Origin of the sequence: Nocardia aurea (assembly GCF_003123685.1) — a bacterium.
In the GTDB taxonomy this organism is placed as follows: Bacteria; Actinomycetota; Actinomycetes; order Mycobacteriales; family Mycobacteriaceae; genus Nocardia; species Nocardia aurea.
Genome location: NZ_QCYJ01000107.1, coordinates 1 through 57,671, shown reverse-complemented (window position 1 = coordinate 57,671; position 57,671 = coordinate 1). Strand labels below are relative to the sequence as shown.

At 65.0% G+C, this 57,671-nt stretch carries 50 protein-coding genes and 1 pseudogene (1 of these 51 running past the window's edge); 32 read left to right on the top strand and 19 right to left on the bottom strand.

From position 1 onward, the window contains the following. The 3 genes in view from DAT37_RS25785 to DAT37_RS25775 are tightly spaced (at most 6 nt apart) and all read left to right on the top strand, a layout consistent with a single transcriptional unit that may run on beyond the window. Positions 1-899: the 3' portion of an acetyl-CoA acetyltransferase gene (locus DAT37_RS25785; protein ID WP_109527464.1), read on the top strand. The gene continues 301 nt to the left of window position 1, outside the view; 899 of the gene's 1,200 nt are visible here — the last part of the coding sequence; its start codon lies beyond the left edge, outside the window; the stop codon is at positions 897-899. Between the two features lie 3 nt (positions 900-902). Next, positions 903-1,484 (top strand): carboxymuconolactone decarboxylase family protein, encoded by a 582-nt coding sequence (locus DAT37_RS25780; RefSeq protein WP_109527463.1) that lies wholly within the window; start codon positions 903-905, stop codon positions 1,482-1,484. 6 nt (positions 1,485-1,490) lie between these two features. After that, the gene (locus tag DAT37_RS25775) at positions 1,491-3,065 is read left to right on the top strand and encodes a class I adenylate-forming enzyme family protein (protein WP_109527462.1); all 1,575 of its coding nucleotides are present in this window, start codon (positions 1,491-1,493) and stop codon (positions 3,063-3,065) included. A 93-nt stretch (positions 3,066-3,158) separates the two neighbouring features. Here the strand turns inward: DAT37_RS25775 and DAT37_RS25770 are convergent, their stop codons facing one another. From DAT37_RS25770 to DAT37_RS25740, 7 genes are all read right to left on the bottom strand, one after another. Continuing rightward, a complete protein-coding gene (locus DAT37_RS25770) occupies positions 3,159-4,061 on the bottom strand; it encodes a dioxygenase family protein (protein WP_109527461.1) in 903 nt (300 codons plus the stop codon). A gap of 158 nt (positions 4,062-4,219) precedes the next feature. Beyond that, positions 4,220-5,368: an amidohydrolase family protein gene (locus DAT37_RS25765; RefSeq protein WP_109527460.1), complete on the bottom strand. Its 1,149-nt coding sequence runs from the start codon at positions 5,366-5,368 to the stop codon at positions 4,220-4,222. A gap of 172 nt (positions 5,369-5,540) precedes the next feature. Further along, positions 5,541-6,269, bottom strand: a complete 729-nt coding sequence (locus DAT37_RS25760; RefSeq protein ID WP_232839992.1) for an SDR family NAD(P)-dependent oxidoreductase — start codon at positions 6,267-6,269, stop codon at positions 5,541-5,543. Further along, a complete protein-coding gene (locus DAT37_RS25755; protein WP_109527459.1) occupies positions 6,266-7,501 on the bottom strand; it encodes an acyl-CoA dehydrogenase family protein in 1,236 nt (411 codons plus the stop codon). The genes DAT37_RS25760 and DAT37_RS25755 overlap by 4 nt, the downstream gene beginning before the upstream one ends. 44 nt (positions 7,502-7,545) lie before the next feature. Further along, positions 7,546-8,490, bottom strand: a complete 945-nt coding sequence (locus tag DAT37_RS25750) for an acyl-CoA dehydrogenase family protein (RefSeq protein WP_332873355.1) — start codon at positions 8,488-8,490, stop codon at positions 7,546-7,548. Between the two features lie 278 nt (positions 8,491-8,768). Beyond that, complete coding sequence (locus tag DAT37_RS25745) at positions 8,769-9,983, bottom strand: CaiB/BaiF CoA transferase family protein (protein WP_109527457.1); 1,215 nt, start codon at positions 9,981-9,983, stop codon at positions 8,769-8,771. Continuing rightward, positions 9,980-11,299, bottom strand: coding sequence for a hypothetical protein (locus tag DAT37_RS25740; RefSeq protein WP_198654427.1), 1,320 nt, complete (start codon positions 11,297-11,299; stop codon positions 9,980-9,982). The genes DAT37_RS25745 and DAT37_RS25740 overlap by 4 nt, the downstream gene beginning before the upstream one ends. Before the next feature lie 2,261 nt (positions 11,300-13,560). Between DAT37_RS25740 and DAT37_RS25730 the strand changes: the two genes are divergently transcribed. Next, positions 13,561-13,782: a ferredoxin gene (locus DAT37_RS25730; protein WP_109527454.1), complete on the top strand. Its 222-nt coding sequence runs from the start codon at positions 13,561-13,563 to the stop codon at positions 13,780-13,782. A gap of 573 nt (positions 13,783-14,355) precedes the next feature. Continuing rightward, complete coding sequence (locus tag DAT37_RS25720; protein ID WP_109527452.1) at positions 14,356-15,081, top strand: TetR/AcrR family transcriptional regulator; 726 nt, start codon at positions 14,356-14,358, stop codon at positions 15,079-15,081. Between the two features lie 605 nt (positions 15,082-15,686). Here the strand turns inward: DAT37_RS25720 and DAT37_RS25710 are convergent. Next, entirely contained in the window at positions 15,687-16,583 is an 897-nt protein-coding gene (locus tag DAT37_RS25710; RefSeq protein ID WP_109527450.1) for an SDR family oxidoreductase, read from the bottom strand. A 900-nt stretch (positions 16,584-17,483) separates the two neighbouring features. On the opposite strand from DAT37_RS25710, the gene DAT37_RS44320 reads away from it, so the two are divergent. Further along, entirely contained in the window at positions 17,484-17,867 is a 384-nt protein-coding gene (locus DAT37_RS44320) for a hypothetical protein (RefSeq protein WP_157978696.1), read from the top strand. Here DAT37_RS44320 and DAT37_RS25700 read toward each other — a convergent pair. Both DAT37_RS25700 and DAT37_RS25690 read right to left on the bottom strand, forming a co-directional pair. Then, positions 17,843-18,121 carry a hypothetical protein gene (locus DAT37_RS25700; RefSeq protein WP_109527448.1) on the bottom strand — a complete coding sequence of 93 codons (279 nt, stop codon included), beginning with the start codon at positions 18,119-18,121 and terminating at the stop codon, positions 17,843-17,845. The genes DAT37_RS44320 and DAT37_RS25700 overlap by 25 nt on opposite strands. A gap of 351 nt (positions 18,122-18,472) precedes the next feature. Further along, positions 18,473-19,807, bottom strand: a complete 1,335-nt coding sequence (locus tag DAT37_RS25690; RefSeq protein ID WP_109527446.1) for a sensor domain-containing diguanylate cyclase — start codon at positions 19,805-19,807, stop codon at positions 18,473-18,475. A gap of 631 nt (positions 19,808-20,438) precedes the next feature. Here DAT37_RS25690 and DAT37_RS45670 point away from each other — a divergent pair. Further along, positions 20,439-20,606: pseudogene (locus DAT37_RS45670) on the top strand (transposase); the annotation flags it as partial. Further along, positions 20,573-21,583, top strand: a complete 1,011-nt coding sequence (locus tag DAT37_RS25685; protein ID WP_232839998.1) for an IS3 family transposase — start codon at positions 20,573-20,575, stop codon at positions 21,581-21,583. The pseudogene DAT37_RS45670 and the gene DAT37_RS25685, both read left to right, overlap by 34 nt. A 536-nt stretch (positions 21,584-22,119) precedes the next feature. Here DAT37_RS25685 and DAT37_RS25680 read toward each other — a convergent pair. Next, entirely contained in the window at positions 22,120-23,559 is a 1,440-nt protein-coding gene (locus DAT37_RS25680; RefSeq protein WP_232839997.1) for an NF041680 family putative transposase, read from the bottom strand. Between the two features lie 610 nt (positions 23,560-24,169). Here DAT37_RS25680 and DAT37_RS25675 point away from each other — a divergent pair. Next, positions 24,170-24,772: a hypothetical protein gene (locus DAT37_RS25675; protein ID WP_109527443.1), complete on the top strand. Its 603-nt coding sequence runs from the start codon at positions 24,170-24,172 to the stop codon at positions 24,770-24,772. Between the two features lie 36 nt (positions 24,773-24,808). On the opposite strand, the gene DAT37_RS25670 is transcribed toward DAT37_RS25675, so the two are convergent. Further along, positions 24,809-25,348, bottom strand: coding sequence for a hypothetical protein (locus tag DAT37_RS25670; RefSeq protein ID WP_109527442.1), 540 nt, complete (start codon positions 25,346-25,348; stop codon positions 24,809-24,811). A gap of 121 nt (positions 25,349-25,469) precedes the next feature. After that, the gene (locus tag DAT37_RS25665) at positions 25,470-26,048 is read right to left on the bottom strand and encodes a DUF6907 domain-containing protein (RefSeq protein ID WP_408637439.1); all 579 of its coding nucleotides are present in this window, start codon (positions 26,046-26,048) and stop codon (positions 25,470-25,472) included. Positions 26,049-26,189: 141 nt separating this feature from the next. Between DAT37_RS25665 and DAT37_RS25660 the strand changes: the two genes are divergently transcribed. Continuing rightward, positions 26,190-26,786, top strand: coding sequence for a DUF4192 domain-containing protein (locus DAT37_RS25660; RefSeq protein WP_109527440.1), 597 nt, complete (start codon positions 26,190-26,192; stop codon positions 26,784-26,786). Positions 26,787-26,797: 11 nt separating this feature from the next. Beyond that, a complete protein-coding gene (locus DAT37_RS25655; RefSeq protein WP_109527439.1) occupies positions 26,798-27,415 on the top strand; it encodes a hypothetical protein in 618 nt (205 codons plus the stop codon). A 78-nt stretch (positions 27,416-27,493) separates the two neighbouring features. Here DAT37_RS25655 and DAT37_RS44990 read toward each other — a convergent pair whose 3' ends face one another. The 4 genes from DAT37_RS44990 to DAT37_RS25635 form a co-directional block, all read right to left on the bottom strand. Continuing rightward, the gene (locus tag DAT37_RS44990) at positions 27,494-28,615 is read right to left on the bottom strand and encodes a phosphotransferase-like protein (RefSeq protein WP_198654426.1); all 1,122 of its coding nucleotides are present in this window, start codon (positions 28,613-28,615) and stop codon (positions 27,494-27,496) included. A 169-nt stretch (positions 28,616-28,784) separates the two neighbouring features. Continuing rightward, positions 28,785-29,786 carry a TniB family NTP-binding protein gene (locus DAT37_RS25645; protein ID WP_232839991.1) on the bottom strand — a complete coding sequence of 334 codons (1,002 nt, stop codon included), beginning with the start codon at positions 29,784-29,786 and terminating at the stop codon, positions 28,785-28,787. Next, the gene (locus DAT37_RS25640) at positions 29,783-31,843 is read right to left on the bottom strand and encodes a Mu transposase C-terminal domain-containing protein (RefSeq protein ID WP_232839990.1); all 2,061 of its coding nucleotides are present in this window, start codon (positions 31,841-31,843) and stop codon (positions 29,783-29,785) included. The genes DAT37_RS25645 and DAT37_RS25640 overlap by 4 nt, the downstream gene beginning before the upstream one ends. Then, on the bottom strand, positions 31,840-32,568 hold the full coding sequence (locus DAT37_RS25635; protein ID WP_109527437.1) for a TnsA-like heteromeric transposase endonuclease subunit: 729 nt from the start codon (positions 32,566-32,568) through the stop codon (positions 31,840-31,842). Before DAT37_RS25635 ends, DAT37_RS25640 begins: the two co-directional genes overlap by 4 nt. A 291-nt stretch (positions 32,569-32,859) precedes the next feature. Between DAT37_RS25635 and DAT37_RS25630 the strand changes: the two genes are divergently transcribed. The 20 genes from DAT37_RS25630 (at position 32,860) to mobF (ending at position 54,532) form a co-directional block, all read left to right on the top strand. Then, positions 32,860-33,405 (top strand): GNAT family N-acetyltransferase, encoded by a 546-nt coding sequence (locus DAT37_RS25630; protein ID WP_109527502.1) that lies wholly within the window; start codon positions 32,860-32,862, stop codon positions 33,403-33,405. Between the two features lie 386 nt (positions 33,406-33,791). Continuing rightward, entirely contained in the window at positions 33,792-34,175 is a 384-nt protein-coding gene (locus tag DAT37_RS25625; protein WP_109527436.1) for a hypothetical protein, read from the top strand. A gap of 291 nt (positions 34,176-34,466) precedes the next feature. Continuing rightward, the gene (locus tag DAT37_RS45665) at positions 34,467-35,666 is read left to right on the top strand and encodes an amidoligase family protein (protein WP_232839989.1); all 1,200 of its coding nucleotides are present in this window, start codon (positions 34,467-34,469) and stop codon (positions 35,664-35,666) included. After that, positions 35,654-36,475 carry a class II glutamine amidotransferase gene (locus tag DAT37_RS25615; protein ID WP_109527435.1) on the top strand — a complete coding sequence of 274 codons (822 nt, stop codon included), beginning with the start codon at positions 35,654-35,656 and terminating at the stop codon, positions 36,473-36,475. Before DAT37_RS45665 ends, DAT37_RS25615 begins: the two co-directional genes overlap by 13 nt. 140 nt (positions 36,476-36,615) lie before the next feature. Then, a complete protein-coding gene (locus DAT37_RS25610) occupies positions 36,616-37,821 on the top strand; it encodes a hypothetical protein (RefSeq protein ID WP_232839988.1) in 1,206 nt (401 codons plus the stop codon). Continuing rightward, positions 37,809-38,576 carry a class II glutamine amidotransferase domain-containing protein gene (locus DAT37_RS25605; RefSeq protein ID WP_109527434.1) on the top strand — a complete coding sequence of 256 codons (768 nt, stop codon included), beginning with the start codon at positions 37,809-37,811 and terminating at the stop codon, positions 38,574-38,576. The genes DAT37_RS25610 and DAT37_RS25605 overlap by 13 nt, the downstream gene beginning before the upstream one ends. 66 nt (positions 38,577-38,642) lie before the next feature. After that, a complete protein-coding gene (locus DAT37_RS25600; RefSeq protein WP_109527433.1) occupies positions 38,643-39,047 on the top strand; it encodes a hypothetical protein in 405 nt (134 codons plus the stop codon). Further along, a complete protein-coding gene (locus DAT37_RS25595; RefSeq protein ID WP_157978695.1) occupies positions 39,037-39,510 on the top strand; it encodes a hypothetical protein in 474 nt (157 codons plus the stop codon). The genes DAT37_RS25600 and DAT37_RS25595 overlap by 11 nt, the downstream gene beginning before the upstream one ends. Continuing rightward, complete coding sequence (locus DAT37_RS25590) at positions 39,507-39,731, top strand: hypothetical protein (protein WP_109527431.1); 225 nt, start codon at positions 39,507-39,509, stop codon at positions 39,729-39,731. The genes DAT37_RS25595 and DAT37_RS25590 overlap by 4 nt, the downstream gene beginning before the upstream one ends. Positions 39,732-39,785: 54 nt before the next feature. Continuing rightward, positions 39,786-40,451 (top strand): hypothetical protein, encoded by a 666-nt coding sequence (locus tag DAT37_RS25585; RefSeq protein ID WP_157978694.1) that lies wholly within the window; start codon positions 39,786-39,788, stop codon positions 40,449-40,451. A gap of 245 nt (positions 40,452-40,696) precedes the next feature. Continuing rightward, a complete protein-coding gene (locus DAT37_RS25580) occupies positions 40,697-40,933 on the top strand; it encodes a hypothetical protein (protein ID WP_157978693.1) in 237 nt (78 codons plus the stop codon). A gap of 137 nt (positions 40,934-41,070) precedes the next feature. After that, on the top strand, positions 41,071-42,753 hold the full coding sequence (locus DAT37_RS25575) for a ParB/RepB/Spo0J family partition protein (RefSeq protein ID WP_109527428.1): 1,683 nt from the start codon (positions 41,071-41,073) through the stop codon (positions 42,751-42,753). Positions 42,754-42,844: 91 nt separating this feature from the next. Then, positions 42,845-43,399 carry a single-stranded DNA-binding protein gene (locus DAT37_RS25570; protein WP_109527427.1) on the top strand — a complete coding sequence of 185 codons (555 nt, stop codon included), beginning with the start codon at positions 42,845-42,847 and terminating at the stop codon, positions 43,397-43,399. Between the two features lie 122 nt (positions 43,400-43,521). Further along, complete coding sequence (locus tag DAT37_RS25565) at positions 43,522-43,908, top strand: hypothetical protein (protein WP_109527426.1); 387 nt, start codon at positions 43,522-43,524, stop codon at positions 43,906-43,908. A 23-nt stretch (positions 43,909-43,931) separates the two neighbouring features. Further along, positions 43,932-44,309, top strand: coding sequence for a hypothetical protein (locus DAT37_RS25560; RefSeq protein ID WP_109527425.1), 378 nt, complete (start codon positions 43,932-43,934; stop codon positions 44,307-44,309). Positions 44,310-44,706: 397 nt separating this feature from the next. Then, a complete protein-coding gene (locus DAT37_RS25555; RefSeq protein ID WP_109527424.1) occupies positions 44,707-46,317 on the top strand; it encodes a hypothetical protein in 1,611 nt (536 codons plus the stop codon). A 105-nt stretch (positions 46,318-46,422) separates the two neighbouring features. Further along, positions 46,423-46,857 (top strand): hypothetical protein, encoded by a 435-nt coding sequence (locus tag DAT37_RS44315; protein ID WP_157978692.1) that lies wholly within the window; start codon positions 46,423-46,425, stop codon positions 46,855-46,857. Beyond that, positions 46,854-47,276 (top strand): DUF4326 domain-containing protein, encoded by a 423-nt coding sequence (locus tag DAT37_RS25545; RefSeq protein WP_198654424.1) that lies wholly within the window; start codon positions 46,854-46,856, stop codon positions 47,274-47,276. Before DAT37_RS44315 ends, DAT37_RS25545 begins: the two co-directional genes overlap by 4 nt. A gap of 463 nt (positions 47,277-47,739) precedes the next feature. Next, positions 47,740-48,309 carry a GNAT family N-acetyltransferase gene (locus tag DAT37_RS25540; RefSeq protein WP_109527423.1) on the top strand — a complete coding sequence of 190 codons (570 nt, stop codon included), beginning with the start codon at positions 47,740-47,742 and terminating at the stop codon, positions 48,307-48,309. A gap of 166 nt (positions 48,310-48,475) precedes the next feature. Then, positions 48,476-54,532 carry a MobF family relaxase gene (gene mobF / locus DAT37_RS25535; RefSeq protein ID WP_109527422.1) on the top strand — a complete coding sequence of 2,019 codons (6,057 nt, stop codon included), beginning with the start codon at positions 48,476-48,478 and terminating at the stop codon, positions 54,530-54,532. A gap of 127 nt (positions 54,533-54,659) precedes the next feature. On the opposite strand, the gene DAT37_RS44310 is transcribed toward mobF, so the two are convergent. Further along, positions 54,660-54,878 carry a hypothetical protein gene (locus DAT37_RS44310; protein WP_157978691.1) on the bottom strand — a complete coding sequence of 73 codons (219 nt, stop codon included), beginning with the start codon at positions 54,876-54,878 and terminating at the stop codon, positions 54,660-54,662. Positions 54,879-55,052: 174 nt separating this feature from the next. Here DAT37_RS44310 and DAT37_RS25525 point away from each other — a divergent pair, with 174 nt between their 5' ends. Then, positions 55,053-55,241 (top strand): hypothetical protein, encoded by a 189-nt coding sequence (locus DAT37_RS25525; protein WP_109527420.1) that lies wholly within the window; start codon positions 55,053-55,055, stop codon positions 55,239-55,241. A gap of 416 nt (positions 55,242-55,657) precedes the next feature. On the opposite strand, the gene DAT37_RS25520 is transcribed toward DAT37_RS25525, so the two are convergent. After that, complete coding sequence (locus tag DAT37_RS25520; RefSeq protein WP_109527419.1) at positions 55,658-56,824, bottom strand: hypothetical protein; 1,167 nt, start codon at positions 56,822-56,824, stop codon at positions 55,658-55,660. Positions 56,825-57,671: the final 847 nt, after the last annotated feature.

Here is a 57,671-nt window from a genome sequence, read left to right as displayed (position 1 = left end):
GGGCCTATGACACGGCCATGGCCATCGGCGTGGAAAAGCTCAAGGACTCCGGCTTTTCCGGACTCGTGGGCTATCCCCCACCCTCGGATGGAACGCTGCCGGAAACAACCGCACCGGCGAACTTCAGCCTGCTGGCACCCGCCTACGCCCGCAAGTACGGCATCGACGCGGACGAACTGGGCGAGGTGCTGGCCAGGATCGCCGTCAAGAATCACTACAACGGGGCCCGCAACCCGCGTGCCCAGTTCCGCAAGGAGGTCAGCGTCGAGACCGTACGAGCGGCCCCTCGCGTCGCTGGTTCCCTCGGCGTCTTCGACTGCTCGGGGGTCGCCGACGGCGCCGCCGCGGCGATCGTGGTTCCCGCCGAACACGCCCATCGCTATACCGACAGCCCGCTGTATGTGAAGGCGCTGTCCTTGGTCGCCGGACCCGCGACCGGCTATCTCGACAGCGGTTACGACTTCACCTGGTTTCCCGAGGCTGCCCAGAGCGCGCGAGACGCCTACACACAGGCGGGCATCAGCGATCCCTTGGCGGAGCTGGCCCTTGCCGAGGTACACGACTGCTTTACCCCTACCGAGCTGATCCTGATGGAGGACTTCGGTTTCTCCGAACGCGGACAGGCGTGGAAAGACGTGTTGGCCGGCACCTTCGACCTCGACGGTGATCTCCCGGTCAATCCGGACGGCGGGCTGAAGGCGTTCGGTCACCCGATCGGCGCGTCCGGCCTGCGCATGATGTTCGAATGCTGGCTTCAACTGCGCGGCGCCGCGCCTGCGGACCGGACGATCCGGACCGTGGCGCAGGGCCGGACCCTCGCCATGACCCACAATCTCGGCGGCGGACCCGGCGAGGCGGTGTCGTTCGTCGGTATCGTCGGCACCGAGCTCAGCGGCTAGCCCATGAGCAGGACCCACCGGTTCCACCCGGACGAGCTCGACGAATCACAGCAGCAGGTCTACCGAGCCATACTCGGTGGACCTCGGGCGGGCACGGGCGGGGTCTCGTTGACCGACACCGAAGGCCACCTGCAGGGCCCGTTCAACGCGATGCTGCTCAGTCCCGCGCTGGGCGGCGCCCTCCAGGAACTCGGAAGTGCCATTCGCTATCGGAGCACTCTGAGCGCACGGTGCCGGGAACTGGCCATTCTGGCTGTCGCCGCGCACTGGCGGTCCGATTTCGAACAGCGGGCGCACGAATTCATCGGTGCCGCAGCGGGACTCACCCGCACCGAACTCGACGCCTTGCGCAGCAACGGTCCGCTGGTTCTCGCCGACGCGGAGGAGGCCGCGGTGCTCTCGGCAATCCGGACGCTGGTGCGGACGACCAACCTGACCGAGCCCGAGTACCAAGACCTGGTGTCGGTACTCGGGCCCGCGAAGATCTTCGAACTCACCACCCTGGTCGGCTACTACTCGCTACTAGCGCTGCAGATGCGCGTATTCGGCGTGGACACCCCGACCGAATCCCCGTCAGAAGGGTAATTAGTCATGCTCGACTGGAACGGCGCCGAGCCCACTGTGCCTTCGTTACTGCACGCTCGTGCCGAAGCCCTGCCGGACACCGAACTATTGGTCACCCCGACCGAACGACTCACGTACCGCCAGGCCGAACAACGGTCTCGCGACGTCGCCAGGCGGATGCTGTCCGCCTCGATCGGTAAGAACACCCGCGTGGGCATTCTGTTCGCCAACACCCCGGACTGGATCGTCAGTTGGTTGGCCGCGACCCGGATAGGCGCGCTGGCGATTCCGGTCAGCACATACCAGCAAGCTCCAGAACTGCACCGAACTCTCCGGCATGCCGATATCCATCTGCTGGTGACCACTGTGCGTCATCTCAAACACGACTACGCGGACCGGCTGACCGACATCTCCCCGGAACTGGCCGATTCGACAGCCGGAAGATTGTTCCTCCCGGCCTTGCCACATCTGCGCCAGATCTGGTTCTACCAGCGCGATTGCCCGTCCTGGGCCACCCTGGTGGACGACATCGATGTCGACGACAGCATCGATGACACGCTGCTGCAGGAGATCGAGTCCGAGGTGACGCCTTCAGACCCCGCCACCGTCATTTACACATCGGGTTCGACCACGCAACCCAAAGGCGTGATCCACACACATGGCGCCCTGGTCCGGCATTCCGGCCGGGTCGGATCGGCATTGCACGATTTCCAGCCGGGTGACCGCATCTACACGCCCAATCCGTTCTTCTGGATCGGCGGGCTGTCCAGTGTGCTGCTCGCGGCGATGCACGCGGGTGCCACGGTGCTCTGCGAACCGAGGCTGGATCCACCGGAGACGCTGCGGTTCCTGGAACGTGAGCGCGCCACGCTGTACCGAGGACAGGCACACGCCCGATCCGCATTGCGCAACCATCCGACCTTCGCCGACCGCGACCTCACCTCCATACGTGGCTGGGTCCACGACGTATCTCTCGGCATGACCGAAACCTGCGGCGGCCACTCCGCGGCCAGTCTGCGCGAGGGCCGATCGTGGTCCCAAGGGTCGTTCGGAACACCGCTTCCCGGAATCGAGCACCGCATCGTCGAGGTCGGCGGGCACATGCCCGTGCCAGACGGCGAGCCGGGTGAGATTTGTGTCAGGGGCGAAGATCTGTTCGTCGGAATGGTGAAGCGGGAACGGTCCGAGGTCATCGATGCCGACGGCTGGTACCACACCGGCGACTACGGCCGCTTCCGCGACGGTGAGCTGTTCTTCTCCGGCAGGATTGTGGACACCATCAAGGCCAGCGGTATGAACGTGACTCCGCGCGAAGTGGAGATCGCCATCGAATCCTGTGACGGCGTTCTCCAGGCCGTCGTGGTCGGGATAGAGCATATCGACCGGGGCCAGGATGTGGCAGCCGCCGTCGTGCCGAAGCCGGGTACCGATATCGACCCGGAAGATATCCTGCGACAACTACGGAAACACCTGTCCTCGTACAAAATCCCTCGACATCTGTCCGTTCGCCGTGACGGAATTCCTGTCCTGCCGAACGGCAAGATCGACCGCAAGACACTCAACCGCTTGCTTCGGGAAGAATCGATGGCTTCCGGCGAATAAACGCGTTGTACGCCTGCGGCCGATACCGCAGGCGTACAACGTGTTATTCATGAGCTGGAGCCGATCAGCTGAGCTGAAGCCGATCAGCTGATTTCATTTGGTGACCGTCTCGACCTCGATATCGAACGTCGTTGTCAGGAAGGACGAGTACTTCTCCAGCCCGCGGGCCTTCAATTCCTCTGGGTCCGAGTGCCGTGTGGTACCGACCTCGAGACTACTCTGGGAATTTTCTCCGGGATCGTTGTCCCCCAGGTAGGGGTCGCCCTTGAAGTACATCTGCGTCATGTACTCGCCACCGGGCAGATCGCCGTGCCGGAGCTTCATATGCACATGAGCTGGTCGGAAATGGGCCTTACCCAGGCCATTCCAGATATCCAGAATTAGCTGTGGTATTCCCGGTGTCATATACGGAACGGGCTTGATCGTTCGGAGTTCGTAACGGCCCTCGGGGTCGGTCCGGAACTTACCGCGCAGGTTCCAGGCCGGTGAATCGTCCATGCCGAAATTCGAGTAGATGCCCGTGTCCGCGCACTGCCAGATATCGAATTCGGCGCACGCCAGCGGTGTCCCGTCACGCATCGAGCGCACCTGACCGCTGATGATCAGCGGAGTTCCCTGCTCGTCGTCCCGCTGAGGCAGCACGTAGGATCCGTCGGCCTCGGGTGTCAATACCGGCGCACCCGGGACGTACAACGGACCTTCCGGCTGAGAAGTCGTACCCGGCCATTCGTCCTCGTACGACGCATCGACCATCTTCGCCAACCAGATGTCGAACCACCCGTGGACGCCCTTGAATTCCTGGAGCAGCATCATGACCTGCCGGAATTTCTCGTACTCATCGTAGGTGATCTTCTTGTCGCGGAAGACTCCCGAGACTGCGTCGACCAGCGCGTTCTTTACTTCGATCAGCCGCGGACTGAGCAATGCGGGATCTGGAACGAACGGTGCGTCTGGATCATCTGGACGAAACTTGAACGCCGGCTCGGTTGTAGACATTCGGCGCCTCCCTTTCACATAATCAAATACCGAATCAATTCAGTATTTTTGTTCATCGACACGATAGAGATGGGCTGTGATCGCTACCGCTTCCACGACACGGCAGTCCCGCACCATTGGCAGAAGGAACGGGACTGTCGAATCCTGGTCGGCCGTAACTAGTCGTCGAGGCGGAATACCTCGCGTGCGTTGAGCTCGGCCATCCGCAGCGCATCCTCATCGGGGACGTCGACGAGCATCGCGGCCAATTCTTTGCGGCTGTCGGGCCAACTAGTGTCGGAGTGCGGGTAATCGGACTCCCACATGATCTGTGAAACACCGACCCGATCGCGCAGCTCGACACCGACGTAGTCATCGATGAAGCAGCCGTAGATATGCCCGGCGACCATTTCCGAGGGACGCATGCCGAAATCGATCTCCGGCTGGTATCCCTTGTGCCGCTCCCACATACGGTCAGCGCGCTCCATCGTGTACGGCATCCAACCGACTCCACCTTCGGACAGCACGACCTTGAGATCCGGGAAACGCACGAAGGTTCCGGAGTACATCAGGTCCAGCATGCAACCCATCGAGTTGGAGGCGACCATAGCCATGGTGACAGCGGGAGGCATATCGGGCCCGGTCACAGGTGTCGCACCCGACGTGCCGACGTGCGCGCACAGTGGCATTCGAGCCTCCTGGGCGGCCGAGAGCACCGGATCCCAGTATCGGCTGTGCCACGACGGGAGGTTCAGGGCCGGCGACGACGGATTCTCGGGGAAACCGATGCCCTTGGCGCCTTTCGCGGCGGTCCTGGCGATCTCGGCGACGGACAGGTCGACATCCCAGAGCGGCAGGACGATCAGCGGCACGAGCCGACCGGGCGCGAAGGCACACCACTCGTCGAGGATGAAGTCGTTGTAGGCCTTGATGCACAGCAGCGACAATTCCTTGTCCTGGCCGAACAAGAACCGAGTGCCCGCGTATCGCGAGAAGGTGGAAAAGCACACCTGAGCGTGAACGCCGTCGGCATCCATGTCCTTGATCCGGGCCGCGGGATCGTAGCAACCCGGATTCATGTTCTCGAAGCGGACGGGGTCCAGGTTCAGATGCAGATCTTCCCTGCCCGCGGTCGCCGACACTCCATTCGTGATGAATGACTGGCCTTCGTAGAGCCACACCTCGTTACCCGCTTGCGGACCCTCGGTCTGCTCGATGACACGCGGGCCCGCCTCCTTGAACCGCTCGGGCAGGCGATCTTGCCACACATTGGGATGTTCTATGACGTGGTCATCGACAGAGATCAGCTTGGCCTTGTCGGGAAGCATATCGGACCTTCCGGGACTCGTTGAGAAAGTTAGTTATTAAATGGTTAGTTAATTATGTCCTCGGCCTGACAACGTGTCAAGCGTCTAGAGAACGTCCCGCCCTCGTCGCCGCACCCCAGGGTGCCGCTTCGAATTCGGCAGACACGGATGCGCACAACATCGACAACACAACTCAATGCCGATCGACGTTGCGCTCTTGCACCGCCACCGCGAGCGACCGAAGGTCGCCCACGACCATTTCGAACCTGTCACGCGCGCGGTACATGGTCCAGAACTCCGCAGCGAGCAGATCAGGGTCTCCCGGAGTATCCTTCGCAATTCGCGTAGCAACCATCAGTGAACCGGCATACACACCTGTACCCCGTAAAGCAGCATGCAGAACATGGGCGTAATTGCGCAGTGCGCTCATACCGAGCCCGACGCTCGCGTGCGCCGGTAATGGGAGAATCGCCGACGCTCCGATAGTGAAGAACAAAGTACCGTCGGCACGCTCGATCATCCCGGGTAGGACAGCGCGGACAGCGGTGATCGCACCGACCAACGCACGCGCGATGTGCAGCTGCGCGTTGGTCGGTGTGACAGCCAGAGCATCCACGACGCTGTGGATCTCCGGTGCCGGACTGTATTCGAGAACGTCAACAGCGCCGAACCTCGCCTCGGCGGCAGCGATGGCATCGGTCAGCGACTCCTGGTCCACAACGTCAGCGGTGAACCCTGCGGCTTCGATGCCACGCCGACCCAGTCGGATGACCAAATCGTCGAGGTTGGCCTCGTTACGACTGACCAGCGCGACCTTGAAGCCCTCCCTGCCGAAACGTTCGGCGACCGAGTACCCGAGTCCGGGCCCGGCCCCCACCACCAGAATGGTCTTCGCGGCCGACGCTGTTGTTCTCGCGATCAAAATCCGAGGTCTCCCTTTCGCAAACTGTTCGCGATATTGCGCCGCATGACCTCTCCGGTGCCGTCCGCAATCCGAACCATTCGAGCGAAATGCCAACCGCTGACGAACCGCATCTCGTTGGTCAAGCCCATGCCCCCGCAGACCTGCATACAGCGGTCGAATATCCGGAAACATGCCTCGGTGGTGTAAGCCTTGACGATGTTCAGCTCCTTGCGCGCCTTTTCTCCGCGATCGAGGCGCCGCGCGCAGTCCACCGACATCGTTTTGGACGCGTAGATCTCTATCGCGCAATCGGCCAACTGGAACGACACGCCCTGGTAGTCGGCGATCGGATTACCGAACGCTGTCCGCACAGTGGTGTATCGGTTCGCTTCCTCCAGCGCCCATTTGGCCATTCCCACACAGTGGCCCGCGTTGTACATGCGTCCGTTCGAGACACCCTGCAAGGCCAACGCGAAACCCTGGTCGACGGCGCCCACGACGTGCGTATCGGGTACGCGTACATCGCTGAGCGACAAGATCGTCTCGTTGCCTCCGACATGCTCGAACAGTCGCAGAACACTGTCGACAGCGAATCCGGGCGTATCCGTCGGCACGAGGAACAGGGTGATACCGCCGGTGCGATCGCGTCGTTTTTGATCATCGGTGACTGCCCAAACGAAGGCGTACTTCCCGTGAGCGGAATTGGATGTCCATTGCTTGGTGCCGTTGAGTACCCAGCTGTCACCGTCGCGGACCGCACGGGTCGACATCGCCCAAGCATCCGATCCCGCGTCCGGCTCCGACATCCCGAAGCACACCGTCGCCGCACCGCTCATCACCTCTTGGACGACTCCGTCCCGCAGACTCGGATGGACTTCTCCCAGCAGAAAGCTCGGGCCGCTGGTCCAGTGCCCGATCACCTGGTCGGGCAGCAGTCGACCGGGCCCGACCAGGTGACTCAATCCCTCCCATACGCAGAAAAGCGCCAGAGCACCGAGACCTTCACCACCGAGTTCCTCGGGGGCGAACATCGCGTAGTAGCCCGCGGCGGCCGAAGCCTCGCGCACCTGCCGCATGAGGTCGAGTACCGGGGCGCTGTAGCCCCCCTTCTCGTCGAAGGTGAGTCTCGGGTTCTCCAACAGTTCGCGGTTGGCCTCCTCGAGTGGGACGACTTTGCGTTTGACGAATGCCGCGATTCCCTCGATGAGGTCGGTGTAGTCGGTATCAGCGGAATCCAGTGTTGCCGTCATTCCGAATATCCTTTCGTTGGTGCTGAGCGGAGTGCGGCCGGCGGCTACCGCGGAAGCCCCAGGCCCCGCTCTGCGATGAGGTTGCGCATGATCTGGTCGGTTCCACCACCGATATGAAACGCCGGTGTCTGCAGGAGGAACGGCTGCCAATCGAATGAGTCGATCTCGCCGGTGTCGGCCAGAATGCGCGGACCGAGCGCCTGCGCGACAAGCTGCGCGGCCGCTGACATGGCGTCCGACAGCGCGAGTTTTCCCATCGCGCGAGCCGCCGCTGCCGCGTTGGGCTCCGACCATTCGGCGGCGAGCCTCTCGCTGGTCAGCTGATTCACCTTGTAATGGATGTACAGCCGTGCCCAGTCCTGCCGCAGCGTCGGCACATCCTGCTTGCCGAGCCGCTGCAACACCCCCGCGACACGCTCTGCCGAGGCGACCGCTGCCAACCCGCCGCGTCCACCGCGTCGACGGCTGCGTGCCAGTGCGTCACGACTGGCGGCCATGATCGCCAGGTATATGGCCCAACCGCCGCCGAGATCACCGAGGCGCCGGTCATCAGGGATTCGAACGCCATCGAGAAAGATTTCGTTGAAGCCCGCGTCACCGGTCATCTCCACCAACGGCCGCACCTGCAGCCCCGGGCTGTCGATATCGACGAGGAAGGCGGTTATCCCCCGCCCACGCTCATCCTCGGTGCCGGTGCGGGCAAGCAACAATCCGAGATCGGCGTAGTGAGTCCGTGACGACCACACCTTTTGTCCGTTGACGACCCAGTCGCCGCCGCCCTCGCGGACAGCTTTGGTCCGCACCGAAGCCAGGTCCGAACCCGCCCCCGGTTCGCTGAACAGCAGACAGGTGATCAGGTCTCCGCGGAAGATCCTTCGCAGCAACAGTTCCTTAAGGTGGTCGGATCCATGCTGGAGGATCGTCTGGCCGAGACCTTCGAGACCGGTGGCGAAAGAATCCTCAGGCGGCACGTCGTAACCCAGTTCCACGGCCGCGTAGTGACGCTCGTACTCCTCGGGCAGACCGGCGCCACCGTACGCGACGGGCCCGGAGAGCCACCCGAAGCCTGCGTCGAATTTGGCAGCGCGCCACTGTCGGGCAGCCCCCACCGCGGCCAACTCGGCGGCGCGCTCGGTAAACAGCGATATCGAGGGGCGATCGTCGGAGTCGATCTCCGACTTCGACGGCAGTGCCGGAAGTGTGGTCTCGATGAATGCGCGCGCCGAGGCCCGGAAGGCCTCGATATCACCCGGAAGCTGTGGTGTGCTCACACGATCACCCCCGCTTCGCGAAATTCTGTTACCTGCGTCGGGTCGTAACCGAGCAGGTCGAGAATCTGGGCTGTGTGCTCGCCGAGGGCAGGCGGATCGGCTGAGACGACCGGCGCAGTACTGGACAGATGCAGCGGGCTCGCGACCACCGGGATCTCTTTGCCGTCGACCTGTACTCGCACAATCGCGCCCAACGTTCGCACCTGTTCGTCCACCGCCACCTGGTCCAGACTCAGCACCGGCGCGCATACGACTCCGGCCTCGTCGCACCGTGCTACACACTCGGCGACAGTCAGAGATTTCATTCGCAACGAGATTTCCTCGACCAGCTCGTCTCGATGGGCGTATCGGCTGGCCAAAACCGCGAATCGCTCGTCTTCGGCGAGCTCGTCTGCCTCGAGGACTCCGCAGAATCGGGCCCACATCCGGTCGTTCGCAGCGGCCACCGCGACCAAGCCGTCCTGAGCTCGGAATACCTGATTGGGCTGGCCCATCCCGTTCTGGGTGCCCATCGGCTGCGGCGGCACACCGGTCAACATCGCCTGGGTGAGATTCACGCTGATGAGGCTGAGCAGGCTTTCCAACAGCGAGGTCTCGATCTTCTGGCCCTGTCCGCCACGTTCGCGCCACAGCAGTCCGCCGAGTATTCCCAGTGCCGCGTAGATACCAGCGGTCAGATCGCTGATCGACACCGGGACTCGTACCGGGTCTCGGCCCGGTTCTCCGGTGAAACTGAGCAGTCCGCTGTATGCCTGTGCAATCAGATCTACCGCCGCCTTGCTTCGGAGCGGGCCGTAACTGCCGAAGCCGGTGATCGCGCAATAGATCAGCCGAGGGCAGTTCGCCTTCAGATCCTCGTATCCGAGCCCGAGCTTTTCGGCGACGCCGACACGGTAGTTGTGCACCAGCACATCGGCCGATTGCACCAGCCGCTGCGCGATCTCGCGTCCCTGATCGCTTTTCAGGTCTATGACGACGCTCTTCTTGTTCCGGTTGTACGAGGCGAACACCGGGCGCACTCCCCCACCGGCTCCACCGTATGCCCGACTGTCGTCACCGCCGGGCGCCTCGACCTTGATCACCTCGGCCCCCAGATCCCCGAGGATCTGAGTGGCGAACGGGCCCGCCAGGATCCGGCTGAAGTCGACGATCCTGATACCGCTCAGAATGCCGGCCGGCGCACTGTCGGCTTTTTCCGATAAGGAGTTCATGAGCCGACGCCCGCGCGCGTGGAATCCAGCACTCGCAACGCGGTCTCGCGGATCTCGGAATCCGTGAGTCCCCGGCCCAATTCGGCCATGCCCCGCTTGCAGGCCTCCAGCACCTGCGGGATCTCCTCGCGGCCGACCTCGATGCCGAGTTCGTCCAGCTTGTCCCACATGGTCCACGGTCCCGACGTCGAGCCGATCCGCAGCTGCCGGTCGTTACCGACAGCTTCGGGCGCCACGCCCATATGGATCAGCGGGTCGACTTTCAGCTCCTGCGCGTACTCGTCACCGTCATTGCCGTAGTCGAAGATCGCTGTACCGGTCAGGCCCCAGTCACCAGGCCTGCTCTGACCGATCAGCTTCTCGGTCAGCCGTGAGAGAGGGGTCAGCTGTGCGAGATCGATCCCGGTATGGACGCCGTACAGCATTTCCATGGCGCCGCTGATGTGCGCGAGATCGCCCTGTGCGGGCCCCTCGGTGAATCCATTGACCGAGGCCTCCAGGATGGTGGCACCGGCCAGGCCTGCCGCCACCGCCGTAGCCGTGGCCAGGCCGAACATGTCGTGGGTGTGGGCGGCTACCTCGATATCGCCACCCGCCTCACGGCTGATGCGGACGAAATGAGCGAATGCCTCCGGAGACGTGCCCGAGGCGTGGTCACCGAGTTGCACATCGTAGGCACCGGCCTCGGCGATACCCCGACAGTACTGGGCGACATCCTCGTCGGTCGCGTAGGACAGCAACAGCACACTGCCGCCAACTTTTACACCGTGGGACGCGCCGAGCTCGATGAGCCGCTGAGCCCGTGCGGTGACTTCACCGGGACTGGTGGGGAAACGTAAACCGTCCCACTCGCGGCCCTGCCATGCCCGGTGATATACAGCGCCCGCGTACGCGGGCAACGCATCGCCCAGGAAGACTCCGGACAACACACGTACCACGTCATAACCCGACTCGGCGGCCATGCGCATGTGCCGTTCCGTGGCAGCCCCGGTGTAGACCAGCTCGCAATCCGGATTGATCGCTTTGGCGGTCTCGACCTCTTCGCGCATCTCCTCGACGGTATGACCACGACCGAACGACGATGTCTCCAGCGAGGAAACTCCGGCTCGGACCAGCGCTTCCAACAGGCGCAGCCGTTGCTGGTGGCTGAGCGACACGTCGCTCATCTGTTCGGTGACTCGCAGCGTCAGGTCGCGCATACGCACACTCACCGGGCGTGAGCCCACCACATCGTCCCGGCGGTTCGCATCGCTGACCTTCCAGCTGCCCGGTTCGTAGCCGGGCCCTGACCGGAAGGTGTCGAGGCTGGATCGCATCTTCGCCACCTGCGCATCGGTGAAGATGTCACGAATACCATGCCCGGCCACGGCAGCCCGCGGCTCCGATGGGCTCGCCGCACGCCGTTCCTGAGCCCCTGGGGTATGTGGCCCGCTGGATGTGGTCATGACCGACTCCATTCCTCTTCACAAAATTATTATGCTGGCTAATACTTTATCTCAGAGCCGGTTACGCGCCAACCATCCAGTCGGCGAGAAGACCGCAGGGGAGACCGACCCAGCCGCGATGAACACGGTTTATAGGCATCCATCTGTGCTTATACGGACCGTACGGGCTTCGTTCAGGCTCAGCCCGCAGCCTGCCCGGCCCCTCGCGCGACAACCGTCGACAACTGCGCATTGGGCAGAATTCACCAAGCCGGCAGCTGCCCCCGCATGCCCCGAACCGCATCGAAAGCGGGAGCAGCCGCGACATATCAACCTATCGAACTGGGCATATACACACTCCGGAACGATTCGCGACCACATCGAGCCGGCGAGAATTACTGGAGGTTAATTATTACATGAACATATAATTAATGCGGCCAAGAGTTTGCTCAGGAGCGCTCGCCCGCATCCCCAGTTCCTTGTCGAGAACCGTCGAGCGCGTTGCCCAACCTCGGATCAGCGCTGCAGCAGCGCATAGGAGGCAGCGTCGTAGACGATCCACTGAAACTCCGACAGCGTGCCGTCCCGACTCGCCCGAGTGATCGTGCCGTCCGGGCAGCAATCCCGAGATATCCCATGGCGTTCGTCATCGTAAACACGCCCGGCGTCGTCAATGTCGCTACGTACCTCCGCAGACTCCGAAGACGAGCTACAGCCAACCGATGTTTCGACCACACTGGCAAGTGCGAGCGCGACCAGCCTTTTGTTGCATACTCTCTACTACTTCTCCTTCTCGAAAGAAGTACTCGCGTTGACCGTGCACGGCCTCCGGGCTCGCGCGAGCGATGATGCCCGAAGTGTGACATATAGTACTAAATCTGTCCACACTGCCTAGGCTGTCACAGCTGGCGGCGATCGGCCTCGCAGCTCGGTAACAGATGGTTAGCTGGAGTGTCGGAGCACGCATGAACTCGACTTCGCGTGACACTTCGATCGCGGGAGCACCGCCCGCCACCGTCGCACTTACGCCGACCGCGAGTGCTGACCGACCGAGGGTCGAGCCATCGGGCACCCGACCGCCGCGGTCAGCCGGATGAACTCTGCCTCGCCGGGTCGCGAATCTGTCCGATCCGACTCGGAAAACGGCGCATACTCGGCGTCGATCGTCGACGCGGCAACGAGCCACGACTACAGTCAGCCGCTTCAAAGTCGCTATCCCCGCATCTCCCGGACTTTGAGACAAGGCAGTGCGTCGATTGCACGCGGAATCCCGCCCTGATCGGCGGCCCCCGGGATGAAACAGGTCGACACCGTCGCGCGCAGAACCCATTCCGCGAGTTGCGAAATGCTCGACGTACCCGCGCGGACAATATCGGTCGCGTCGAGGGCTGGGCCGCAACTCTTCGACGAAGGAGACGAATTCAGGCAAGACCCGTCGAAATGACGCCGATACCGTAGCGCGGCTCCATGGCCATCACTTGGACGGACTCCGGATGTGTTCGAAGCCGGTTCGCTACGGATTCGAACACTACGGCGCCCCTGCCCTCCAGAGCAGGGCGTTCCTCGATTGCACGGACGAGGTCGTTCTTCGCCGACTGCTCGACGTTGGCCGCGATCGATCCGAGCAACTCTTCTTTGCTGCCGACGTACCCGTACAGCGCGCCGCGTGAGATACGGCTTACTCACCAACGTCACTCTTCCGGACGCCGCGACGCGCCAGCGCGATCAAAGTTCCGTCGAGAATGCGCTCCGGCTTGTCGTTATCGGTCTTCATCGACCCTGCTGTGCGGGTACCGCGCCAGCGCGGGCATTCTGAGCAATATAGCGCCAGCCTGTCTCAGCCACACCAGGAGTAACTACCCGAGGACGCTCGGCCCGACCGATGTCCCGGCTCGCCCTGCCAGCCGAGCGCGTAGGCCCACCACCCTTCCCCACACCGAACCAACTCCCGGACGCCTGCGCCGCCAAACCTCGCTTCGAACGACGACCACCGATTCGCCCCCTATCGGCGGTGGCCCCTTGTCCGCTCACAGCGATCCCCCTCTCGCGCCGTGTGACCCACGGTATGGCAGCCGTGCGACCTCAACCACGTAGCGTGCATATAGGACAGAAAGTGAATATAGTGTCGACTAGTACAGGAGAAGGAGGTACCGATGGACCGCGTCCATGCCGCAAATCTGCTCGAGATCGATCAGAGCAAGTGCTGTGGGTACGGCATCTGCGCCGAGGTGAGTCCCGAGATCTTCTCGCTGGACGGCGACGGCTTCGTTGTCGCCGCGATGCCCGAGATCCCGGACGAGCTACTCACCTCGGCAGAAGTGGCGGCCCAGAGCTGCCCCGAGGGCGTGCTGCAAATCCGCCGCAACCGCGCCTAGCTCACTGGTGACCGATCACGCCCCTCGAAGCAGGCATTACGTTGCCTGAACTCGGAATTCCTCCACACCGGGTGCCCCTGAGCGCCCGAGAAGGCGACGGTGTCGCATGAACGACTCGATCAACCTCAAACCCGGCGCCCGACTGATCAGCACCTGCTGTTCAACGCAGGTGGTCGTAGTGAGGGCTCCCAAAACTCCGCTGGCACTCACCTGCGGGGGCGTCACCATGGAAATACTTGCCGCGCCCCAGTCCGGCACGCCTGATAGCGCACCGGCCGCACCTCTCGGGGTCATCCTCGGCAAACGATATGTCGATGACCAATCGGGCCTCGAATTGCTGTGCACCCGAGCGGGAGCCGGCCCACTCTCGGCCGATGGTCGAGATCTCGGTCCCAAAGAGCCAAAGCCACTCCCCTCCTCGGATTGAGCGGTTCGCCCGGGATCAGCCAATGCCACCTCTGGCTGATCCGACGAACTTCCTGTGTGTCCGGATGGCGATGAACTCTTCTGTATGCGCGAATTGCAAGCGGCGGTTCATTTCAACGACCCAATTATGACCTCGAGTTGGTGACGATGAAAACAGAACCTGCTGGGTCGTCGCCGCTGATCGACGTGGCCGCCGATGCCCGCGCCACCGGCCCGGCTCGGGGACGCTGCGGCCCGAGTCTGCGCGAGCGCAAGAAGATCCAGACCCGCGCGCGCATCATCGAAGTCGCCCTGAACCTGTGCGACAGCCAGGGCTTCGAGGCGACGACCGTGGAGCAGATCGCGCACGCCGCCGACGTGTCGCCACGCACCGTGAACAGGTATTTCGAGACCAAAGAGGACATCATCCTCGGCCCGGTCTCCGATTTCGGCGAAGGCGTCGCCACCGCCCTGCGCCAGCAGCCGCGCGCCGACAGCGATCTGCGCGCGCTGTGCAACGCCTACCTGGCGATCATCGACAGCGCCGCCGACGGCGGGGACGTCACCTCGTTCCGGCAGTTCCAGCAAATGCAGCGCATCGCGCGCAACAGCCCGGCGGTCAACGCCCGCGCCCTGGAATTCGGCGAGACCAAGACCACCGCGATCACCCGATGCCTGGCCGAACGCACCGGCGACGCTCCCGGTGCCCTGCGCGTGCGCCTGGTGGTGGCCACCTGGCAGATGCTGTGCCATATCGCGATGGCCGATTCCGAGGAGCTGGTCGTCAACAGCGACCCGCAGACCGCCGCTCGCGCCGCCCGCGACGCGGTGCTCACCGCGTACAACGAGCTCCAGCGCATCTGCTCGCAGTCGCGCCCGCTCGAATCCGCGTGATATTTCCAACGGAATTCGGGCACCAACACGAGAGCATCGACGTTGATACCCAATGCGAAGGGACGAGCCTGGTTGGCGGGCCGCATGTCGACGGACGTCGGTCGCGACATTCCCCTCTGGCAGCAGATCCTGAGCGCCGAACAGACCTGCCGCCGAACGATATTGCTTTGACCGATCCAGCGAGACTCCGACTGTCCGGCTACGAACCAATGCGAGATCGTCGACCTCGACCGCGTCAGCGCCGATACGGGCGAACAGGTGCGGCCACCTGACGTACTCGAGCCCCGGTTGCACCAGCGCGATGTCGACGACGAACCTCGACCGGAGCTAGGTTCGTCCGTCCGCCTCTGCCGCGTCCAGGAAGCCGTCACCGACGGTCATACCGTGGCCTGCAACAGCGGAACCGTCGAAGGCCACGTCGACCGGATCATTCTCGAACTACAGATGGCTGGTCGCGTCAGAACCGATCCACCCAGGATACGAATCCTGCCGAGCGACTGGTGAATACAGCACCCGATTCATCGAATAGGGGGCGAGCCGGTTTGCGCGGCGTGCTGACGCCGACAGCGGAATGTCGAGCCCGTTCCGGGCGAGAATGCCGGGCATCAGACTGCGCGTTGAGCCTTGGCGGCTTCGGTCGCGGCTTTGCTACGCTCGCGCGCTTCTGCCCAGTCCTCCGCCGACAGCGACGTCAAACCAGCGAAGGTACCCGGGCCCGCGAGCATTTGACCACCGTCCATGGCGATAGTCTGCCCCGTCAGATAGTCACAGGCATCCGAGAGCAGAAACGCTGTGAGGTTGGCCAACTCCTCGACGGTGCCGGTGCGTCCCATCGGGATCTGGTCGGGTTGGGTGGCGCCGATTGAACTCTTCTCGGTGGGACTGAGCATCTCCCAGGCGTAATCGGTCGGGATCGGCCCCGCAGCAATGGCATTGAGCCGGATTCCGTACCTGGCCCATTCGACCGCCAGCGACATCGTCATGGCATGAACCGCGGCCTTGGACATCGCCGAGGGCACGACAAACGCGGAGCCCGTCCAAATCCACGTCGTCAACGTGGACAATATGACGCCGGGTATCCCGTCCTTGATCCATCGACTCGCCGCCGCGTGCGCCGTATAAAACGAGCCCTTCATCACCGTTGAGGCGACTGCCTCGAATGCACGCGGACTCAACGACTCCGTCGGAGCGATGAAGTTCGCGGCAGCGTTGTTGATGACACTTGTCAGCGGTCCATGAGTGGTCCAGATGTCGTCCATGACCATCGAAACCCGATCCGGGTCGCGTACATCGACCGTGTGCCAAAACGCGGCGCCACGGCGAGAACTCGCAGCGTTCGCGGCGGACTCCTTGAGTGCCTCCGGTCGCCGGCCCCACAGATGCACCTCCGCGCCGAGTTCTACCAGATGTCGTGCGACACCCCGGCCCAGACCGGTACCGCCACCGGTGATCAGTACTCGCTTACCCGCGAGCGCACGGGAGGTGAAGGGAGATGTAGTCAATGTCTTCGGTCCTAACAATCGAGTTGTCTGGGTGACGCCAATTACATACCATATAGCTAGTTAATTTTAGCTAGCCTCAGCGGGATGAGCCAGGGCGGCTGCGGGTAGCGAGGACGATCCTCACCACGTTCGACGCCCACTCATCCCGAGATGCCCGTCAAACAGGAAGAGCGGGTGAGCCACTTGCAGGTGAGTCGGTCGATCTGCGCGCACTTGGAACATCATGTTGTCGCGGCATCCTGGGTCGTCCACTCGAAGAATGCGCCGAGGCACAGCCGACCCCAGGACGTGGTCGGGCGACGGAAACCGGTAGACCACCGGCCCTGCTGCGACCGGCAACTGTAAGCAACCGAGTGATAGAGGAAAATGTGACTGCGAAGGCACTTCTGGTCGTGGGTATGGGACCGGAGATCCGGGAGGGGGCTGGCTCGCCGATTCGGGCGAGAGGGTTACCGGATCGGGATGATCGCACGACGCCAGGACAGCCTGGACGACTTCGCGGCGAACCTCGCCGAACGAGGGTATCGAGGCCCTCGTCGGCGTCGCCGACGTGATGGATCGTCTACAGCTCAGCACCGCCATCTCGGAGATCCGATAGCGACTGGGTCGGATCGATGTACTCGAATACAGCCGGTTGCCCAACATGTCGGACCTGGTCGATGTGCTCTCGCTCGACGACGACAACGTGCTCGAGCAGTTCGAGTCCAGGTTCTGGGGGCGACCACCACTATGCAGGCAGTGCTACCCGAAATGATCGCGCGTGGTGACGGGCCCTGCTCTTCACCACGGGCGCATCGGCTACATGCCGGGCTCCAGCCAGGCCAAGGTTTCGCTGAGCATTAACTGGGCTTCGCGTACTGATGTCCTGTCGCTGAGCGTCGCACTGAAGGCCCCAAGGGCGTGTACGCAGGCACCCCGCGCAGGCACACCGGGGACGAGGTCGCCGAGAACTACTGGAACATGGTCGACCGCCGGGACCGCGTCGAGACTGTTCTGGGCGATCCTCAACTCTTCGCAGCATATGAAGAGCTGGTCTGCCTCGGTCTCGCAGCAGTGTTTCCTCCGCCGTTCACAGGTGAGCTGCCGAAACCCGAGAACGAGCGTGACCGCAACCTGCAACTCGTCTCCGCGTTCCACGTTCGTTCCTTCCTGGTCGCGAAAGGTGAGATGGAAGAGGCGCTGGCGCCGTTGAACACCATCGTTCGAGAGCTTGGTGGCAATCCCGATCTCCCGCTCTATGGCGGAAATCTGGATGCTATCTATCCGAGCCCACCACTCAGGTGATCCGCCCTGTCCAATCCGAGCGTTTCCGGGTGCCGATGAGAATAATCGAAACCTCGACGCTCATCGAACAGAAGCGATCGGCACCGCTGAGCCGAGGGCAACTTGCGCTCGGCACCGATCGCTTCTCCAGGCGCGACGGTCGAGCTGATATGTGGGCGTTCGAACATCTCCAGTTCGAGCAAGCCCGGTCCTGCTCCCAGATCCGGAGTCTCGGGATCGGCAAGGTTCAGCGCGATCTGCGGCGAGACCGTCATCACTCCGGTGATCCCACCGTGTGTCCGGTTCGGGTATCCAGGCAGGTGCGGACTCTCCTCATACGACGCCGTGCTCGCGCAGCCGAGCGGCATCTGGACCAACACCGAGCCCGACCTACGCGAGTTGATCCTTCTCGGCGAAACGCTCATACCGGCGTACTGCGGTGGTCCGTGCCGCCAACAAGGGTGGTCGCAGCAACAGCAGGTGGCTACGAAGGAAATACACTTTGCCCGGACCCGCAGGCACTGATCGCGCCAGCGGAGAACACGATTCGGTTCTATGGTGCCGAATACCGCGACCGGACTGACGGCTCCCCCGGAGTGCTGGCATCTGCTGGTCATTTGTTCGGGCTAAATGTTCCCGGCGTCCCTCTTCGTGTGTGTCCCGGTATCGAGCACCTGCAGCGCCCACCGTTCCTTGCCACTGTTCTTGGCACGGTAAAGCTCACGGTCCGCAGCGTCGAGCAACTCCTCGGGCCGCACGCCGGCCACTACGGTCACGACGGCACCGACACTGGCCGACACCTGGACACTGTGCTCACCGACAAGGATCGGATCCGCCAACGCTGACACCAGCGTGTCGGCGACGCCGCCGACGCTGTCGACGTCGACGGGCGGCGAGATCAGCACGACGAATTCGTCGCCCCCGAGCCGAGCAAGCAGGGAGCCCTCGGCAGCGAGGCTGTCGCGCATACGAGTCGCAACGGCACGCAGAACCTGATCACCGACTCCGTGGCCGTAGCAGTCGTTGATTTCCTTGAATCTGTCGAGATCGACGAAACACAATCCGACCCGTCCGTCATGTCCGGCTATCGCTCCCATTTTCTCGATCTCCTCCAGCAGGTGCCGCCGGTTGGACAGACCGGTGAGTTGGTCATGGCGGGCCTGCCAGTGCAGTTCCTCTTGGAGCCGGTGCCGCTGTGTCACGTCCTCCCCGACAGCCAGTAGATAGTCCGCCTGCCCATGTGCCCCCCTCACAAATGTGATCGAAAAAGCGACCCAGACCACCTCGCCGATGGCGCGAACTATTCGACGCTCCAGCCGCACTGTGCCCTGACGTGCCCGAACCAGTCTGTCGAACACCAGGTTGTCGATCTCTGCAGCGTCGTCCGGATGGGCGAAGCGGAAGATCGAGCACCCTCGCAACTCCTCGATTCGTACACCGATCATGTCGGCCAGACACTGGTTGACCTCCACCAGGTTTCCCTCGGTGTCACCGATGGCGACCGCCACCGCCAGGTGGTCGAATACCATGCGGAACCGATCTCCCCGCTCGTCCGCTCCAGCGGCCCGCATGTCCGCCGCGTCGGCGCCAACAGGTACCGAAAAGGCTTCGGGCCGAGACGACCGCTGATGCCCTTGCCCCACGGCGACCAGTAACGCTGTAATGCGACGCTCCGCGACAGTCTGCGCAAGACCTGCGACTCCGCGCTCCGCCAGGCCATGCAGCACCTCCACCGACGCGGCGGGCACGCCCGGATCGATAAAACCCAAGGCTGCGACGCGCTCTCCGACACGTAGACCCACAGCGGCGTTGAAGGGATCTGCGGTAAGCCCAGCCTCGAGTGCCGCGACCAAGTCATCCAGCACATCACGCGCCTGCAAGAACGATATCGCTGCATCGCCGGTGGGGTTGAGCACCTGCCACCACCGCGATATCAAATCCGAACGCAGAAGCTCCTCCATAGCGCCCTCTGAACCATTCCCCTTGCCCTATAAGAATCCCAGCAACTCGATGGGAGCCCGACAGGTCCGCTGGGATCTCCATGGCTTGTTGTGGACCATCTGCGCGGGTCATCACTGGTGCAGTCCCGACTATAGACGAGATGACACACTCGCTCGCCGATATTGAGCGCAATAGTCAGCTAGCATCGAATCGGGGGCCAGCGCTGCCCGAGTACATCGACGCGGTGCGGGCTTGTAATGTCGTCGGAGAACACCTGATTCGCGATGTTCGAGCGAAGCTGCGGTAACAGGTCTGGCAGCAGGCTTCGAATTCGTCCGTCCCGATACGCTGGAATAGCGCTCGGCGAACACGCCCAGCATATCCCAGCAACTGATGTGACGGACGCCGATCGGCGTGTGGCGGTTCAATGATCTCGACGGAATGCCGCTCAGATCGGTTCGAACTGCGAGATCAGCCAGTTTCCGTCGACACGGACCAATTCGACACGGACCGTGCTGGCCAGCTTCGTCGGCTGTGGATTCTCAGCGGTTGTGATGGTCTGGTGGGGCTGAGCCGCTCCCGGTAGATGGGTCCACCCTGGATTAGAGTCCTGTTCGGCCTGATGAAGGCCGGGAGAGGACACTGATCCACATGGCAGGACGCAAACGGCACTCCGCTGAGGACATCGTGCGGAAGCTGCGCCGTGCCGACGAGCTGACCGCTGCGGGGAAGACGGGGGAGGAGGTTGCCGCCGACCTCGGGATCTCCGCGGCCACGCTCTACAACTGGCGCCGCCAGTACGGCGGTGTCGACACCGACGCCGCGAAGGAACTCAAAGAACTCCGCGAGCAGAACGCAAGGCTGAAAAGGCTTCTCGCCGACGCCGAGCTGGAGAAAGACGCGTTGCGGGAGATCGCGAAGGGAAAATTTTAGACCCGGCCACCAAGCGTCGAGCCGTGGACATGCTCATGACGGTCATGGGCATGTCGCAACGGTTCGCGTGCAAGGTCGTCGGGCTGAACCGATCCACCTGCCGTCGGCTGCCCGTCGCGGTCACCGTGGCCGATCCGGACGCGGTGTTGCGGGCCTGGTTGCGGTCCTACGCGGTGAAACACCCCGGCCACGGGTTCCGCCGCGCCTGGGCCGCGCTGCGGTTCGACGAGGGCAGCGGTGTGAACATCAAGAAGGTCCACCGACTGTGGCGCGAGGAAGGACTACAGGTCCGCGAGCATCACCCGCGCAAACGCGCCGGGGTATCGTCGGTGCCGCCGATCGAGGCCGACGCACCGAAGGTGGTGTGGGCGTTGGACTTCCAGTTCGATTTTACTGTGGACGGGCGGGCGGTGAAGATCGCGTCGATGATCGACGAACACACCCGCGAATCACTACTGCACGTGGTGGAGCGTTCGATCACCGCCGAGCGGCTCGTCGCCGAGCTGGCGAAGGTGTTCGCCACGACAGGTGGCCCACCACGGGTGTTGCGGATGGACAACGGACCCGAGCTGATTTCCGTTGCGCTGCAACAGTTCTGCGCTGACAAGATCGGCATGTCCTACATACCGCCCGGTACGCCGTGGAACAACGGGTACATCGAATCGTTCAACCGCAGGTTGCGGACCGAATGCTTGAACCGCAACCACTGGACCAGCCTGCTCGAAGCCCGAGTGGTGATCGGCGACTTCAAAACCGACCACAACCTACGGCACCGGCATTCCGCCCTGGGCTACCGAACACCAGCCGAGTACGCTGCGGCCTGCACCCACACCCACCACTCGGTGGGCTGCGGGATCAACTGAACACGCAACGACATCACCTGGCTCTGATCCCGGGTGGACTCGTTATCGGGGACTGCTCAGGGCTGCTGCACGGGTTGGTGACAGGGTCACCAACCCGTGCAGCAACCCCGGGTTTCGAGGCTATCAGGAGCGCGGTGCAGTAGACCTGACAGCCACCGTCGAAGATCAATTACTCGACAGGCAATCTAGCAACTATTCCTATGAACAAACATATCTACCCGTTCATCGTTGCTCTCTCGCGCAGGGCCGAGGCGTGGCTGTGTAGGACGTCGGGAAGATCCGTGAGACCGATTGTTTCGGTGCGCTTTTCGACGACTTCGTGGTTGTGCCAGCCGACTGCCGTGTAGCAGACTTGCGCCGCTCCTTACCGGCACGCCTTCGCAACAGCGGGGTCGAGGCGAATACGTACGACCAGTTCATCGAGTGCAGCGGCGATTTGGATCGGGCTACCGTGGTGTCGGGTCTTCGACCATGCCTGAGGTTCGGTACGCCAGCGCAACTCCACCGTGTAGTACAGCTAGGGACTAGCTTGAGTTTTAAGCTCTGCGGCGTGGTCGTGGTCCGGCCGGTTTCGATGCTCTGGCGTTGCCGGCGGTCTTGATGTGCACGTCGTAGCGTGGTGCCGGGCGCTGGTTGGGGTGGCCTGCGGGTCGTCCGGGTCCGGGTCGGGAGGGTTTCGGCGCACCGGCGGGGCAGGCGGTCTTCGGGCGGAGGTGCCGAAACCCCCGCCTGACCCCAGCGGGTGTAAGCCGTTGCGGGGCAGTGGGTTTCTCCCAGGGGCGCCGGAGGTCGGTGGTGAGGTCGCGGGCGAGGCGTAGCTGGGTGTAGGTCGCCAGCAGCAGCCAGATCCACCGATCCGCTGAGGCCGGGTCACGCAGTTTCGGACTGGTCCAGCCGAGGGTCTGTTTCAGCATGCGGAAGGTGTGCTCGATATCGAACCGGCGCAGGAACGCCTGCCACAACAGATCCACCATCGCGGCGTCGAGGTCGACGACCGAGTGCCACAACCACACCGGTTTCGGGATCGCTCCCGAGGGCAGACGAGCGACGTCGAGTCGGATGACGGTGCCCTCGATCACCGGCAGTGCCCCGGTCGCGGCGACCCAGAACGAGCGGTGAGTCAATCTCGGGTGCAACCGATTCCACGATCTGGCGGTGGCCGGACCGTAGAGCCGAGTATCGGTCGTGGCTGCCGTGGCGGGATCTCCCCAGATGGCCGGGTCACCGAAGACGAACTCACCACCGTGACGGGGTGGTCGACCGTTGATACCGGGCAGTCGTGGCGGTACGGCCCGGCGCAGGACCCGGTCCGAACGCATCCGTCCCAACACGGCCACGGGCAGATCGGCCAGCAGGAACGCCAGCCGGGGCGAGTCGTAGCCGGAGTCGGTCACGACCCAGATATCGGGGTCACCCGGGCGCCAGTGCCCGGCCTCGATCAGGTTACCGATCACGATGCGTAACTGGACGGCGGTGACCGTGGCCGCGTCGTCACCGGGAGTCAAGCGGACAGCGTCCAGCGGCGCGGTCCAGGAACTACGCCCCGATTCCAGCGCGCACACCACCGAGTACGGCCACCCCGGGATCATCAGGTGAGAGTCCTTGGCCCGGCCGTAGGTGTGACACAGAATCCGCTGCGGACACGTATGCGCTTCCGGGCGTAGCCAACTGGTGATATCCACCGCCAACACCAACCGGCCGTCAGCCGCTCGCGGCAACGGCGCCGCGGTCAGCGTTCGCCGCAACCGATCGACCTCGATCCGGCCTCGGCCCAGCGCGCCGTAAACACTGCCGTGACCTCGGCGATGCTCACCGACCAGCGACAACTCCGGCAACGAGCGCACCGGCCCGTCCGAGCACAACACCGCATCGGCCAGCTCGAACAACGCATCCGCTCGTGCGGTCAGACACCGATACAACTCCTGCCGGAACCCCGACAGGTCCCCGAGCGCACCGGTCGAGCCGGTGTCGTGCACACTGTTCAACGAAGCCCTTGGATCGAAGTTCTCTCTGTCGCAAGAGGAATCATCACCCAAGGGCTTCATTCAAGATCAACCAGGGCCCACACTCCGGCCGCCCGAGCTTAAAACTCAAGCTAGTGCCCCTACTCGCTAATCTGTCCATTGCCGTCTATTCTTGCCGTCTCCGAGGCGCGGTCACATCTGGCCGAATGGTGTGATCGACCACAGTCGCCACTGAAAGCAGCTCTGCGAGCATCCAATTCGTCTGCATTTCGCCGGTGAGTCCCTGTCGGGACATCCTTTGTGGTTGCCGCACTACAACTTCGGCGCCATCCCACTACTGCGCCGAATCCCCGTGCGCGGCCGATCCACCACGACGGGCCTAGCTGTACCCCTGAATGTCTGCGCGCGATCCGATCGGTCAACAGGACCGCGCGGCAGCGCCGTTCTGATCCACAACCCCGCTCACCGACTCGATTCCGAAGGAATCTCCATGAATCAGAGGTCGTTCAGCCCTCGACAACAGAGCCAGCAACCGCTTGGATACCAAGGAGAGGATCTATTGACGGCACCTGCACCACAGACGCGCACTCCTGGCGCGATTGTTTCGGAGGGGGATCCTTGAATGGACCTCGACATCACCTGCCCGCAATGCCATCGGCTCGATCTGGTGCAGAGCGTCCCCGCTCTGTGCGCCGATGGCCTGTCTACGAGCTACGGGTCCGGCCTGTATTCCGGGGTCGGTGTCTCGGCCGGTGGACTGGTGCCTGTGGTCGGTACCGCGACCATGCAACGCGCACACACCAGCGCGCTGGCTCGCGTGTTCGACCGCGGTCCCGCTCAGGTTCGCACGGGCCGTCTCACCTTTTTCGGTGTGCTGCTGCTGATCCTGCCGTTGATCTCCCTCGGGAGTATCTTCGAGTTTCTGCGCCCGGAAAATCCTCACGATATCGTCACCTTCATCGGGACGATGGCGGTCCCGTTCACGGTGGGCATTCCAGCGGCTGCACTGTTGCTGGGTGCCCGAAGTCGCCGCCGCCTCAACGCCCGCATCGCGGCCGGTCGACCCCGCGCGCACGCCGTGTGGGCGGCCGGGTTCTACTGCCACCGCTGCGGTCTCGCGTCCTGGCCGTACTCCCCCGCCCCCGGTGTGCCCGCCCGGCAGCCGGTCACCCCGCAGCAGTTCCGGTGGTTGGTGTGGGAGGCGGCGGGATTCCACAACCTGTAACCCGACATCACGGCGGACGAACACCCCGTGCAGGGGTCAATCAGACGAGCCTCGATCGACAGGGCCGGCCCCGAAATCAGCCCCGGGCGTGGGAAATTCTCTGCTTCCTGATCCCGGAGGAGCCTGCCTTCGTGCCCGAGGAACCTCCTGCGAGCTTGCTCGGGATGGTTGGGGGTCGCTGGCGTGTGCGCGTGCCGTGCTGATCAGCTGGCGGGCTTGCTTCGCGGAAATCTCGAGCAGGTCGGCGACGTCGTCATCGCTCTGCCCCTGGTCACGGATGAGAGCGGCAGTTGCGGCCTGGTCGGCATGTAGCCGCGTGATCTCCTCGGTGGCGCGATCCTGGACCGCGCTGATCCGATCGCGCAGATCCGCGACCTCACGATCACGAGCGGCCTCGCACGCGGTGATCGCCTGCCAGGCTTGCAGGTAACGCCGCACCGCCGCGGCGATGGTCTGTTCACGTTGACGCGCGAGCACGCGGCGCTGACGCACCCGTTCACGCGAGCGTTCCAGGCGCTCGACCAGTTCCGGTGATGCAGAATTCCGCGGAGACCGCGGCAGACGACGCGACGACATCGCTGAACCTCACAAACATTCGTTGAGTCAGCCCGCTGATCCGTCCGCCCACCAGGCTACGCCTCTTTCACACCACCAAGCGTGCGCTCGGCGCTGTCCTGACGAAGCTGTGGCAGCGTGGTTAACCGGCGTCGATCTGGTCGGCAGCGTTGAGCAAATGGGCAGCGATCTTGCATGCCTCGCTCCCGGTCAGGTCGGTGGCGAGCCCGTGGGTGATCAACTCCAGACACAGCTCGCGGCGATCATCGAGATCGAACGCGCTCACTCGCACCGCGATCGCGACACCGCAGGTGTAGGGATGCGGGTGGCGCACCACCATGAACGGTCCGCGATGCTCCACCGCCACGAGACCGAGCTCGTGGCCGACTTCGGTGTGACCGAGGCACCACGACGGACAAGGTCCGTCGGCGGGCGCCAACACCAGATCCGCGCCCAGAATCAGGATCCGCGCGACTCGGCGCGCGTCGACGGAGCTCAACTCGACGCCCACGCCGTGCGGGTCGATCAGACCGATCAGGCTGTGGCGGTGTCCCTCACGATCATGAGCGCTCGACTGGATCCACACCTGGCGTGTCGTGTCGAACGCGAGGTGGTCGTACAGATTGACCGCGAGTTCGGGACCGTAGTGCGCACCCCCATCCCGCGGATCACCGGGCGGTGGGTCTCGGTGGTCCACGCACCATGTCGGACAGGAAAACATCACGGCCACAACGACTCCCCACAAGTCACCCGACACTCGCAGCCTGCCGAACCAGGCCCACCCGGCCACTGTAACCGCGCCCCACGACACCGAAGCCATAGGCCCACCCGATTCCCATTCCACCACCAGTAGGGAGTTTCGATGACTGCGCCCGACCCGCTGTTCCCTCGAGCCGGATCGGCACCGGATCCCGCGCTCGCCGACATGGTGTCGGCGGCGCTGCCCGAGGCTCTCGCCGAGGTGTTCCGACGCCGCGCCCAGATCCAATACGAGGATGAAGAGTCCGGCTACGACGGCCGCGACCTCGAACTAGTGCTGCACGCCATCGCCGCGCTCGCCGACGGCACCGCCCTGCCCGCAGCCGATCTCGCGCGGTTGGGTGCGGTGCTGAGTATTCCGGCGGTGTCGCAGTGCCTGCCCGCGACCGCCACCGGCGAGCACGCCCACGAGGCCGAGGCATTGTGGACGCTGTTGACCCGCGTTCTCACCGGCACGCACCGCGCCAATCCCGCGGTCCTGCTGTGCTACAGCGCATTCCTACGCGGCGACACCGTCCTCGCCCAGACCTCGCTGTCGATCGCACTCGGGGCCGATCCCGGGCACGTGACTGCCCGACTGCTCGATGCCGTCTACAAGGGTGTTCTTCCACCGACGACTCTGCCCCGGATCGCACGATTGGCCGCCGCGGCCGCCACCGACGTCGGCGTCACTATCGATCAGCCCTTGGACTCTCGGTAAGGAGACTCTCCATGCCCTCGACCAGCGAGGCTCGCCCTGGCAGGCTCGATGCCCTCAAAGCCCTGATCGATCACCCACGGACTCCGGACTACGAACGTGAAGTCGCGCGGGCGATGCTGGCACGACTACTCGACCAACAGGACACCCCGACGCGTTCGGACTATATCGATCCCACCTGGTACGGCGCGAAGTACACCGAGGTCCCTCGTTTCTGTGCGACCTCGGTGATCTCCAAGGCGATCCGGGAGGAGATCAAGACCCTGCACAAGGTCGCGGGCAAGATCGGCCAGCATGGCGAGGTGAAGCTCTACGACCCCATCGGCGACGCGCCCGCCGAGATCCGCTTCGCTGTCACCACCTCCAGGCACGGGTCGATCACCATCACGATCCGCGACATTCCCGACGAATGGGGATGGGTACGCGAAGACCGCCACCACACCGGCCATGTCGCGGACTGGCCGAGCCAGGCCCTACGCGATCTGGGCCGGGCGCTGCGCGCGCTGGCCAACGCCTACAACCACGACAACAGCGACATCACCACCGACTACTTCGACCAACGCTTCTTCCTCAACATCACCGCCTGCAAGGGCAGCGGCCGCTACTGTCCGATGCCAGTTGACGTGTCGTAGCGTTCGGGCCGTGATCAGGGGTGCGTCATGTATGTGGCAGAAGGCTGGGCTGGTTTTCTGCCAGATTGTTGACGTAAATCAGAGCTTCGATATGGCTCGAAGTTGATCGAATGCCCGCGGTGGTGGGGTTTGGTCGAGGAACTTCTTGATCTGGGCGGAGCAGTCCTCGATGGCGGCGCTGCTGGTGTCGACTTCGAGGTCATAGATTGCGTGGGCGTGGACGGATTCGATCTGCTGGGCGGCGGTGCCGATCGGGCGGTCCCCGCGTTGCTGTTCGCGGCGCTGTAGTTCGTCGGCCGAGCAGTGGACGCCGATGAGGACGACGTCGATGCCGGCCAGAATGGTCAGGCAGTCGCTCAGCCGCCAGGGCTCGCTGAGCACGTGGTCCATGATGATGTCGTTGCCTGCGTGGGCCATTCCGGCGACGGCTCGGTGAAATCCAGCTCGGGTTCGTTTGAGGACTGCGGCGAGTTCGGTCGGGTCGAGTTCGTGGGTTCGGGTTTGTGAGCGCATCGCGCCGATCATGTCGATGCCCATGTGGAAGAAGGGGCGTTCGAGGTCGAGCTGCAGTTGGCGCGCGAGGCTGGACTTTCCTGAACTCGACACGCCGTTGAGGAGAATGACCTGGCCAGTGATGGTTTCATCAAAGTGTTCGGTGGCGCCGGAGGGCTCAAACATGTCTTCCATGGTGGCGGAATGTCCGCTGACCGGCAGAGGTGGCCGGGGCGTCGGGCCGCGGCGGCTGAAGACATAGTCGTGGACGGCTTGATAGGTGACGGCCGCGTGGTGGTCGTCGAGCAGACATTCCCAGATCTCCCGGATGGAGATCAACGGTGCGTCGGCGAGAAGGGCGTCGATGTGTGGTTCCAATCCTCGCAACCCGGGGCGCTCGCGACGGGGATATTCCTTGCGTGTGGGCGGGTTCGGTGATCGCAGTGCGGCCTGGACGGTTCGCCGGCCGACCTGATGCTTGCGTTCGATGGCTCTGCCCGACATGCCCGCGAGAGCGTCGCGGCGGATGGCCGCATAGAGCTGGTGTTTGGCTTCGTCGTTGCGCTGCTTGCGTTTTCGTTGTTCGGCGACGATGCCAGGGCGCTTGGGTTGTCGTCGCCGGGCGGCCAGTTCGGGGAAGATGTGCAGGACAACCGGTGTGGTGCGGCCGCTGACGGTGGCGAGTTTGTCCGGATCGATGCCGCCCATTCCCCGTCGTCCCGGGGTGATGTGGCGGCGCAGATAGCTGGGTTTGAGGTGGTTGGCGACGGCGAGACGGATCACGAACGATTCCGCGGTCTCCCCAGGGCGTGGCCGAGGCTGGACCGGCAGCGCTGCGGGATTGGTCAGGGTGGTCATCGATTGAAAGTGGTTGCTTTTAGGTGGATTCGGTGTGGGCGGCGTGGTCGAGGTCGATGGTGTCGAGGCTGGCTTTGGTGATGGTTTCAGTGCCGGTGAGGATGGCTTCCAGGGCGGCTTCGCGGATCAGTGCCGAAAGGCTGCCGATCATGCCCGCGGTGCGCTGGTGCAGGTAGCAAGCGAGATCGGTAAGCGTTCCAGGTCGGTGCTCATGGAGGCGCAGAGTGTTCTCGATCGAGGCGACGACCCCGCGCCAGTCGTCGGTGCAGGGATATCCGACGGTGCGCAGCAGAGTGTGGCGTCCGGCGATCTGCTCGCCGCGGGTGCCGGTGAACAGTCCTTCGCGTTCGACGTTGATGCCGGAATAGACGAAGGTGGCCGGGATCCGTTCGGAGAAGTATTTCAACGTGTCGGAGACTTCGGCTCCGGCGCGGGTGGCCAGTGAAATATTGTGCAGCTCATCGCAGATCACGACGCTGGTGCCGGTGTCGCAGCAAACCCCGCAGACGGCTTCGATGATGTCGGTCAGGTTCGCGCGCTGGGTGACCGGCAGACCGAGGAACCGGGCGAATTCCGCGGCGAGCATGCGCGGGGTCGCCGCCGGTGGGACGGTGACATAGAGGACCGGGATGCGGTCGCTGCGATGGGGATGTCGCTGCCGGTCGGCGACTTCGTGCATCTTGCCGAACTGGGTGATAGCGGTGGTCTTTCCGGTGCCCGCGGCGCCGGACAGGATCAGACCGCGCCGGGCGCTGATCGCGTGCCGGTTGAGCAGCGTGAGCCGTCGCCCTTTCTGCGCAACGGCTTTCACTGTCGCTGTCGCGATCACCGTCATCCGGGTGTGGTAGTCGATGCGGATCTCGTCGTAGCGGTGGCGAGATTCGGAGTCGAGCGCGGTCCAGTCGCTCTGTGCCAGCAGGTCCGGGATCGTCGGGTGATCGAGGGTGAACCCCCGCCAACCGGTCAGGGTGGTCAGCTGTCGGCTCGGTTCGGTGACCTGCTCGTTTCCGGTAGTCGTCACCAGCGTTTGCTCGCTTCCTCGAAGGGGTCGAAGATCCCCAGCGGGATCACCTTCGCCGCGGTCTCGGCCTTCTCGGGGCCGGGCGGCTCGTCGGTGTCGCTGTCGCGGGGCGGGTTCGGTGATGTCGCGCGGCGGGTGGCCTTGGTGCGTCCGGCGACTTTGCGGTCGCGTCGTGACCGGGGCGTGTCGGGGACGGGGCCGCGTTCGGCGCGGTCGAGGAGATCAGCTGCGGTGGCAGCGATTTCGGCTTCGGTCGCGGTGTCACGACCGCGCTGGGACAGGACTTCGCGAGCATGCTGCCAGGCCAGCTCCCCGAAAGGGACCGGGGAGGTGCGCAGATGCGTCCAGTTGGTGCTGATCCAGCCGCCGTCACGGTGGTTGCGGACCCAGATCCTGGAAACGTCGTAGGGGTCGTGGTGGATCTCCCAGCGCCCGTTGTGGGCGGTGACGCCGGAATGCTGGCGGCGGTAGGGATTCAGCCGGGCGTCGTCGTAGGTGCGGCGATTGATCCGGACCCCGTAGGAATTGATGACTCGCCAAGTGGCGGGCAGCAGTTCGATGTAGTCGTCGGCCGACAACGGAACGGGGACGTAGCCGGCGAGGCGGACCAGAGCCGCGTATTTCTCGTTCGGCGTCAGTGCCGTGTCCGGGGTGATCGGGTCGCGCAGCCCCTCGTGAGGCCGGTTGGCCCAGACCGCGACCAGCCATTCGTCCAGCAGCGCCTGCAACTCGATCATCGACCAGACCGCGGCCTGTTCGGCTTTGCGGCCGCGGCGTTCGACCGAGGAACCGACGTAACCGGCGACGTATTGGGCGAACAGGGTGCTCACCGATTCCAGCGTGCGTTCGATGACCGGCTTGTCGGTGGGAGTGTCGGGGTGAGCGGGTTGCAGGCTGATGCCCAGCGACCGGCAGGCCGATCGGAATGCCTGGGAGAGAAAGGCTTTGCCATGATCGACCACGATCGTCTCCGGCGCGATCACCGGCCTGGCCGCCGCGTCGGCCAGGCGTTGGTCGAGCTCGGTGAGGGTGTGGTGGGGCAGCACCGACCGCGCCATCCGCAGCGCATCGCTCCAGCCCGGGCGCATCGGCTCCGGTGTCAACGCCCGGGCCAGCAGCAGCGCCGCGTCGACCGCTTTCGTCGACGGACGCAGCACCGCCGCAGGAACCGCGCGCGTAGCCAAGTCGACCATGCCCGTCAGCTCGACCGAATCGATCGTGCCGTCCTCGAGCACGACCCGAACATCCAACGGCGTGGAATCGATCTGCACGACCTCTCCCGGCCTCGCCGCAACGACCGTGCCGAACGGACCCTCGGGCTGTTTGGCCAGCGACCGGCGGGTCCGCGCCGAACCGAAGGTGTGCCGGCCCTCGGCCAGACGCGCAACCAGCCGATAGAAGGTGCGCTCCGGCGGCAAGGGCGGCGCCGCCGGTCCGTGGAGCTCGATCAGCAGTTGCCCGACCCGCCGCCGCAACCTGGTGATGGTGCCGGTCGAGCGATCGGTTTCCTCTGCGATCGCCGCCGCGGTCGCCTCGACCACGCGCGGATCGATCCGTCCGGTGGCCGATGTCCGCCGCGCGAATCGACCGTCGACCAAGGCCCAGAGGCCATCTCGTTCGTAGGCGCTGCGCATCCGCTGCACTGTTCTCAAGCTCACCGGCCTCCCGGCCGCGGCGAGCTCGCGGACCTTCGCCTGCTCGCGTTGGCGCATCGTCGTCGTGGACGGGTCGTAATCGAGGTTCATCGGGGCTGCCGAGGAATCAGGACGACGGCCAGTAAGCAGCTCGATGACGTGGACTTCCCACCACTGTGCCTGCTCAGCGACCTCCGAAGGCAGATCCGTGAGCCCCGCCGACGGCGGGAACGGCGGCTGCCGCCGCTGCTCCAGCAACGCGAACCCGGGGTCGGCGAGGACCTGCGAAACTGCGACGATTCGTTCGGCGCCCGTGACATTCCGGATCCTCAACTCCGTGCCGGTCACCTCGACGACCGTGTATTCACTCCCGCCGCAACGGAACCGGCTGTCCGGAGCCAAGACGTCGACGCGGCTGGTCATCGTCGTTCACCACCGATGATCGTGCCCGGACCCAACAGCCTCGTCTCGAGATCGACCGCCAGCTCCTGACACCACAGCAGATGAAACAGCGTCGGCAACACCACGATCGGATCACCGATCTCACCGACCACCTCGGCCAGCGGCTTGGCCGTCGCGAATGCCTCGGCGAACTGGGCGACCAGGCCCGGACGACGACAACGAGGATGGCGATAACCCGACAACCACCGCAAATTCGCTGCATGGATCGGCGACATGTCGCCGACGCGGCGATACTGCCATCCGACCGAATCACACAATGCCGCAGTCTGATCGAACGTCGTCTGATCCTGGGCGTCGATCCGCGAATCCGGGCGGACATCGACCACGATCGCCCCGCCGTCGCGCAGCCGCAGGAAGTAGTCCGGGACATGCTGTTTCGCCGACCAAGACAATCGGAATGGTTGGGAGCCGATCCCGCTCACCTGCGGTGACGAGTCGAACGACATCAGCCAATCCCGCTCCACCCAGGATTCGTAGCCGATGTGCGAACCCGTCGTCGCCGACCACCACGCCCCCGAGAAGTTCTTCTGACCACGGAACGTAGGGAACCTCCGCGCCGGTTCGACCATCTCGAAACGGATTGTCGCGCAGGCCAACAGCGGCAACCGACAGCGACCTCGGACCTCCGGATCGATGAACTCCACCCAGCAGTCATCACCACCGGCAACGGCGACGACAGCACCCACGACCCGGACCCCCGAACAAGAAGTCGGAACCAACGATCCGCGTCAGGTTAATGGCAGAAGCCCCCCACTTGTGCCAGAGCGATGGCAATACGTCAGGTCAACTGGCAAAGGACAGCTACGGCGTCTCCGTCGGCTGAGACCTCCCACAGCCTGGCTTTTGTCGCGAATTCTGACGTCGTTCTGTCACGAATCTCGACACCAGTGAGCGCGGCAGGAAACCACGCCGTGCACAAAACCGACACCACTCGAATTCGATTGCCATCGCGAACTGTCGGATGTGGAGTGGAACTCATGACACGGTTGGTGGTGCCGGTACTCGACGCGGACAAGGTCCGGTTGCGACCGTTCGCGGCCTCCGATGTGGACTTGACCATCGCCGTGGGCAAGGATCCTCTGATTCCCGCGATCACCTCGGTCTGTGCCAACGGGGACGAAGCCGACGCGCGAGAGTTCATTCGACGCCAGCACCACCGTGCCGCCACTGGGGAGGGGTGGTCGTTCGCGATCGCAGATCCCGGCACCAACACGGCTGTAGGACAGATCGGACTGTGGCGGAGCGAGATCGGCCACGGCCGGGTATCGATCGGATATTGGATCGAGCGCGGTCACCGCCGTCACGGCTACGCAAACCGGGCATTGCGCCTGCTCAGTTCCTGGGGCTCGGCACTCGATGAGGTGACGCGGCTGGAGTTGTATGTCGAGCCGTGGAACGAGGGATCATGGCGCGCTGCGGAATCGGCCGGATATCGACGTGAGGGCTTGCTGCGCCGATGGCAGAAGATCGACGGCCTGCCGCGCGACATGTACATGTACGCGCGTCTTCCGGATTCCGACTGAACCGGTCGACCACGAGCTGGCCATGGACAAGTCCCTCACGGCATCGGGCCGTCGCAGTGTGATGTCCGAATTCGCGAACATGGAATTTTCGGCCGCAGCGGTCGTGCTGAGATCCGCGCACAGCCGGTGTTCAGATTCACGATCGAAACCACACAGCCCTCACTCACGCACCCGACCACGCGCCGGACACACCCGAACCGGTTGACCACCAGGCACCTCTAAGCCCACCGACTTCCGCGGTCCAGCACCCACCCAATACATGCGCTCATTCGCACTATTTCACCTTTCTGTTGCCGTGCCCGCCAGGTCGCGAGCACCTCCGAACAGCCCACATCCAGGCCTCGACGTGCCGTTGCCGCCGATCCCACTGCCGAAGGAGTCCGGAGATGACACCGCCACTGCCCACCGATGACACCACCGCGCCGCTCCCGGGTCTGCCGGGACGCGTTGTGCGGGTGAGCGATCCGCACGCCGGTCAGGGTGATCCGTTCATGGAGAACCTGGCCGATTTCCTGTTGTTCCTCGTGCCGCTGATGCTGGCCGAGATGCGGGAATGGACACCCGAACAGCGCGCACGCAACGCCGTGGACACCGCGACGATCATCGCCTCTCACGGCGACGACGCCCTCTACGGCGGTCGCCACCAGGGACCGGCCCGCACCGCCATCGCACGCGCACTCGCCCTGGGCGCCTACTCCCCGGGCGGGATCACCCAGTTCGGAGTGCACGCCTGCCTGCACGACCATCCCGACTGCCCCACCACCCGATAGACGCTGCACCGGGCGACATCGTCCGCGACCCGATCGACCACCTGCACGCACGCCGGTCCCGATTACAGAGGGGCCGCAACGCCCTGACCTCACGTTCACGGCCAGGCGGACCACATGCCCACCGCGCGAGGCCCTCGTCCACGAACTCCGGTCCTTTGCCAGCGCTCGCCACCCACTCGTAGCGGTGAACATGCTGTCCCGCAGTGTTTTTCGTTTGCGGTCGGCGCTGGTGTCGGGCGTTCGCCGCTCGTCCCTGGCTGTCCTTCCACTTCCGCCGAAAGGGGTTCTGTCATGCCCGAATCCGATCTTGCCGCCGCGTGTGCGGTGTGCGCAACGCTCCGCGCGGGTCCCCGATACCCCGTCGAGCAGCAACAGGTGTGCGGATCATGCGTCAGCACGGTGGCGGTCTGTGACGGCTGCCACGAGCAGTCGCTGACACTGTCCGACACCGCCGAGCGGACCCGACTGTGCTCGCACTGCACGCCCGGCTGGCTCGACTGCGTCTCGTGTGCGCGGCTCAGCGCGCCACACGAACGTACCGACTCCGATCACATCGTGTGTTGGAGGTGTGCGGAGGCGTTCTTCGACCGCTGCTTCGCCTGCGGCCGTCACAGCGCCGCGTCCCGCTACGTGTCCGGGGGTTTGCGGGCGTGCACGATGTGCGCGGCCGCGTTCGGCAGCTGTGACCGATGTGGGACGTTGCTGCGCGGATACGGCTCCTGCGACTGGTGCGCCAACCCCGCGCGAGTGCGGAATTACAGCTTCAAACCCGATCCCCGCTTCCACGGCACCGGACCGTTGTTCCTCGGCCTGGAACTCGAAATCGTGGTCCCCGACTACTACCGCGGCGACGCCGTGCGGCTGGCCACCGACCGGCTCGACGGCCTCGGCTATCTGAAACAGGACTCCTCGATCCAACCGGGCGGATTCGAGTTGGTCAGCCACCCGATGAGCTACTCGTACGCTCTCGACTCGTTCCCCTGGCCGCTGCTGGGTGAGCTCGACGATCTGGGGTGCACCACACACGCCGGAGTCGGGTTGCACGTGCACGCCTCCCGCGCCGGATTCGCCTCCCCCGCGCACATTTTCCGGTGGATGAAGCTCCTCTACCGCAACGAATCCCAGCTCACTCGCCTGGCCGGGCGGCGCTCGCGCTACGCCCCGTTCGACCCGACCGCGCGCGCGAAGGTCAAGGACACCGCCAAGAACCACGTCCACGCGCTGGGCCTGGACCGGTATCAGGCGATCAACCCTCATCCGCGTCACACCCTCGAACTGCGGATCTTCTCGTCATCTCTCGAGGCCGGGCGAGTGCAGGCCGCGCTCGCGTTCACCGCGGCCTCGATCCACTACACCCGAGGCCTGCGCATCACCGATATCCGCGCCGGCGCGTGGGAATGGGACGCCTTCACTACCTGGGTCACCGCACGCCCGGTCTATCAGCCTCTGTCCGACCAGCTACGTCACCTGGAGCTCGCATGTGCCTGCTGACCTACTTCCCACCCGGTGTCCAACCCGACGCCACGGCGTTGCGGACCGGCGCGACGGTCAACCCGCACGGGCACGGTTACGCGCTGATCATCGACGGCCGGGTCCGCACCGGTCACAGTATGGAGCCCGACCCGCTGATCGCCGAATTCTTCGCGCTGCGCGCCGCACACCCGGAGGGGGCGGGGCTGTTCCATTCCCGCTACGCCACCCGCGGCGCTCGCTCGCTGGCGAACTGCCACCCCTTCCCGCTCGGTCATGATCCGCGAACGGTATTGGCGCACAACGGGACCCTGCCCAAGCGGGTGCATCCGCGTGCCTACGATCCGCGTTCGGACACCCGCATCGCCGCCGAGGACTATCTGCCGCGCCAGCCGTTCGGGTCGATCGACACCCACCGCGGCGCACGCGGTCTGGCCTCCTGGCTGGGCAGCAGCAAACTGGTGATCCTGACCGTCGACCCCACCTACGACCACGCCGCCTACATCCTCAATGAACAGGCCGGGCTCTGGGAAGACCGGATCTGGTACTCCAACAACACCTATCAGCCGTTCTCGCGCCGTCGGCCGCAGCACATGTGGAGCGTGCGCTGCGACGGCTGCGGGCACGTCGACCTGTACAGGTCCGGGCGCCACTGTGACACGTGCGGGTGGTGCTTCGACTGCTGGCAGACCTTCCCTCATTGCGACTGCCCCACCCACCGCCGCACCACCACACCGGCTACCGCCACCCGCGCGGAAGCGATCGCCGCTCTGACCCGGACATCGGGTGGACGTCACCGCGCCGCTTCTCTCTCACCGACCAACGGCTGACACCTCACACGTCACATTCCCAGGATCCGCCGCTGCCTGTCCTCGGGATTGCTCCCCCTTCCCTCGAAGCCCCGCGCACCGCCGACCTCTCGGCTCGTGTGCGGGGCTTCGCCGTTTTCGTCGAAAGGTCGTGACCCGCCATGCCCACCGCCACCGTGCTCGAGGAGCAGTGCGAGGAGTGCTCGCAGTCTGTGACCGCCGATCGCCTTGTGACTCTGGTCGAGGGAGACAGGTGGTGCGGCGACTGCGCGCGCTTCTGCGAAGGCTGCGCTGCACCAACTCGACACACCAGCCACACCGTCGATGACACCTACCTGTGCGCGCGCTGCCTGCTCGGCTGGCACCGATGCGAACGCTGCGACCTATTCACCGAAGACCTCGTCTCGGTCGTGAGCGGCCCGCAGGTCTGCTCGTCCTGCTCACAGCACTACGACCTGTGCAGTGACTGCGGAGACCGCACCGATTTCACCTACACCGTCGACGGCGGGGACGAGGTCTGCTCGGACTGCCGCAACGATTCCTACCACTACTGCTCCGACTGCGAACTGCTCGTCCCGACCTGCGATTCGCGCTGCGAGGAATGCGCGCGTGGCAGCGACGACTACCGCGTGCACGACTACTACTACCGCCCGAACCCTGTCTTCTACGGCGACGGTCCGCTGTTCCTCGGTCTGGAACTCGAACTCATCACCCCCACCTCGACCTTCACCGACGCCGTCGACCTCGCAGTCGAACATCTGGGTGGGCTGGGTTATCTGAAGGAGGACGGCTCGATCCGCCCGAACGGATTCGAGATGGTCACCCACCCGATGTCGTGGGATTACGCACGCGCCGACTTCCCGTGGCGGCTGTTGAACAAGTTACGGCTGCTGGGCTGCCGCACCAACGCCTCGGTCGGTATCCACGTCCATGTCTCCCGTACCGGATTCACCTCTCCCGCCCACATCTACCGGTGGCTGAAGTTCGTGTACCGCAACGAATCCCAGGTCTGCACCCTGGCACGCCGCCGCGGCTCGGAATGGGCGGAGTTCTCCCCCCAGGCGCGTGAGGCCGCAGTCGAGTTCGCCAAGGGCTCCACGGCCGGGTTCGGCCGCTACCAGGCGATCAACGTCTACCCCGAGCACACCTTCGAACTGCGGATCTTCGCCTCCTCACTGGCTCCGCGCCAAGTCAAGGCCGCCCTCGGATTCGCCGCCGCCTCGGTCGAATACACCCGCACCCTCACCGCGGCCGACATCGCGCGCCGCCGCGGCTGGGAATGGTCAGCGTTCTGCACCTGGCTCACCACGCGGCCCGAGTACAGCGATCTGCTCACCGAACTCCAGGAGCTGGCATGTGCATGCTGACCTTCTTCAAACCCGACACCACACCGGACGTCAACGCCCTGCGCAACGGCGCGGAATCCAATCCGCACGGACACGGCTACGCCCTACTCACCGACAACGACACCATCACCGTCGGGCACAGTCTCGACGCCGAGACCGCCATCGGCGAATTCGCTGCCCTACGTGTGGAATACCCGCACGGGCCCGCGCTGTTCCATTCCCGCTACGCCACCCACGGACTGCGCGGCCTCGACAACTGCCACCCCTTCGAACTCGGTGGTGACGAGCGGACGGTGCTGGCCCACAACGGGGTCCTGCCCTCCAACGTGCACCCCGCCGAGGGCGATCAGCGTTCCGATACCCGGATCGCGGCCGAGGACTTCCTCCCCGCCGCGCCGTTCGGGTCGTTGGATTCCTGGACCGGCCGCGAGGGCCTCGAAAACTGGTTGGGCACCGACAAACTCGTCCTGCTCACCGTCGATCCCGCCTACACCCACCGCGCCTACATCTTCAACGAGGCGCGCGGGCACTGGGACACCGATGCCGGGATCTGGTACTCCAATCGCGACTATCTCGACTACCGGTGGGGTTACACCGCCGGCTGGGATTACACCTTTTGCGAATTCTGCGGGGCAGACGATGACGACGGCGTCGGCCCGCACTGCGGGTTCTGCGGCTTCTGCGCCGAATGCAAGAACCAGTTCCCGCACTGCGACTGCCCCGACCTCGACGGCCACGACCGCTACGCCGACCTCATCGACCTCGAATACGCCTGAGCCCCCGAGGCGGCCGGTTCCACCGAACCGGCCCCCTCTGCACTCGCGTGGAACGGAACACCGAGAATGCCCGACTCCCTCAAACCACTACGACTGCTGCTGGGACTGCGTGGACTGCTCTCTCGACAGATCACCGCAGTCACCTCCACCGTCGCTACCGGTGCCGCGCTCGGTGATCCGGTGATCGGCCTGGTCACCGTCGAGCTGCACCGCCTGCGCCGCAGTGGCGAGCTGACCACGATCACCACCCGCGGTGGACATCGCCACGACCGCGTCCGTGTCGCCGCGGTCGGCCGCCACCACGCCGTCCTGGTGCACCCGGGTGGCCGGATCCTGCTGCCGCTGCGATTCATCGAAGCCCTCGCCCCCGCACCCCCACCAGACACAGAGTCCAACCGCGAGGACCAACCGGTCCCGCACCACGGCTCCAGCGCAGTGGTCACCGCGCGGAGGTCCACCGATGTCGATTGACCGCTACACCGCGCGGCTGCGAGCCGACCCACGGTATGCGCCTTACCTTCCCGAGATCGATGCGTCCGGCTCGGTTCTGGTTGTGGGCTATTACGCCGCCTTCGCGATCACGCCACGGCCCGGAACCCCGATCGCCGCCTTCGACGGCATCCCCGCCCAGCACGCCGGTCTGGTGATGGCGTTGATCCGCGTCGAGAATGCCGGGGCCTCGCCGAGAACCGATCCTGACGGCATCCCCAGGTGGGAGGTCGATCCGTTTGGGATCGGTCTGCCCGAATTCGGGTGGTACCTGAGCCCCGCCGAACACACCGGATCCCGGTGGGTCCTCGCGGCGGGCTGGTGGGCCGCCGGGGGCCGCCAAGCCGTGCTCGCGCGCACGCTGTCCACCGTGGTTCCCGGCGCACCGACGGTTGTGGCCGTGCACGATCACGACCCGCACACCGGCCGCCGCTGGCAGCCGTGATCGTCCACGCCACCGACCTTCTCGCCTGGATCGAGGCGAACCTACCCGCCCTCGACGCCGGCCGCTACCACCCCTGGAGCGGCGGTCCCACCCCACCCGGTGCTCTCACCGCCCAGATCGAGGTCACCATCACCAGCCCCGGACACGAGGTTCGGCGGGTGTGCGTGCGGTTGTCCGCCGAACCCCTCGAGCCCACGACGCCGTCACCACGGCGCCGGTGACCAGTTCGGTCCTGGGGCTGTTTCCCGTACTCCCACTGAAGATTCGAGGTAGTCATGGTTACCACGTCACCGTCGGGCCCGGATCGTGTGGCGGGCCCGGCTCGTTTGTCCGACGCGCGTCGGGCGCGTGGTCTGGTCGTCCCCTACATCACGTTGAGCCATCGTGATCCGGCGCGACCGGTGTGGGGGATGCTGGATCCGGTCCGCGCGCACTGGGTGCTGTGGGGTAAGCGGTGTCAGATCTGCGGGCAACCGCTCACCGACCGGGTGGTGGTGTTCATCCGCTCGATCGACTACCTGCGTGGGCTGGCGGTAGAGCCAGGAACCCACCCAGAATGTGGGCACTATTCGCGGCGTGCGTGCCCGATGCTGGCCGGGCAACAACACCACTACCACGCCAACCCCGCGGTGCGGTTCGCCCGCTGCGACGATCCGGTCTGTGAATGCCGGTACTGGCAGCCGCGCCAGGCCGACCCGCGCGAACCCGCCCGCGACGGCCGACCCGCCGAAGCCTGGTACGAAGCATGGCTCGACCTCGCCGACTACCAGGTGATCGAAGACCCCGGCAGCGAAACCGCCGCACCCGCGGCCGGCATCGCACTGTCCGGGGTCCGGTTCCTGCGGCTGCGCAAGATCCGCGACACCGCCGTCCCCGAGACCGACCGCCGTCGCGAGGCACTCGATCAACTCATCGCCGCCAAAACACTGCTCGGCTTCTGACCCCATCCCCCACGTCCACGAGCCTCGGAAGGAGTAGACCGCCAATGGATTTCCACGACCTCACCGCACGGATCGCGGCGACGCTCAGGCCCGGGTGGCGCGTTCAGCGCCACTCGACCTCGCTGCGCCATCGAGAACTGGAACGCCGCCGCGACCCTCGATGAGCGGCGGCAGACCGCTCATATCCCTTTCGCATCACCCGCCGGGTGATGCGTTTCGTGACCGCTCAATTCTTGGAGGTCCACATGTCCAACCCTGTGCCCATGCAGTCCATCACTCGCGCCGAGTATCAGCAGCTGCTCGAACGCGGTTATGCCGGTCCGGTCTCCGCGCTCACCGAGGACCAGGTCGAGACGGACTGGCGAGATCGGTTCCCGGACTGGCGTGGACGGAACTGGGTCTACCTCGACACCGACGATGCCGGAGTGCTGCGGCTTGCCCCGGTCAACGTGACCCGCCAGCGCCGCGCTTCGGCCGCCTGAACCTGATCCGCCCATCTCTTGCGGGTTTCTCACGATTCGACGACCCACGCCCCATCCGATGACACCGCCACCCCACGACCGTTCCCCGCGTTCACAGCCGGGGTGTGCGTGCCGACCCTTTCGCGAGGAGTTCACCGATGAGTACTGCTTCCCCGTCCATCGCCGCCGACCCCAGTGGATCCGAACAGCCCGACACCGACCAGGTATCGGCCGCCGCCCCCGACACCACCGACACCGCCGGGCAGGGCTCGACCGATGCCGCCGCCGCGGACCTGACGTTGATCCCGCCGCCAGAAGCGGTAGCGGAGTACAAGAACCCGAACGATCTGGTGATCGATGAGAACGTGCGGATGAGTTTCGATCTGGACGACTACCCCGATCAGGAAGCCTCGATCCGCGCACGCGGGGTGCGGGCACCGGCGCTGGCGCAGCGCGGACCGGACGGGACGATCCGCGTCTACGACGGGCAGCTGCGGGTACTGCTGGCCCGTAAGGTCGGACTCGAGTCCGTACCGGTGTGGATCGCCCCCGCCGACCCTGACATCGAGGACAACGAACACCGCATCGAGCGCACCCTGGACCAGATCACCCTCAACGACCGACGTATCCCACTGTCGGAGGTCGACCGCGCCCGAGGGATCGCGTTGATGCTCGAATTGGGTGCGACCCCGACCCGGATAGCGCACGGATTGCAGCGCAAGCGCTCCGAGATCACCAAGGTCGGCGCGATCGGCGCATCACCGACAGCGACACAGCTACTGGGCGACCGGAAGTTCGACCTCGACCAACTCTCGGTCATCGCCGACTACGAGGCCCGCGGCGACACCGACGCCGTCGCCCGTCTCGAGAGCGCCGGACGCTACAACTTCGGCTACACGCGCCGACTGATCGACAACGAGCGCACCACCACCAAAGACCGTCTCGAGACCGCGCTCGCCTACGCCGTCTACGGATTCGGCATCCTCACCAGCGAACCCGACACCGACACCGGCTACCTGCCGATCGACCGGTTGGTCACCGAGGCGGGCGAGCCGGTCACTGTCGATCACCTCTACGCCGACCCGACCCGCTGGGTGGTGTGGCTGGCAGTCGAACGCGGCACACTGCTCGTCGACACCGAATCCGGTGTCCGCGTCGAGATCGAGGAGGTGGACTGGAGCACCCGCGGCAACCCTGATGCCGTACCCAGCGAGGGGTTGCGCCACACCGACACAGTGACTCGTGCCGATGAGTGGACCCCGACCTACTATCTGCCCGAAAAGGCGTTGCCCGGCAGTGGGTTCACCATCATCGCGCCCGAACACGATCCTGACGCGGAAGCCGCGGCCGTGGCCGCGCGGGAGCAGGCACGGTTGGATCGGCGGCGGGTCCGCGTGCTCAACGAACGCGGCGAGGCCGCCAACGAACATCGCCGCGAGTTCCTGCCACGCCTGCTCACCGGAGCCACACTGCCTCCTGACACTGCGGCCTTCGTCGCCGAAACCCTCGCTCACCGACTCGCCTTCGACGAACGAGCACAGGTGGCCTCGCTGCTGGGCATCGATTCCAGCACCGAAGCACTCGTGGCCGCGATCGGAGCCGCGTCGCCGAATCGGGCGTGGAAGATCGTGCTCGCCATGCAAGTCGCTATCGCCGAACTCGCGATCGGCAAGAGCCTGTGGCGCGACGCGCGGGGGTCCACCCAGAGGTATCTGCGGTTCCTCGCCGAGGCCGCCGCCGACCTCAACGCACGTACCGCAGACAACGATTTCGCTCTCGTTGACGTCGAGCAGGCCGCCGCCAGGCTCATCGATTACCGCGACATCGATATCGAGTCCTGAACCCTCACCACAGTTGACCGGCCCGCCACACATCCGTTCGTGGCGGGCCGGTGCTCGTTGTGCACCACCCGAACAGGAAGAAACCACGACAATGGCCGCAGACACGGCGATCACCGTCACAGGCAATCTCGTTGCCGATCCCGAACTCAGATTCCTGCCCAATGGCACCGCGGTCGCCAATTTCACCGTCGCCTCGACCCCCCGCTACTTCGACCGCTCCAGCAACGACTGGAAAGACGGCGACGCCCTGTTCCTGCGCTGCAACGCCTGGCGCGAGGTAGCCGAAAACGTCGCCGAGAGCCTGACCAGGGGCTCGCGAATCATAGTCACCGGGCGTCTCAAGCAGCGCAACTGGACGACCGACGACGGCCACAACCGCAGCACCATAGAACTCGAAATCGACGAGATCGGCCCATCGTTGCGCTACGCCACCGCCACGATCACCAAACGAAAAACCAACCACACCAACACCAACGGCGATAGCAGTGATCGCTCCCGAGAGCTCGTCGGCGCGGCCACCGGCAACGGCAACGGCAACGGCAACGGCAACGGCAACGGCAACGACGATCCCTGGGCCACCACCCGCAGTGCATTCGGCGCAGGGTTCGGTAACGGAGTCGGTGGCGACGAGAAGCCCCCGTTCTAGAAACCCATCGTGGACGACTCCTCTTCGCACCCGCGCCAGCGGCGCTCACCGCGAGGGCGGGTGCCCGGTGGTGGATGCACCCGACACACCGGTCGGGTGCATCCACCAGACAGGAGGGCGGCATGCCCATTGACTCCCCCAATGCTCCCGCGCCCGAACACATCGCGGCCCCGCTGCTGGGTGCCCACCGTCCCGAAGTCGAGTTCCTGACCGGGATCGGCGGCAATCCCCGCGTCATCGATGCCGGCGGAATCCCGATGTTCGCGTTCGTGGCCATCGAGGCCGAGGCCGGGCCGATCATCGACCCGACCGGCACCCTCTACGTCCTGATCACCAGCATCGACGCCGGACTCGCCGACCACCGCGGCGACATCGACAGCTGGACCGTCGTCATCTACGACGCCACCCGGTCCCACGACGAACCCGTCAGCGCCGCCGAGAACGCCACCACCTTCACCGCCGCCTGGCAACACGCGTGGATCGGCCTGGACCGCGACCCACACACCTGACACCGATTCCGAAGGAACTCGCCGTGCCCGACACCATCACCGATGCCGACCTCGAGCGACTGCTCTCGCTCGGTGTCCTGCTCCTCGAGCCGATCTCGATCCGGACGATCGAGAGCATCGAAGAGGTCCTGCACACCGCGATCTATGCCCTGGGTGGGCAGCTGCGCGATGATCTCAGCGAGATCGTGCTGTGGCGCTTCGACGACGCACACCTGGTCCTGATCATCGAGGTGAGCCAACAGCTGCGGCTGGCCAGCGGGAGTCTGGACGTCGCCGAGGCCTTCACCCACCCCGATCCCGACGCCACCCGGGCCGAGGTCGTCCGTCACATCCTCGATCAGCTCCTGGCCCAACGCCACGCGCTGATCACCGCACTCGACGCACACAGCGCACCGTTCTGAGCACCCAGCCAGCGAGAAGGCGACCAGCGTCCTGATGCCGGTCGCGTCCGCGATCAGAAGGTTGCGGTTGGGGAGGGCTGGTCGTCTGGCCGTCTGCCCCGCCTGTCTGAGTGCTACCAGCGCGTGAGCCCGCCACGGCTGCAGGCCCGCGCCCGGCCACCACCGAATTCGCCCAGCGCGCCGCCTGACTCGGATCCGCCGGACCAGTTGTTGTGCGCAGCGAATTCGGCGTCGTCCTTTCGGCGCGTTCCCTCCGCCGTGTCGGGCACCCACCCTGGTCGATCGCACTCCGGCGGGTCAGACGACCAGCCGCCCAGCCCCGTGTCGGGGTTACGCACGCGTTGGCGTGCGTCCGGCACGGGGCCGAGCTGTTTCCACGACAGAACAGGACCCAGTGATGACCGCAACGCTGAACGCACCCGTTACCGACACTGCCACCGAGACCGTCACCGAAATCGCCGAGACCCTCACCCCGTTCGCCGCCACGCTCGGCGACATCGAATACCTCCTGGACACCGATCCCGACGCCGCACGCGAACGCTTCACCGCCGTGCTCGCCCTCGCCTCACCGACCGAGCGCGCCTTCCTCGACCGCGCCGCCGACCTGCTGACCCGCTCACCGTGGAAGACCGCAGCCCGCCAACTCGGATGGATGGCCAAGTCCCGACCCGAACTGCGGTCGCTGATCATCGATCACACCGCCGAAGGCGACCCCGGCCTGTACCGGCCCGAACTCCCCCAGCAGTCCGAGACCTCGATCGAGGCGGCCGAATGGGTGCGCCGCTCCATCCGCGACCACCGACACCGCGAACGCGACACCGCCACACCATCCGCGGCGACCGACGCCGCCCGCTACCAGCCCGAGAAGATCGCCGCGCGCCGCGCGCGGATCCCTGCCCCCACCACCACGCTGGTGAGCTTGCGCCACCGCGGACGGGACCGCGCCGTGGCCGAACGCCGACAGCGCGAATACGCGGGATACGCCGCGCGGCGGTTGTACGCCATCGACACCGCCGTCGACGACGACCGCACCCCGCCGGTGCCCGAACCCCGGAAAAAGGCCGGGCAGGTGTGGGCGCACGTGCAGGCCGAGCTGTGGGACCGCTCCTACTTCCTGCACATCGCCGAGTGCTACACCGAAGCAGACCGGCACCTGCTCGCCCCCGAACTCCCCGAACGCCACATCACCCCCGCCCTGCGTCACTCCGGAATCGAGGACGCGACACGGGAATTCCTGCGCGAGCACGACACCGAACCCGAACCCTGGTCCAGCACCCGCCGAGCACGCACCCGGCGCACCCGTCCGCAGTTCCCGCCGCGCATCACCGCCGCCGACCAGTCCCGCTTCGCCATCCGTCGCACCGGGCTCCCGATGCCCAGCGACCGCGACGAATATTTGCCCTACAGCGAACTCGACATCCGTGAATCCACCTGGCAGGGCTCCGGGCTCGACTACGACCTCGCCGCGATGACCCCCTATCTCGGGTGGCCCTGCGTGGGCTGCTGGATCGACCGGCCCGCCAACGACCGCCGCCCCCTGCACACCCGCGACGGGGTCCCGGTCTCCGACGACGGGCTCTGCGATGTCTGCCGCACCGACGGCCACCCCGGCATCCCCCGCGTCCCCGCGATCCCCGCCGTGGTCGTGACCAACGCCTACCGCATCCACGCCTACGTCGAATCCCGCTGCGCCCACATCGCCGCCACCCACCCCGCCCAGGCACGAGTGCTGCTGGACCGGGTACGCGCGGCGGCGGCCAACACCGGACCGACCTGGCGACTGATCACCCGCTGGATGGCCACCAATCTCGAACAGCCCGAACGCGCACCCCGCACCACCACGCGTCGGCCACGGCGGGGCGGGACCGCGCTCGGAGCCGGGCAGCGCATCGGACGCTGCGACGCCTGCGCCCGAAACGGCATCGTGCACGCCGACAACTACTGCACGAACTGCCGCATCGACCTCGGACTCGTGCCCACCACCACCCGCACCACCGCGGTTGCCTGACCCGCCCCTCGTTCGGCTCCACCCCGTGATCACCGGTCCGCCGCGGTGTCGACCCCTGCGGCGGGCCGGTCCCCACTATCCCCGAATCCGACAGGAGCACCCACCGTGCATCGACTCTCGACCCGCGCCCGCCGCGTACTGCGTGCCCTCCGCGACGCCGTGTCCGCCTCCCGCCCGACCCAGGTTCGGGTGCGGGTCTACCTCAACACCGACCCGACCGCGCTACTCACCGGATACCGACCCGACGCACCCATGACGCTGGCCTACACCTACCCCCTGCCCGTCGACACCGACGCCGACGTGGTTCTGCTCGAACGCGTCTTCGCCACGTTCAACGACCACCCCGAACACGACGACGACCAGACCCACACCGACACCTGGTACGCCAAAGGGGCAGGGCCTGCCAGGTCTGCGGTCCCTGTCGGTCGGCGACCCCGTCGCACTCGACGACCGCCACTACACCTGCCAATCCCACGGATGGACGCGCGTCCCCACCCCACCGGACTGACCGACCCGACCGGAAGGACCCATTCGCCGTGACCCACTCCGCACCGCTCACCGACCCCGCACACCTCACGATCACCGAGCTACACCAGACCCTTGCCACCGGCCGGCCGGTCATGGTGTCGATGCGCGCCGCCGCCGGACACGCGCACCTGATCGAGTGGGCACGCCGCCACCACCTGTTCGTGCCCATCGACCGCACCAGCAGTTGGGGCAACCCCTTCGTCCTCGGACGCGACGGCAACCGCGCCGACGTACTCATCGCGCACGCCCGCCACCTCACCGAACGACCCGACCTCCTCACCCGCCTCCGCGGCGGCGAACTCCGCCGCCGGGTGCTCGGCTGCTGGTGCGCGCCCAAGCCCTGCCACGGCCACACCCTCGCCGCAGTAAGCCTCGATCCCGACCTCGACCCGCGCGCAGCGGTCCGGACCCGACCGTCACCGCGAGCGTGACCGCCCCTCGGACACGCGACAGCCGTCGTCACGATGGAACCGGATTACATGCTCCGGTTCCTACCCCGCCCATCGCTCACGTACACGCCTCACCACCCGCACTTCATCTCGCTCTCCAATCTGTCCCCAGCCATCCACAACCTCACCTGAGCATCCACCTCCCACTACCTACGCATTCATCCACACCTTCCACCCCCCTTTATCGCCCACCTTTTCACCAAGCACACCTTTGGCATTCAGGCGCCTAAGCCGGACTATGGACGGAGATGAGACAAGTCCGAGGTTCCGCTGGCGGACCATCGGACACGTTGCCAGCATCGAGATCCTTTCGACCTGAACGGCGTTGACGGCCTGCAGAGCGGCCGCATCGATGAGGCCTCAACAAGACCATCTGTCGACTCGGCACCACCACACCGCGTAAACCTCCTGGACAGCCTCGCATGTAGGGACCGAGGATCAGCCGATGCAGGCTGCGCTGTCCAGTGCTCGGATCACGTTGGTTCCGCTGACCGAGGAGCATCTCGACTACGAGATCGAGTTGGACTCCGACCCCGAGGTGATGCGCTACCTCGGTGCAGGCGTGGCACGATCGCGCCCGGAGATCGAAGAAGCTCACCGCCGTCGACTCACCGCTGCCACGCCCACGCCCGGGCTCGGATACTGGATCGGGTTCATCGAGGACCAGTTCGTCGGATGGTGGACGCTGTCGACTCCGGAACGCCCGGACCAGGGCCCGGTCGAGGGACAGGCCGAACTCGGCTACCGACTGCTGCCCCGATACTGGCGCCGCGGGCTGGGCGGTGAAGGAGCCCGGGAACTACTACGGCACGGCTTCGTCGACCTCGGGCTGGGGCGGATCTTCGCCGAGACGATGGCCGTCAACACCGCCTCGCGGGCCACCATGGCCTCCATTGGAATGCACTACGTCCGCACCTTCTATCTGCAGTGGGAACACTCGATCCCCGGCAGCGAGCACGGCGAAGTCGAATACGCCATCACGAGCGACAACTGGCGGACCCACCAGCGCCGCTAGACACACACCGCGACCAGCCGAAGACCGGCTCGTGTTCGCCCGGATCCTGGGCATGTGCCTGAACCGATAAACAATTCGGTTACGAATGCAGTTTCAACCGTGCTCGCCGATCACTAAATAGCTCAGCGCGTTCGACTTTTCCAGTGTTTTCGTGCTCGATGGAGTGATGACCGCGACGATCCATAAAGTCGTCGCAGGCAATGGCTACCAGTACTACCTGCGCAACGTCGCCGCGGGAGACAACGACTCCCGCGGTCGATCCTCGCTGTCGGATTACTATTCCGCCCACGGCGAATCCCCCGGCGCGTGGCAGGGCTCCGGCCTCGCCGCCCTGGGGATCGTCGCGGGTGCGGAAGTGACCGAGTCGCAGATGAAGTCGCTGTTCGGACTGGGTCGACACCCGGACGCCGAACAGATCGAAGACGACGTCTACGACACACGACTAGCCGCCGGCGATACACCGAAAGCCGCACACAAAGCCGCCGATAAAGCATCACGTCTCGGAAATCCCTATCGCGTCTACACACCCACTTCCGATTATCGGAAACAGTGCACGAAGGCGTACGAGGCACACAATATCGCGCACGGAAACCCGCGAACCGATCGCATTGCCGATGAGGTGCGAGCGCAGATCCGGTCCTATGTCGCGTTCGATATGTTCACCGACGAATACCAACGGCCACCCCTGGACGAGCGGGAACTGTCGGGATGGATCGCCAAGAACTCACGCCCACCGACGACCGCGGTCGCCGGTTTCGACCTCACCTTCTCACCGGTGAAGTCGGTATCGGCGCTGTGGGCGCTGGCCCCACGCAACATCTCGGAGAAGATCGAGGCCGCCCACCACGCAGCGATCGCGGATGCGTTGGGGTGGTTGCAGCGCGAGGGGATCTTCACTCGCCTGGGCCGAAACGGTGTCCGCCAAGTCGACGTGGAGGGCACCGTCGCCGCGTGTTTCACCCACCGCGACAGCCGCGCCGGTGACCCGGATCTGCACACGCATGTGTTGATCGCCAACCGTGTCCGCACCCTCGACGGACTGTGGCGCACCCTGGACAGCGCCACCCTGCACCACGTGGTGGTGACCGTGAGCGAGATCTACAACACCCGCCTCGAACACCACCTCGAAGACACTGTCGGTGTCGAATTCGCGCCACGGCCGGGCACCGACCCGACCAAACGTCCGATCCGCGAGATCGTCGGCATCCCACTCCGGTTGATCGAGGCATGGTCGCGACGCGAAACCGCGATCCGCGCCCGTGTCGGAGAACTGTCCGCGCACTTCCAACACCGCCACGGCCGCGAACCCGTCCCCAACGAAGTGCGTGACCTGGCCCAGCAAGCCACCCTCGAAACCCGACCCACCAAACACGGCCTGCGCTCCTTCGCTCAGCAACGCAGCAGCTGGCGGGCCGAAGCGATCGCACTGCTCGGTGACCGCGAGGCCCTCGCTCGGGTGGTCTCGACCGCGTTGAATCCGCTGCGCACACCACGAATTACGGCCACCGGTGAGTGGATCGCCGCCACCGCTGACCAGGTCCTCGAGGTCGTCGCCGAACACCGCTCGACCTGGCGGGCAGCCAACGTCCGTGCCGAGATCGAACGCCAACTCCGTGGCAAGATCCGCGGCAGAGACTGGGAACAGGTTTGCGAGGCCGTGCTCGCTGAAGCTCTCGCGCCTTCTCGTTCGATCCCACGCGGTGACTCCGATGTCGCCGCCCAGCCCGACCTCGCGACCGTTCCTTCAGCGTTGGCGCGCCGCGACGGGGCCAGCGTCTACACCCACGCGGGTTCGCAGATCTACACCTCGGTCCAGGTGTTGGCGGCCGAGAAGGCGCTGATCGAACTGTCGATGCAAGCCGGCGCCCGCCAACTGGACCGGGCCACCGTCACCGCGGCGGTGCGTGACTACAACACCGCGAATCCGGATCGGCCCTTGAACGCCGGACAGGCTGGGGTCATCGAAGGGTTCGCCAGCTCCGGCCTACGGGTCCATACCGCCAACGCCCCAGCGGGTTCGGGCAAGACCACCGCGATGGCGGTACTCACCACGGCATGGAATTCCAGCGGCGGTGTAGTGCTGGGGTTGGCGCCGACGGCCTCGGCCGCGGCGGTACTCGGTGAGTCGATCGGCGCACGCTGTGAGACCGTCGACAAACTCCTCGACGTCCTCACCCGACACACACCGAGCACGAACAATCCCGCGCACGAGCGGGATCTACCGCCGCCGTTGCCGCAGTGGGTACTCGACATCGACACCGACACGTTGGTGATAGTCGATGAACACGTCAAACTCGGCACCCTCAAACGCCTCCGTCTGCTGCAATTCCTCACCGACCGCGGCGCGACCATCCGCTGCATCGGCGACGACCACCAACTCCCCTCGATCGAGGCCGGCGGCGCGGACACCGACATGCACACCGCCGCACCCGAACACACCCTCACCCTCACCCACGTCGTACGTTTCGCCTCCACCGCCGAAGCATCAGCCAGCCTTAGCCTGCGCGAAGGCGATCCCGCCGCACTGGGCTGGTACCTGGACAACCACAGGATCCACGCCGGACACGTCGGCGCCACCCACGACGACACCTACACCAACTGGGCTACTGATCATCTCGCCGGTCGCGACACCATCATGTTGGCTGCCAACCACGAGGTCGTCACCGCGTTGAACGAACGCGCCCGCGTCGACCGACTCGCGCGTGAGGGTGGGGTTTTCGGTGCGGAAGTGAGGCTCGCCGACGGCCTGGCAGCCAGTGTCGGTGACACGATCCGCACCCGGCGCAACAACCCGCGACTGCGGATCAGTGAGTCCGATTGGGTGCGCAACGGTGACGTCTGGACCGTCGAAGCCGTGCATTCCGACGGCAGTATCACCGCGAACCGGCACGGAAGAACACGCGCGAGTATGCGTCTTCCCTCCGACTATGTGTCCCGGTTCGTGCGGTTGGGGTACGCGGCGACGGTCGATTCCGCACAAGGAATCACCGCCGACACCTGTCACGTCGCGCTCACCGGGAGCGAAACCAGGCAGCAGTTGTATGTCGCGATGACGCGCGGGGTGCACGCCAACCACGCCTACATCCCGACCGCGTTGAACGGTGACGAGGGCTCGTTCTGGACCGAACCAGCCGTGTATCCACGCACCGCCGTCGAAGCTGTCGTGCAGATCCTGGCGCGCGACGGGGCACAGAAATCGGCGCACACACAGTTGCGGGAGGTGTTGAATCCGCATGGGCGGCTTGGACGCGCACTCGATATCTACCTCGATTCCCTCGGCCTCGCCGCAGAGAACGTGCTCGGCGCGCACGGTCTGGCCCGCCTGGATGCCGCCGCCGAAGCACTGTTGTCGAACCTGACCGACAGCCCCGCCTACCCTGTCCTGCGCCAGTACCTCGCGATACTCGCCGCCTCCGGCCGCGACCCGGTACACGAACTACACACCGCCGCCGCCATGCACGAACTCGACACCGCCGCCGATCCCGCTGCCGTGCTGGCCTGGCGACTCGACCCCACCGGGGCACACTCGGCCGGAACCGGGCCACTGCCCTGGACGCACGGCATCCCGGGCGGTCTCGACTCCGATGTCACTCGGGTCGCTGCTCGCGCGCGGATCGTCGCCGACCTGGCCGCACTGATCCGCCGCGACACACAGTCATGGACACCAGTGACCGCGCCCGCCTGGGCACGACCACTGCTCGGTGTCGACGCGGGACTGCTTGAGGAGGTGGCGGTGTGGCGTGCCAGCCTGCACATCGACGACACCGACCTGCGGCCCACCGGCCCGAACCGGTACGCGGTCCTCGAACGCGAACACCAGCACCTTCTCGACACCCGCGTCGAGGCCGCGCTCGGTGACCTCACGCGCCCGGTCCACCAGTGGGCCGACCTCATCGGCGGTATCGAGCCCCGGATCCTGACCGACCCGTATTGGCCGGTCCTCGCCGACCGCATCGACCTCGCCGCCCGCGCCGGAATCGACATCACCCACCGACTCACCCAGGCTGCCGCAGTCCGGTCGTTGCCCGATGAGATGCCCGCCGCTGCGCTCTGGTCACGCCTGGAACTGGAACCCTCAGCCCTCGACGGCGACCTGAACCTGCGACCGGACTGGATCACCGACCTACACACCGTCCTCGGCCACGACCTCACCGACCGCGTCGTCAACGATCCCGCCTGGCCACGCCTGGTCGCCGCCATCGACCACGCCACCGGCACGACATGGACGCCATTACAACTACTCACCACCGCCCATGAGCTGCTCACCGCCGCCACCCCCGACGACAGCACCGGGCTACGCCCCGACCAGATCGCCGCCGCACTCGCGTGGCGTATCGACGCACTCCTGCACCACACGCCCATCGCCGAAAACGAGCCCACCACACCACGAAACGAACCACCCATGACACAGCAACCCACCGCAGAAACGCACCAACCCGAACACCCGCCAGACCTCGAACCGGCCGTCGCCGAGCCCGACTTCGACGAACCACTGCCGGAGGTCGAACCCGAACCTGACCGCGCCCCCGAGACCGGCCCCGCCGAATCGCTCCGGACGATTGCTGAACTGTTCCAGAGCGGCGACATCACCGCCGCGGCGCAACGATTCCGCGAATTCGAACATCTCGCCACCGACGAGCAGCGCTGGGTCATCACCGAAGTCGCCGACACCCTCTACCGCAACGCCTTCCCTGTCGCCCGCGCGCGACTGCGCTGGGCCGGTGAACGTTTCCCACAACACCGCGCGCTCATCGATGCCTGCACACCCTACAACGATCCCCACGTCTACCAACCCGACACCGCACCTCGGCGCCCCTCATCCGACCGCAGTAATCCAGCGCCACGCGACCACGCCATCCGCTACGACCGCACGCTCGTCAGCGACTCGCTGCCCGACCCGATAGTCCGCGCTCGACGCGCCGAACAGGAATATCAGGACACCCGCGCCGGAGTCGACGACCAGCCCGATGCTCGTCCCGACGCTGACGAAGTACGCCGACTCACCGGCGACCCGAACCAACGCCGACCGGGCCGCGAGCGCGCCGACGATATCGATGACCGCCCCATAAACCCGCTGGCCGGACGCAGTTACCGCCGCGACGAAGCTCGAGACCTGGTCCCCGACGGCTACGCCCTCGACTACGACAAAGCCGGCACCGCCCGCACCCGCGGCCTGGAATGCGTGTCCTGCGGTATCGAACGCCGACCCATCGACGCCACCCCCATCCCGCCACGCCGCAGCGACGACGGACTGTGCGAAGACTGCCGCGAGGACAACCAGCCCGCCATCCCAGACCACGACCCGGCCCAACACGTCACAGCACGCGCGCAATACCTCGCCGCCACCAAACCCCTACCCACCGTGCACGCCATCCTGCGCCGCGACTGGCAAGCCATCCCCAACCCGGTCGACCGGGCCAGGATCGAAGCCTGGGTACGCGCTCATCCCCTCCCCGCCCCTGACACCACCGTCGAACCGGAATACGAACCGCCCGTCAATGATCCGCTGTTCGCCTACACCGATATCGAACTCGAAGACCGGATCACCGAACTCCGACAAGAACTCGCCCTGGCCGCCACCAACGCTGTCATCTACTCCCCCGTGCCACCCGACCCTGCCGATCACGCCAACGTAGACACAGTGGTTGCCCGCCATATGGCAGCCCAAGACGCGATTCGCGCCGCATTGGAGGCCAGCGATGAACTCCATCGTGCTGCACGAGCGATGTACGCCACACGCACCGAATTGGCCACCCACCGTGAACGCCTCGACGCCACACCCACGCGCAAACGGACCACACGCCACACCCTGCGCACCCGCATCGATGAACTCATCGGCAAACAAGCCGCCCGCGAAAGAGAACACACCAACGCCCGCAACACAGCTCGCCTAAAACACAACAACGCCATCGGCTACGCCGGAACTCCTGACCACTGGGAGAACGTACTCGCCACCAGCCCGCATCAGATCGAAACCCAAGCCCGCGCACGGCAGCAAGGAAGTGACAACCTCGACACCAGGACAGAAAGATTTATCGCCGAAACGAGCACCGAGATCGACCGCTACCGTGCCGAACAACACCGCCGCAGCGATCTCACCCCCACCCAACGTCAGAATGAGCACGCGGTGCGGCACACCACCGACGGCGCCGATACGGCCACCGACACCCCACTCTACGAGCCACAACCTTGGAACAACACTGCGCTAGACGTAGGGTTGTGACCCACGCAGAAACCATATATTCGGGGCTGCTACCTAGATTGGTGACCTGCCCTATCGAATGGGTTCCAGTCTGTCACGCATCGTGCAGAAGCCCATTCCGCCGAGCCTGCACAAGCGAGAGAGGACCTCAGAGCCTTGTGGGGTTTTCCCCAACTCTGGCAAGAGCAAAGATCTCCCAGGCGTCGGCGGGCTCTTTCAGTCGAGCCTCCGCCAGTTCCTCCTGCGCACCCTCGATCGTGGGATGCACATCCTGCCATCGTTCATGGAATGAACGAATCGCGCCCGGCCCTGCTTCATCCGGCTCTTCGAACACCGCGACCAGAAAACCAACTGTCTCGTCACTCATGCCGTCGATTGTGCCGACTCGCGACCGGCTCGGTAGCACTTTCAGCAACCCACAAGACCCTTGTTTCCCGCGAGCCGCAGCACCGACGGAAGGCGCAGGAACGTGTCGGTGCACCGGAGTACGGTCACGGCAGGCAGGGCGGAACCTGCTGCGGTATCAAGGAGAGTGTGAACAATGAAGTTCGAGCTCAATAAGAAGGCGTTGGAAGAACTCGAAAAACAGCTGTCGGCCACCGTCGAAGTGCCTGCCGGACCCGAGGCTGACGCGATCCGCGCAGTGAAGCAACAGTACAAGCAGAAGACTGGTGCTGAGTTGAACACCGAAGGCGCTCGAAAGATCGTTCGGGAAGCGCGCAAGCGCTGACAGTTGCAAGTTGTCCGGACGGTACTATGCCTGCCGGACAACTGCTTTCGTCACTGCAACGATTATTTGCGGTGAGTCGAGCTCATCCGTTCAACGACCGCTGCTGCTTTCGTCGCAAGCCCTCGAACATACGTATGCGATCATCATATGAGACACAGGCGGGGCCCTCATCCAGCCAGACAATGTCAGAGAAGACGCGAACCCCCGTCCGATGCGATCTCGCGGCCGACCGGGTCTGGCGCGACCCTAACTGGGCATCGTCAGTCCATGTCGCAAAGCCGCTTTCGCGCCCGTGCGAGGTTGTTGCGGTATACCAAAATATGCGGGTGGTCAGCGTCGAGTGCCCGTTCGGCGTCCGTGAGGTTTCGCTCATACAGTGCGTTCGAGAAGCGTGTCCCTCGGCGCCTCCGAATGTACTAGAACCCACCGGGCTGGATAGGAAGCGCTCGCGCGTGCACCGCGAACTCCGAGTCGTCGCCGCCGGTGCCGCTGTCGTCGGTCCACACCACGAATGCGGTCTCCGGGTCGCCCGGGCCGAATAACGCTGCCACTCGAGTACCGAATCGATCGCCCGCTGTCGTCGTGTTGACCTGGATTTCCTGACCGATAGAACCTTGGCTCTCGGACAACAACTTTGCGCGGACACTCGGTTGCGTCGAGAAGGTCTCTGCGCTCTTCTGCACCCAGGCAACAACGAATCGGCCGCCTGGCAGCCCGGTCACAGACGGCCAGGAGCAGTTGATGCCGGAGCCAGCGCTCACCCCTACGCTGATGTCCGTGAAGGTGCCATCCGGTGCGTAGACATGCGCTTCCACGACGCTCTTCTCGACTCCGATGTTGCTGTTGCCAAGGCTTCTGACGTGGACGACGACGAAGTTTCCACTGTCGAGAAGGGCCATCGCCCCGCTCCCGAATCCAGACAGATTCGGTGTGATTTCCAAGCCGGTCGATCCAGCCAGGTCACGAATCCGGAATACCAGCGTTCCACCTCCGGGCGCCGAAGGGTCGCTCCGCCATCCGATGACGTACGCCCCATTCTCCAACGGCGCGGCGAGCGGGTTCCGATGAAAGCCTTCGGTGGCACTGACCAAAGATTCGGAGCCTGCCTTGGTGCCATCGAAGTGGAAGCGCTGCGCGCGAACACGTTGATCCGGACGCGGATCGACCCATGTGACGAGGAAGCCACCGTCGGTAAGGCCTATGACAGCCAACCGATTGTCCGGTTCAACCGGTTCGGTACTGACCTGGATCTCGGATCCGACCTTCTCCGCACTGTTGTTAAACCGTTGCACTTTCACACGCGGTGCAGAATCGAAGGGCCGTTCGATCCATGCGACCACCGGGCCGAAGCCGGTATTGGCGACCGCGGGGAACACACGCTCGATATTGCCTCCGACCGGTGCGGGGTCGTTGACAACGAACTCCCCGCCACTTTTGGTTCCGTTCGCGAGAAACAGTTGGGCTTTGATGCTCGCGCTGCTGCTGTCTGTCCACACAACGAAGCTGTGCGTGCCCCCCAGCCGCGCTACGGCGGGGTGATGTTGAAAGCCTGTCGTGGTCGTGTTCACGAGAATCTCGGTCATGGCTTCCTCCGCTACTCAGGTGTCGATCAGGAGCCCTGCCTTGCACGCGATCCGATTGTCGTCGATCCTGGACAATTCCATCTCACTACCCCGAAGATGCACTGCTACAGATGAATTTGATGCACGTGGCAGGGATAGCTCTCACATAGAGCTGCTGGCGATGTACCGGCAACGATCGGTCAGCGGTGCTGTGCCGCTTCGGTCAGTCGCTCGGCCCCCTCAAGAAACGCCGAACCCAGAGAACTGTCGGCGAGCCGGGAACCGACCGAGGCGAAAACGACCGCGCCGACAACCCGCCCGGTCTGGATCACCCATGGATCAGGAAGCGGCCCCTCATTCGGCCGAGGGCCGGGCCCTGGCCACGGCCACTTACGAGGCCAGGGCGTCCCACACCAGTCATCGATGAATTCCTTCACGAGACCGTCCGAGGACTCACCGCGTAACTCCGCCTCGGTCGCGATACGTGCCACGGTGTGGGCCATCTGTGCCGCGCTGATCAGGAAATCGTTCGGGGAGCTCGCGAGGGACGAGGACCGGGGAAGTCGTGCCCCGGCGCCCTCCAAACCAGCGTGAGTCAGAGGGCCATGCGGAACGATCGCATCCCACACTCGTGGATCGATTCCTGCGATGGTGGACAGCAACGAAACGGTGCGCGTCATGATTCTCCTCGCGTTTGGACCAGAGATCTGAGCACGTTCTCGAATCGGTTCGTCGGCTCGCGCCGTCGATCCGAATTCGCGAGCCAATCCATCTGTCAACGGCAAGCGAATCCTGGACACTTTCCGGCACCTGAATTCTGACCCCCTCGGTCGGTCGGGTTGGTGGTTTCAGTCTTCAGTTGTGCTGG

Bases quoted from the DNA above. Each gene is read 5' to 3' on its own strand.
- DAT37_RS25675 (WP_109527443.1), top strand. From the start codon at position 24,170: ATGGACCTCGACATCACCTGCCCGCAATGCCATCGGCTCGATCTGGTG.
- DAT37_RS25525 (WP_109527420.1), top strand. From the start codon at position 55,053: ATGAAGTTCGAGCTCAATAAGAAGGCGTTGGAAGAACTCGAAAAACAG.
- DAT37_RS25540 (WP_109527423.1), top strand. From the start codon at position 47,740: ATGCAGGCTGCGCTGTCCAGTGCTCGGATCACGTTGGTTCCGCTGACC.
- DAT37_RS25640 (WP_232839990.1), bottom strand. From the start codon at position 31,843: ATGACCAGCCGCGTCGACGTCTTGGCTCCGGACAGCCGGTTCCGTTGC.
- DAT37_RS25555 (WP_109527424.1), top strand. From the start codon at position 44,707: ATGACCGCAACGCTGAACGCACCCGTTACCGACACTGCCACCGAGACC.
- DAT37_RS25670 (WP_109527442.1), bottom strand. From the start codon at position 25,348: ATGTCGTCGCGTCGTCTGCCGCGGTCTCCGCGGAATTCTGCATCACCG.
- DAT37_RS25745 (WP_109527457.1), bottom strand. From the start codon at position 9,983: ATGAACTCCTTATCGGAAAAAGCCGACAGTGCGCCGGCCGGCATTCTG.
- DAT37_RS25605 (WP_109527434.1), top strand. From the start codon at position 37,809: ATGTGCATGCTGACCTTCTTCAAACCCGACACCACACCGGACGTCAAC.
- DAT37_RS44990 (WP_198654426.1), bottom strand. From the start codon at position 28,615: ATGGGCGGCATCGATCCGGACAAACTCGCCACCGTCAGCGGCCGCACC.
- DAT37_RS25655 (WP_109527439.1), top strand. From the start codon at position 26,798: ATGCCCTCGACCAGCGAGGCTCGCCCTGGCAGGCTCGATGCCCTCAAA.
- DAT37_RS25630 (WP_109527502.1), top strand. From the start codon at position 32,860: ATGACACGGTTGGTGGTGCCGGTACTCGACGCGGACAAGGTCCGGTTG.
- DAT37_RS25770 (WP_109527461.1), bottom strand. From the start codon at position 4,061: ATGTCTACAACCGAGCCGGCGTTCAAGTTTCGTCCAGATGATCCAGAC.
- DAT37_RS44310 (WP_157978691.1), bottom strand. From the start codon at position 54,878: ATGAGTGACGAGACAGTTGGTTTTCTGGTCGCGGTGTTCGAAGAGCCG.
- DAT37_RS25595 (WP_157978695.1), top strand. From the start codon at position 39,037: ATGTCGATTGACCGCTACACCGCGCGGCTGCGAGCCGACCCACGGTAT.
- DAT37_RS25780 (WP_109527463.1), top strand. From the start codon at position 903: ATGAGCAGGACCCACCGGTTCCACCCGGACGAGCTCGACGAATCACAG.
- DAT37_RS25600 (WP_109527433.1), top strand. From the start codon at position 38,643: ATGCCCGACTCCCTCAAACCACTACGACTGCTGCTGGGACTGCGTGGA.
- DAT37_RS25625 (WP_109527436.1), top strand. From the start codon at position 33,792: ATGACACCGCCACTGCCCACCGATGACACCACCGCGCCGCTCCCGGGT.
- DAT37_RS25665 (WP_408637439.1), bottom strand. From the start codon at position 26,048: ATGTTTTCCTGTCCGACATGGTGCGTGGACCACCGAGACCCACCGCCC.
- DAT37_RS25755 (WP_109527459.1), bottom strand. From the start codon at position 7,501: ATGACGGCAACACTGGATTCCGCTGATACCGACTACACCGACCTCATC.
- DAT37_RS25570 (WP_109527427.1), top strand. From the start codon at position 42,845: ATGGCCGCAGACACGGCGATCACCGTCACAGGCAATCTCGTTGCCGAT.
- DAT37_RS25775 (WP_109527462.1), top strand. From the start codon at position 1,491: ATGCTCGACTGGAACGGCGCCGAGCCCACTGTGCCTTCGTTACTGCAC.
- DAT37_RS25700 (WP_109527448.1), bottom strand. From the start codon at position 18,121: ATGACGGTCTCGCCGCAGATCGCGCTGAACCTTGCCGATCCCGAGACT.
- DAT37_RS25575 (WP_109527428.1), top strand. From the start codon at position 41,071: ATGAGTACTGCTTCCCCGTCCATCGCCGCCGACCCCAGTGGATCCGAA.
- DAT37_RS25520 (WP_109527419.1), bottom strand. From the start codon at position 56,824: ATGACCGAGATTCTCGTGAACACGACCACGACAGGCTTTCAACATCAC.
- DAT37_RS25615 (WP_109527435.1), top strand. From the start codon at position 35,654: ATGTGCCTGCTGACCTACTTCCCACCCGGTGTCCAACCCGACGCCACG.
- DAT37_RS25720 (WP_109527452.1), top strand. From the start codon at position 14,356: ATGAAAACAGAACCTGCTGGGTCGTCGCCGCTGATCGACGTGGCCGCC.
- DAT37_RS25660 (WP_109527440.1), top strand. From the start codon at position 26,190: ATGACTGCGCCCGACCCGCTGTTCCCTCGAGCCGGATCGGCACCGGAT.
- DAT37_RS25580 (WP_157978693.1), top strand. From the start codon at position 40,697: ATGTCCAACCCTGTGCCCATGCAGTCCATCACTCGCGCCGAGTATCAG.
- DAT37_RS25740 (WP_198654427.1), bottom strand. From the start codon at position 11,299: ATGCGATCCAGCCTCGACACCTTCCGGTCAGGGCCCGGCTACGAACCG.
- DAT37_RS25690 (WP_109527446.1), bottom strand. From the start codon at position 19,807: ATGGAGGAGCTTCTGCGTTCGGATTTGATATCGCGGTGGTGGCAGGTG.
- DAT37_RS25610 (WP_232839988.1), top strand. From the start codon at position 36,616: ATGCCCACCGCCACCGTGCTCGAGGAGCAGTGCGAGGAGTGCTCGCAG.
- DAT37_RS25585 (WP_157978694.1), top strand. From the start codon at position 39,786: ATGGTTACCACGTCACCGTCGGGCCCGGATCGTGTGGCGGGCCCGGCT.
- mobF (WP_109527422.1), top strand. From the start codon at position 48,476: ATGACCGCGACGATCCATAAAGTCGTCGCAGGCAATGGCTACCAGTAC.
- DAT37_RS25565 (WP_109527426.1), top strand. From the start codon at position 43,522: ATGCCCATTGACTCCCCCAATGCTCCCGCGCCCGAACACATCGCGGCC.
- DAT37_RS25765 (WP_109527460.1), bottom strand. From the start codon at position 5,368: ATGCTTCCCGACAAGGCCAAGCTGATCTCTGTCGATGACCACGTCATA.
- DAT37_RS25730 (WP_109527454.1), top strand. From the start codon at position 13,561: ATGGACCGCGTCCATGCCGCAAATCTGCTCGAGATCGATCAGAGCAAG.
- DAT37_RS45665 (WP_232839989.1), top strand. From the start codon at position 34,467: ATGCCCGAATCCGATCTTGCCGCCGCGTGTGCGGTGTGCGCAACGCTC.